The 54543-nt window shown below is 66.6% G+C and carries 64 protein-coding genes and 2 tRNA genes (2 of these 66 only partly in view); 57 read left to right on the forward strand and 9 right to left on the reverse strand.

The features are described from left to right. The 4 genes in view from NEF64_RS06460 to cobJ are tightly spaced (at most 5 nt apart) and all read left to right on the forward strand, a layout consistent with a single transcriptional unit that may run on beyond the window. On the forward strand, positions 1 to 534 hold the 3' portion of the coding sequence (locus tag NEF64_RS06460; protein WP_056406222.1) for a cobalamin biosynthesis protein CobG. The gene continues 597 nt to the left of window position 1, outside the view; 534 of the gene's 1131 nt are visible here — the last part of the coding sequence; its start codon lies beyond the left edge, outside the window; it ends in the stop codon at positions 532 to 534. Beyond that, positions 534 to 1163, forward strand: coding sequence for a precorrin-8X methylmutase (locus NEF64_RS06465; RefSeq protein WP_056406223.1), 630 nt, complete (start codon positions 534 to 536; stop codon positions 1161 to 1163). Before NEF64_RS06460 ends, NEF64_RS06465 begins: the two co-directional genes overlap by 1 nt. A gap of 5 nt (positions 1164 to 1168) precedes the next feature. Continuing rightward, entirely contained in the window at positions 1169 to 1939 is a 771-nt protein-coding gene (gene cobI / locus NEF64_RS06470; RefSeq protein WP_261362618.1) for a precorrin-2 C(20)-methyltransferase, read from the forward strand. After that, positions 1936 to 2700 carry a precorrin-3B C(17)-methyltransferase gene (cobJ, locus tag NEF64_RS06475; RefSeq protein ID WP_056406224.1) on the forward strand — a complete coding sequence of 255 codons (765 nt, stop codon included), beginning with the start codon at positions 1936 to 1938 and terminating at the stop codon, positions 2698 to 2700. The genes cobI and cobJ overlap by 4 nt, the downstream gene beginning before the upstream one ends. Here the strand turns inward: cobJ and NEF64_RS06480 are convergent. Further along, complete coding sequence (locus NEF64_RS06480; protein ID WP_056406425.1) at positions 2676 to 3425, reverse strand: cobalt-precorrin-6A reductase; 750 nt, start codon at positions 3423 to 3425, stop codon at positions 2676 to 2678. The two genes, cobJ and NEF64_RS06480, sit on opposite strands and share 25 nt — an antisense overlap. Here NEF64_RS06480 and NEF64_RS06485 point away from each other — a divergent pair. Genes NEF64_RS06485 through cobF form a run of 6 tightly spaced genes read left to right on the forward strand, consistent with a single transcriptional unit; the run spans position 3415 to position 8575 of the window. Then, a complete protein-coding gene (locus tag NEF64_RS06485; protein ID WP_056406225.1) occupies positions 3415 to 4620 on the forward strand; it encodes a bifunctional cobalt-precorrin-7 (C(5))-methyltransferase/cobalt-precorrin-6B (C(15))-methyltransferase in 1206 nt (401 codons plus the stop codon). The genes NEF64_RS06480 and NEF64_RS06485 overlap by 11 nt on opposite strands. After that, positions 4617 to 4982: a cobalamin biosynthesis protein gene (locus tag NEF64_RS06490; RefSeq protein WP_056406226.1), complete on the forward strand. Its 366-nt coding sequence runs from the start codon at positions 4617 to 4619 to the stop codon at positions 4980 to 4982. Before NEF64_RS06485 ends, NEF64_RS06490 begins: the two co-directional genes overlap by 4 nt. Then, positions 4979 to 5764, forward strand: a complete 786-nt coding sequence (gene cobM / locus NEF64_RS06495; RefSeq protein WP_056406227.1) for a precorrin-4 C(11)-methyltransferase — start codon at positions 4979 to 4981, stop codon at positions 5762 to 5764. The genes NEF64_RS06490 and cobM overlap by 4 nt, the downstream gene beginning before the upstream one ends. Beyond that, positions 5761 to 7095 carry a cobyrinic acid a,c-diamide synthase CobB gene (locus NEF64_RS06500; protein ID WP_056406228.1) on the forward strand — a complete coding sequence of 445 codons (1335 nt, stop codon included), beginning with the start codon at positions 5761 to 5763 and terminating at the stop codon, positions 7093 to 7095. The genes cobM and NEF64_RS06500 overlap by 4 nt, the downstream gene beginning before the upstream one ends. Beyond that, positions 7092 to 7811, forward strand: a complete 720-nt coding sequence (gene cobA / locus NEF64_RS06505) for a uroporphyrinogen-III C-methyltransferase (RefSeq protein ID WP_056406229.1) — start codon at positions 7092 to 7094, stop codon at positions 7809 to 7811. The genes NEF64_RS06500 and cobA overlap by 4 nt, the downstream gene beginning before the upstream one ends. Next, positions 7808 to 8575, forward strand: a complete 768-nt coding sequence (gene cobF / locus NEF64_RS06510; RefSeq protein ID WP_235516358.1) for a precorrin-6A synthase (deacetylating) — start codon at positions 7808 to 7810, stop codon at positions 8573 to 8575. The genes cobA and cobF overlap by 4 nt, the downstream gene beginning before the upstream one ends. Positions 8576 to 8578: 3 nt before the next feature. Here the strand turns inward: cobF and NEF64_RS06515 are convergent, their stop codons facing one another. Beyond that, positions 8579 to 11737 (reverse strand): helicase-related protein, encoded by a 3159-nt coding sequence (locus tag NEF64_RS06515; protein ID WP_252574724.1) that lies wholly within the window; start codon positions 11735 to 11737, stop codon positions 8579 to 8581. 91 nt (positions 11738 to 11828) lie between these two features. Beyond that, positions 11829 to 12527 (reverse strand): Crp/Fnr family transcriptional regulator, encoded by a 699-nt coding sequence (locus tag NEF64_RS06520; protein ID WP_162235377.1) that lies wholly within the window; start codon positions 12525 to 12527, stop codon positions 11829 to 11831. 171 nt (positions 12528 to 12698) lie between these two features. Here NEF64_RS06520 and NEF64_RS06525 point away from each other — a divergent pair, with 171 nt between their 5' ends. The 8 genes from NEF64_RS06525 (at position 12699) to NEF64_RS06560 (ending at position 23156) form a co-directional block, all read left to right on the forward strand. Further along, positions 12699 to 13820, forward strand: coding sequence for an alpha/beta hydrolase (locus tag NEF64_RS06525; protein WP_235516359.1), 1122 nt, complete (start codon positions 12699 to 12701; stop codon positions 13818 to 13820). A gap of 134 nt (positions 13821 to 13954) precedes the next feature. Next, positions 13955 to 15988, forward strand: a complete 2034-nt coding sequence (locus NEF64_RS06530; RefSeq protein WP_056406232.1) for an alpha/beta fold hydrolase — start codon at positions 13955 to 13957, stop codon at positions 15986 to 15988. 182 nt (positions 15989 to 16170) lie between these two features. Further along, entirely contained in the window at positions 16171 to 18165 is a 1995-nt protein-coding gene (locus NEF64_RS06535) for an HAD family hydrolase (RefSeq protein WP_235516373.1), read from the forward strand. Next, on the forward strand, positions 18162 to 19274 hold the full coding sequence (locus NEF64_RS06540; RefSeq protein WP_056406234.1) for a glycosyltransferase: 1113 nt from the start codon (positions 18162 to 18164) through the stop codon (positions 19272 to 19274). The genes NEF64_RS06535 and NEF64_RS06540 overlap by 4 nt, the downstream gene beginning before the upstream one ends. 63 nt (positions 19275 to 19337) lie before the next feature. Continuing rightward, complete coding sequence (locus tag NEF64_RS06545) at positions 19338 to 20258, forward strand: glycosyltransferase family 2 protein (RefSeq protein WP_056406235.1); 921 nt, start codon at positions 19338 to 19340, stop codon at positions 20256 to 20258. Next, positions 20255 to 21328 carry a glycosyltransferase gene (locus tag NEF64_RS06550; protein ID WP_056406236.1) on the forward strand — a complete coding sequence of 358 codons (1074 nt, stop codon included), beginning with the start codon at positions 20255 to 20257 and terminating at the stop codon, positions 21326 to 21328. The genes NEF64_RS06545 and NEF64_RS06550 overlap by 4 nt, the downstream gene beginning before the upstream one ends. After that, positions 21325 to 22233 carry a polysaccharide pyruvyl transferase family protein gene (locus tag NEF64_RS06555; protein WP_234387512.1) on the forward strand — a complete coding sequence of 303 codons (909 nt, stop codon included), beginning with the start codon at positions 21325 to 21327 and terminating at the stop codon, positions 22231 to 22233. Before NEF64_RS06550 ends, NEF64_RS06555 begins: the two co-directional genes overlap by 4 nt. Next, positions 22230 to 23156, forward strand: coding sequence for a glycosyltransferase family 2 protein (locus NEF64_RS06560; protein ID WP_056406238.1), 927 nt, complete (start codon positions 22230 to 22232; stop codon positions 23154 to 23156). The genes NEF64_RS06555 and NEF64_RS06560 overlap by 4 nt, the downstream gene beginning before the upstream one ends. A 68-nt stretch (positions 23157 to 23224) precedes the next feature. On the opposite strand, the gene nusG is transcribed toward NEF64_RS06560, so the two are convergent. The 3 genes from nusG to NEF64_RS06575 all read right to left on the reverse strand — a co-directional run bounded on the left by nusG (position 23225) and on the right by NEF64_RS06575 (position 24684). After that, positions 23225 to 23761: a transcription termination/antitermination protein NusG gene (gene nusG, locus NEF64_RS06565; RefSeq protein ID WP_031393771.1), complete on the reverse strand. Its 537-nt coding sequence runs from the start codon at positions 23759 to 23761 to the stop codon at positions 23225 to 23227. Between the two features lie 9 nt (positions 23762 to 23770). Continuing rightward, entirely contained in the window at positions 23771 to 23968 is a 198-nt protein-coding gene (secE, locus tag NEF64_RS06570; RefSeq protein WP_031393770.1) for a preprotein translocase subunit SecE, read from the reverse strand. Between the two features lie 639 nt (positions 23969 to 24607). Continuing rightward, a tRNA-Trp gene (locus tag NEF64_RS06575) sits at positions 24608 to 24684 on the reverse strand. A 316-nt stretch (positions 24685 to 25000) separates the two neighbouring features. Between NEF64_RS06575 and rpsL the strand changes: the two genes are divergently transcribed. The 38 genes from rpsL to NEF64_RS06765 all read left to right on the forward strand — a co-directional run bounded on the left by rpsL (position 25001) and on the right by NEF64_RS06765 (position 52705). Beyond that, on the forward strand, positions 25001 to 25372 hold the full coding sequence (gene rpsL / locus NEF64_RS06580) for a 30S ribosomal protein S12 (RefSeq protein WP_010164594.1): 372 nt from the start codon (positions 25001 to 25003) through the stop codon (positions 25370 to 25372). 76 nt (positions 25373 to 25448) lie between these two features. After that, a complete protein-coding gene (rpsG, locus tag NEF64_RS06585) occupies positions 25449 to 25919 on the forward strand; it encodes a 30S ribosomal protein S7 (protein WP_031393769.1) in 471 nt (156 codons plus the stop codon). A gap of 123 nt (positions 25920 to 26042) precedes the next feature. Further along, on the forward strand, positions 26043 to 28139 hold the full coding sequence (gene fusA, locus NEF64_RS06590; protein ID WP_031393768.1) for an elongation factor G: 2097 nt from the start codon (positions 26043 to 26045) through the stop codon (positions 28137 to 28139). 106 nt (positions 28140 to 28245) lie between these two features. Next, complete coding sequence (gene tuf / locus NEF64_RS06595; protein WP_031393767.1) at positions 28246 to 29439, forward strand: elongation factor Tu; 1194 nt, start codon at positions 28246 to 28248, stop codon at positions 29437 to 29439. A gap of 19 nt (positions 29440 to 29458) precedes the next feature. Continuing rightward, on the forward strand, positions 29459 to 30007 hold the full coding sequence (locus tag NEF64_RS06600; protein WP_200912173.1) for a GFA family protein: 549 nt from the start codon (positions 29459 to 29461) through the stop codon (positions 30005 to 30007). A gap of 223 nt (positions 30008 to 30230) precedes the next feature. Next, positions 30231 to 30539: a 30S ribosomal protein S10 gene (gene rpsJ, locus NEF64_RS06605; RefSeq protein ID WP_007406109.1), complete on the forward strand. Its 309-nt coding sequence runs from the start codon at positions 30231 to 30233 to the stop codon at positions 30537 to 30539. Between the two features lie 287 nt (positions 30540 to 30826). After that, the gene (gene rplC, locus NEF64_RS06610; RefSeq protein WP_056406239.1) at positions 30827 to 31573 is read left to right on the forward strand and encodes a 50S ribosomal protein L3; all 747 of its coding nucleotides are present in this window, start codon (positions 30827 to 30829) and stop codon (positions 31571 to 31573) included. A 2-nt stretch (positions 31574 to 31575) separates the two neighbouring features. Further along, positions 31576 to 32202, forward strand: coding sequence for a 50S ribosomal protein L4 (rplD, locus tag NEF64_RS06615; protein ID WP_031393764.1), 627 nt, complete (start codon positions 31576 to 31578; stop codon positions 32200 to 32202). Continuing rightward, the gene (locus tag NEF64_RS06620; protein ID WP_031393763.1) at positions 32195 to 32509 is read left to right on the forward strand and encodes a 50S ribosomal protein L23; all 315 of its coding nucleotides are present in this window, start codon (positions 32195 to 32197) and stop codon (positions 32507 to 32509) included. Before rplD ends, NEF64_RS06620 begins: the two co-directional genes overlap by 8 nt. A 4-nt stretch (positions 32510 to 32513) precedes the next feature. Next, the gene (rplB, locus tag NEF64_RS06625) at positions 32514 to 33353 is read left to right on the forward strand and encodes a 50S ribosomal protein L2 (RefSeq protein WP_031393762.1); all 840 of its coding nucleotides are present in this window, start codon (positions 32514 to 32516) and stop codon (positions 33351 to 33353) included. 1 nt (position 33354) lies between these two features. Further along, entirely contained in the window at positions 33355 to 33630 is a 276-nt protein-coding gene (gene rpsS / locus NEF64_RS06630) for a 30S ribosomal protein S19 (protein WP_031393761.1), read from the forward strand. Beyond that, positions 33630 to 34007 (forward strand): 50S ribosomal protein L22, encoded by a 378-nt coding sequence (rplV, locus tag NEF64_RS06635; RefSeq protein WP_037529220.1) that lies wholly within the window; start codon positions 33630 to 33632, stop codon positions 34005 to 34007. Before rpsS ends, rplV begins: the two co-directional genes overlap by 1 nt. Then, the gene (gene rpsC, locus NEF64_RS06640) at positions 34007 to 34714 is read left to right on the forward strand and encodes a 30S ribosomal protein S3 (RefSeq protein WP_031393759.1); all 708 of its coding nucleotides are present in this window, start codon (positions 34007 to 34009) and stop codon (positions 34712 to 34714) included. Before rplV ends, rpsC begins: the two co-directional genes overlap by 1 nt. 15 nt (positions 34715 to 34729) lie before the next feature. Then, positions 34730 to 35164, forward strand: coding sequence for a 50S ribosomal protein L16 (gene rplP / locus NEF64_RS06645; RefSeq protein WP_031393758.1), 435 nt, complete (start codon positions 34730 to 34732; stop codon positions 35162 to 35164). 4 nt (positions 35165 to 35168) lie between these two features. Continuing rightward, the gene (gene rpmC / locus NEF64_RS06650; protein ID WP_031393757.1) at positions 35169 to 35375 is read left to right on the forward strand and encodes a 50S ribosomal protein L29; all 207 of its coding nucleotides are present in this window, start codon (positions 35169 to 35171) and stop codon (positions 35373 to 35375) included. 10 nt (positions 35376 to 35385) lie between these two features. Then, positions 35386 to 35658 (forward strand): 30S ribosomal protein S17, encoded by a 273-nt coding sequence (gene rpsQ, locus NEF64_RS06655; RefSeq protein WP_031393756.1) that lies wholly within the window; start codon positions 35386 to 35388, stop codon positions 35656 to 35658. 164 nt (positions 35659 to 35822) lie between these two features. Next, positions 35823 to 36191 carry a 50S ribosomal protein L14 gene (gene rplN / locus NEF64_RS06660; protein ID WP_031393755.1) on the forward strand — a complete coding sequence of 123 codons (369 nt, stop codon included), beginning with the start codon at positions 35823 to 35825 and terminating at the stop codon, positions 36189 to 36191. Then, positions 36191 to 36508, forward strand: coding sequence for a 50S ribosomal protein L24 (gene rplX, locus NEF64_RS06665; protein ID WP_031393754.1), 318 nt, complete (start codon positions 36191 to 36193; stop codon positions 36506 to 36508). Before rplN ends, rplX begins: the two co-directional genes overlap by 1 nt. Beyond that, on the forward strand, positions 36501 to 37115 hold the full coding sequence (gene rplE / locus NEF64_RS06670) for a 50S ribosomal protein L5 (protein WP_042466294.1): 615 nt from the start codon (positions 36501 to 36503) through the stop codon (positions 37113 to 37115). Before rplX ends, rplE begins: the two co-directional genes overlap by 8 nt. A 65-nt stretch (positions 37116 to 37180) precedes the next feature. Continuing rightward, positions 37181 to 37486, forward strand: coding sequence for a 30S ribosomal protein S14 (rpsN, locus tag NEF64_RS06675; protein ID WP_031393752.1), 306 nt, complete (start codon positions 37181 to 37183; stop codon positions 37484 to 37486). Between the two features lie 10 nt (positions 37487 to 37496). Next, positions 37497 to 37892 (forward strand): 30S ribosomal protein S8, encoded by a 396-nt coding sequence (gene rpsH, locus NEF64_RS06680; RefSeq protein ID WP_031393751.1) that lies wholly within the window; start codon positions 37497 to 37499, stop codon positions 37890 to 37892. Then, positions 37892 to 38425: a 50S ribosomal protein L6 gene (gene rplF, locus NEF64_RS06685; RefSeq protein ID WP_031393750.1), complete on the forward strand. Its 534-nt coding sequence runs from the start codon at positions 37892 to 37894 to the stop codon at positions 38423 to 38425. Before rpsH ends, rplF begins: the two co-directional genes overlap by 1 nt. Next, positions 38425 to 38781: a 50S ribosomal protein L18 gene (gene rplR, locus NEF64_RS06690; RefSeq protein ID WP_031393749.1), complete on the forward strand. Its 357-nt coding sequence runs from the start codon at positions 38425 to 38427 to the stop codon at positions 38779 to 38781. Before rplF ends, rplR begins: the two co-directional genes overlap by 1 nt. A 3-nt stretch (positions 38782 to 38784) precedes the next feature. Beyond that, positions 38785 to 39576: a 30S ribosomal protein S5 gene (gene rpsE, locus NEF64_RS06695; protein WP_043156692.1), complete on the forward strand. Its 792-nt coding sequence runs from the start codon at positions 38785 to 38787 to the stop codon at positions 39574 to 39576. A gap of 6 nt (positions 39577 to 39582) precedes the next feature. Further along, on the forward strand, positions 39583 to 39759 hold the full coding sequence (rpmD, locus tag NEF64_RS06700) for a 50S ribosomal protein L30 (protein WP_031393747.1): 177 nt from the start codon (positions 39583 to 39585) through the stop codon (positions 39757 to 39759). A 116-nt stretch (positions 39760 to 39875) separates the two neighbouring features. After that, positions 39876 to 40418, forward strand: a complete 543-nt coding sequence (gene rplO / locus NEF64_RS06705; RefSeq protein WP_031393746.1) for a 50S ribosomal protein L15 — start codon at positions 39876 to 39878, stop codon at positions 40416 to 40418. Positions 40419 to 40743: 325 nt separating this feature from the next. Beyond that, entirely contained in the window at positions 40744 to 42108 is a 1365-nt protein-coding gene (gene secY / locus NEF64_RS06710; RefSeq protein WP_031393745.1) for a preprotein translocase subunit SecY, read from the forward strand. Between the two features lie 51 nt (positions 42109 to 42159). Next, positions 42160 to 42810 carry an adenylate kinase gene (locus NEF64_RS06715; RefSeq protein WP_037529375.1) on the forward strand — a complete coding sequence of 217 codons (651 nt, stop codon included), beginning with the start codon at positions 42160 to 42162 and terminating at the stop codon, positions 42808 to 42810. A gap of 210 nt (positions 42811 to 43020) precedes the next feature. Next, positions 43021 to 43713, forward strand: a complete 693-nt coding sequence (locus NEF64_RS06720) for a winged helix-turn-helix domain-containing protein (RefSeq protein ID WP_031395241.1) — start codon at positions 43021 to 43023, stop codon at positions 43711 to 43713. Between the two features lie 6 nt (positions 43714 to 43719). Next, positions 43720 to 45063, forward strand: coding sequence for a sensor histidine kinase (locus NEF64_RS06725; protein WP_056406241.1), 1344 nt, complete (start codon positions 43720 to 43722; stop codon positions 45061 to 45063). Between the two features lie 49 nt (positions 45064 to 45112). Further along, complete coding sequence (locus NEF64_RS06730) at positions 45113 to 45346, forward strand: hypothetical protein (RefSeq protein ID WP_031395239.1); 234 nt, start codon at positions 45113 to 45115, stop codon at positions 45344 to 45346. A gap of 215 nt (positions 45347 to 45561) precedes the next feature. Continuing rightward, positions 45562 to 45930 (forward strand): 30S ribosomal protein S13, encoded by a 369-nt coding sequence (rpsM, locus tag NEF64_RS06735; RefSeq protein WP_031395238.1) that lies wholly within the window; start codon positions 45562 to 45564, stop codon positions 45928 to 45930. Positions 45931 to 46014: 84 nt separating this feature from the next. Then, the gene (rpsK, locus tag NEF64_RS06740) at positions 46015 to 46404 is read left to right on the forward strand and encodes a 30S ribosomal protein S11 (protein ID WP_031395237.1); all 390 of its coding nucleotides are present in this window, start codon (positions 46015 to 46017) and stop codon (positions 46402 to 46404) included. Between the two features lie 100 nt (positions 46405 to 46504). Then, positions 46505 to 47575, forward strand: a complete 1071-nt coding sequence (locus NEF64_RS06745; protein WP_031395236.1) for a DNA-directed RNA polymerase subunit alpha — start codon at positions 46505 to 46507, stop codon at positions 47573 to 47575. A gap of 251 nt (positions 47576 to 47826) precedes the next feature. Further along, positions 47827 to 48249 (forward strand): 50S ribosomal protein L17, encoded by a 423-nt coding sequence (rplQ, locus tag NEF64_RS06750; RefSeq protein ID WP_031395235.1) that lies wholly within the window; start codon positions 47827 to 47829, stop codon positions 48247 to 48249. Positions 48250 to 48343: 94 nt separating this feature from the next. Continuing rightward, positions 48344 to 49900 carry a glutamine-hydrolyzing GMP synthase gene (guaA, locus tag NEF64_RS06755; protein ID WP_056406242.1) on the forward strand — a complete coding sequence of 519 codons (1557 nt, stop codon included), beginning with the start codon at positions 48344 to 48346 and terminating at the stop codon, positions 49898 to 49900. A gap of 107 nt (positions 49901 to 50007) precedes the next feature. Continuing rightward, a complete protein-coding gene (locus NEF64_RS06760; protein WP_156360328.1) occupies positions 50008 to 51624 on the forward strand; it encodes a carboxylesterase/lipase family protein in 1617 nt (538 codons plus the stop codon). 649 nt (positions 51625 to 52273) lie between these two features. Continuing rightward, positions 52274 to 52705 (forward strand): c-type cytochrome, encoded by a 432-nt coding sequence (locus NEF64_RS06765; protein ID WP_252574726.1) that lies wholly within the window; start codon positions 52274 to 52276, stop codon positions 52703 to 52705. Positions 52706 to 52711: 6 nt separating this feature from the next. Here NEF64_RS06765 and NEF64_RS06770 read toward each other — a convergent pair. Continuing rightward, a tRNA-Arg gene (locus NEF64_RS06770) sits at positions 52712 to 52788 on the reverse strand. A 106-nt stretch (positions 52789 to 52894) separates the two neighbouring features. Between NEF64_RS06770 and NEF64_RS06775 the strand changes: the two genes are divergently transcribed. Further along, a complete protein-coding gene (locus NEF64_RS06775) occupies positions 52895 to 53596 on the forward strand; it encodes a queuosine precursor transporter (protein ID WP_051916672.1) in 702 nt (233 codons plus the stop codon). A 127-nt stretch (positions 53597 to 53723) separates the two neighbouring features. Here NEF64_RS06775 and purQ read toward each other — a convergent pair whose 3' ends face one another. Together purQ and purS are read right to left on the reverse strand one after the other, a co-directional pair. Continuing rightward, complete coding sequence (gene purQ / locus NEF64_RS06780) at positions 53724 to 54392, reverse strand: phosphoribosylformylglycinamidine synthase subunit PurQ (RefSeq protein ID WP_056406243.1); 669 nt, start codon at positions 54390 to 54392, stop codon at positions 53724 to 53726. Positions 54393 to 54405: 13 nt separating this feature from the next. Beyond that, positions 54406 to 54543 carry the 3' portion of a phosphoribosylformylglycinamidine synthase subunit PurS gene (purS, locus tag NEF64_RS06785; protein WP_031439802.1) on the reverse strand. 93 nt of this gene lie beyond the right edge of the window, so the window shows 138 of its 231 coding nt (coding positions 94-231); the start codon falls outside the window, past its right edge; its stop codon occupies positions 54406 to 54408.

Raw genomic sequence — 54543 nt, forward strand, 5'->3', positions numbered from 1 at the left:
GCGCGCCACGCGGCGGCCGTGCCGGGGCCCGCGACTTTGGTCCCTGCGCCCGTCGCGCCGCCGCCCGAGGCGGGGGCGCACCCACTCGGCGCGGCGATCGCGCTCGGTTTCGGGCGGATCGCGGGGACGGTGCTGCGCGACCGGATCGCTGCGGAACCGGTCACGGCGATCCGGGTGACGCCGTGGCGGATGCTGATCCTCGAAGGGGGTGTGCCAGATAACGCGCGCGACCAGAGCAGCGTGCGCGCCGGGGTGGACGCCTGTGTCGGCGCGCCCGCCTGTCCGCAGGCGAGCGTCGCGACGCGCGACCTCGCGCGGCGGCTGGCTCCATTGGTCGCTGGCAGCCTGCACGTGTCGGGATGCGCCAAGGGCTGCGCGCGTGCGAGGCCTGCGGACGTGGTGCTGACCGGGCGCGACGGGCGGTTCGATCTTGCCCTGCACGCGCGCGCGGGCGCGGGCGCGCCGCCGCTGCTCGGCGCGTTCGAACCCGCTCAGATTATCGCCCATTTCTCCCAGCCGTCCGGAGCCGCCTGATGCCCTATGCCTATGAGACTGACGGGGCCGCGATCTATCGCCAGTCGTTCGCGATGATCCGCGCCGAGGCGGATCTCGCGCGGTTTGACGCCGAGGAGGAGCCGGTCGCGGTGCGGATGATCCATGCCGCGGGGCTGGTCCCCCTGGCGGGGGATATCCGCTTTTCGCCCGGCTTCGCACATACCGCGCGTGCGGCGTTGCGGGCGCGGGCGCCGATCCTGTGCGATGCGCGGATGGTGACCGAGGGGATCACGCGCGCGCGTTTGCCGGCGGACAATGCGGTGATCTGTACGCTGCACACACCCGAGACGGTCGCGCTGGCGAGAGAAATGGCAACGACGCGCTCGGCCGCCGCGCTGGAATTCTGGCGACCGCATCTGGCAGGCGCGGTGGTGGCGATCGGCAATGCCCCGACTGCGCTGTTCCACCTGCTCAATATGCTGGAGGATCCCGATTGTCCGCGGCCCGCGGCAATCATCGGCTGTCCGGTGGGTTTCGTCGGAGCGGTCGAATCGAAGGATGCGCTGTGGGCAGCGCAGCCGGTGCCGTGCGTGATCGTCGAGGGGCGGCTGGGCGGCAGCGCGATCACCGTCGCGGCGATCAACGCGCTGGCGAGTGCGGCGGAATGATCGGCGTGGTGGCGCCATCCGCGACCTTGGTGCCGCCGCCGGGACAGGTGGTCGTAACCGGCACGATTCACGGCGTCGGACTGGGGCCGGGGGCGTGCGACCTGATGAGCGTGCGCGCGGATCGGCTGGTACGCGGTGCGCGCCACGTCGCCTATTTCCGCAAGGCGGGACGCCCGGGACAGGCGCGCCGGATCGTCGAGGGGATGCTCCGCGACGACGTGATCGAATATCCCATGGAATATCCCGTCACCACCGAGATCGCATTGTCCGATCCGCGCTACAACGACCGGCTGTCAGGCTTTTACGCGGGGTGCATCGATCACCTCGCGGCGCTGGCACTGGGCGGCGAGGACGTGGTGGTGCTGTGCGAGGGCGACCCGTTCTTCTACGGATCGTTCATGCATCTCTATACGCGGTTGCAGGGGGTCGCGCCGGTCGCCGTCGTTCCCGGCATCACCGGCATGTCGGGCGCCTGGACCGCGAGCGGCGCGCCGATCACCTGGGGCGACGACGTGCTGACGGTGGTGATGGGGACGCTGCCCGAGGCGGATCTGGTGCGGCGGATCCGCGACACCGATGCGCTGGTGGTGATGAAGATCGGCCGGCACCTCGCCAAGCTGCGCCGCGCGGTCGCCGCGGCGGGGCGCGAGGAGGCGGCGTGGCTGGTCGAATATGCCGCGATGGCCGAGCAGCGCGTCACGCGGCTGTGCGAGGCGGATGCGGTCACGCCCTATTTCGCGATACTGCTGATCCACGGGCAGGGGCGGCGGCCATGATCCAGAGCGCAGGGGCTGGCTGGCTGGCGATTGCGGGGCTGGGGCCGGGGGATACCGCGCTGGTGACGCCCGAGGTCAGCGCGGCGCTGACCGAGGCAACCGACGTGATCGGCTATATCCCCTATGTCGCGAGGGTTCCGGCGCGCGACGGTCTGACACTGCATGCGAGCGACAACCGGGTCGAGATCGACCGCGCGCGTCATGCGCTCGAACTGTCAGCGGAAGGCGCGCGCGTCGTCGTCGTGTCGTCGGGGGATCCCGGCGTGTTCGCGATGGCGGCGGCGGTGTTCGAGGCGCTCGAGGCGGGGCCGGCGGCGTGGGGAGGGATCGACATCCGCGTGCTGCCGGGGATCACCGCGATGCTGGCGGCGAGTGCGCGCGCGGGGGCGCCGCTGGGGCATGATTTCTGCGCGATCAACCTTTCGGACAATCTGAAGCCCCAGGCGCTGATCGAGCGGCGCGTGCGGCTGGCGGCGGAGGCCGATTTCGCGATCGCCTTCTACAATCCGCGATCGAAGGCGCGACCCGACGGGCTGGTCCGCGCGTTCGAGATCCTTCGCACGACGTGCGGCGACGATCGCCCGGTGCTGTTCGCGCGGGCGGTGTCGACGCCCGAGGAAGCGCTGTCGATCGTACCGCTGACCGACGCGCGCGCAGAGATGGCGGACATGCGGACGATGGTGATCGTGGGGTCGAGCCTGACGCGGATCATCGCGCGGGCGCAGCGGCCGATCCTCTATACGCCGCGGTCGGCGCCATGATCGAGCCAGTCGAGCACCGCGTCGACCGTATCGACCGCGTGCCGCGCAGGCAGCGGCGGGCGGTCGATCATGATCACCGGCAGGCCGAGCGTGCGCGCGGCGACGAGCTTGGCCGCCGCGCCGCTGCCGCCTGCATTCTTGCAGACGACCAGGTCTGTCGAGTGGTCGCGCATCAATTGGGTGTCGCCGGCCGCGTCGAACGGGCCGCGGTCCACGACCAGGCGGTGGCGGGGCAGCTGCGGCGGATGATCGGGCGTATCGACGAAACGCAGCAGATAGTCGTGTTGCGGCTGCTGCGCGAAAGCGTCGACATGCATCCGGCCGAGTGCGAGCATCACGCGCTGCGGCGGGCCGGCGAGCGCGGCGACGGCGGCGGCGATGTCGGCGACGCGGTGCCAGAGATCGCCCGCAACCGGGGTCCAGGCGGGGCGGGCGAGCGCGACATGCGCGACGCCCGCCTGTGCCGCGGCCTCGACCGCATGCCGGTGCATCTGCGCGGCGAAGGGATGCGTCGCGTCAATCAGGTGCGTGACACGGTGCTCTTTGAGATAGGTAACGAGCCCTCCGACGCCGCCAAAGCCGCCGATGCGGACGGGCACCGGCTGCGCGCGCGGGTTGGCGACGCGGCCGGCATAGCTCAGCACGGTCGGATCGCCGCGCGCCGCGAGCCGTGCGGCGAGCGCGCTGGCTTCGGTGGTGCCGCCGAGAAGCAGGATGGTCGGAATGACTGAGGCTCCGTGGCTGACGATTCTCGGGATTGGCGAGGACGGGGTGGCCGGGCTGTCCGCCGCGGCGCGCACGGCGCTGGCCGATGCCGAGATCGTGACGGGCGCGACCCGCCATCTGGCGCTTGCCGGCGAGCTTAGGGGGGCGGTCGAGGCTTGGCCAGTGCCGTTCGAGAACGGGATCGCGCGGCTGATCGGGCATCGCGGCCGGCGGGTGGTGATGCTGGCATCGGGGGATCCGTTCTGGTTCGGCGCGGGCACGTCAGTGATGCGGCATCTGAGGCCGGGCGAGTGGACCGCGCATCCCGCACCGTCGAGCTTCGCGCTGGCGGCGGCGCGGCTCGGCTGGGGACTCGAGGACTGCATATGCCTGGGGCTGCATGCCGCGCCGTTCGGCCGGTTGCGGCCGCATGTCGCGAGGGGGCGGCGCGCGATCGTGCTGGTGCGCGACGGGGCGGCGGTCGGCGGGCTGGCGGCGTATCTGGATGCGGCGGGGTTCGGCGCGTCGGCGCTGCACGTGCTCGAGGCGCTGGGCGGGCCGCGCGAGCGGATCCGTCACACGACCGCCGCGACGATGGCGTTCGACGACATCGCGCATCCGGTCGCGGTCGGCATCGTCTTCGAGGGCGCGGGCGCGGTCATGCCGCAGGCGGGGCTGTCCGACGACTGGTTCGCGCATGACGGGCAGATCACCAAGTCGCCGATCCGCGCGGTGACGCTGGCCGCGCTCGCGCCGAAACCGGGCGAGAACTTGTGGGATATCGGCGCGGGATCGGGATCGATCGGGATTTCGTGGCTCCTCGCGCACGCGTCAATGCGGGCAATTGCGTTCGAGGCGGATCCGGTCCGCGCGCGGCGGATCAGCGACAATGCCGCGACGATGGGCGTCGACCGGCTGGTGGTGGTCGAGGGGCGGGCGCCCGAGTGTCTCGACACGCAGGCATGTCCCGATGCGGTGTTCGTCGGCGGGGGGCTGTCCGAGGCGCTGTTGCGCGCGCTGTGGCCGCGGGTCGAGCAGGGCGCGCGCATCGTCGCGAATGCGGTGACGCTCGAATCGGAGGCGCTGCTGACGCAGTGGCAGGCAGCGCAGGGGGGGAGCCTGATGCGGATCGAGGTGGCGCAGGCGGTGCCGATCGGGACGCGACGTGGGTGGCGCGCGCAGTTCCCGGTGGTGCAATGGGCGTATCCGGCATGATCGTCGCGGGTTTTGGCTTCAACACAGCCGCGGATGCCGCCGCGTTGCGGGCCGCGCTGGCCGCCGCGCAGCAGGGGCTGCCGCCGGTCGAGGCGCTGGCGGCGCCCGATGACAAGCACGGGCTGCCCGGCGAGATCGCGGCGCTGCTGGGTCTGCCGCTGATCACGGTCGATCCCGCCGCGCTGATTGCGGCCAGTCCCATCACCCGGTCCCCTGCGAGCCTTGCCGTGCGGGGGACCGGCAGCGTTGCCGAGGCCGCCGCGCTTGCCGGTGCGGGGCCGGGCGCGAGGCTGCTGACCCTTCGCCATATTTCGCCGTGCCGACGCGCGACCTGCGCCATTGCCCAAGGATTTCGACCATGACCGTGCATTTCATCGGTGCAGGGCCGGGTGCGCCCGACTTGCTGACGTTGCGGGGGCGCGACCGGATCGCGATGTCGCCGGTGTGCCTCTATGCCGGGTCGCTGATCCCGGAGGCGCTGCTGGAGCATTGTCCGCCCGGTGCGCGGATCGTCAACACCGCGCCGATGGACCTCGACCAGATCATGGCCGAGATCGTCACCGCGCACGCAGGGGGGCAGGACGTCGCGCGGCTGCATTCGGGGGATCTGTCGATCTGGTCGGCGATGGGCGAGCAGCTGCGGCGGCTGCGCGCGCTGGACATTCCGGTGACGATCACCCCCGGCGTCCCCGCCTTTGCCGCCGCCGCCGCCGCGCTCGAGGTCGAACTGACCTTGCCCGAACTGGCGCAGTCGGTGGTGCTGACGCGGACGCCGGGACGGGCAAGCTCGATGCCGCTGGCCGAGACGCTTGCCGCGTTCGCCGCGACACAGGCGACGCTGGCAATCCACCTGTCGGTACACAATCTGGCGCAGGTCGTCGCGGATCTGCTGCCGGCTTATGGTGGCGACTGCCCGGTCGCGGTGGTGTGGCGCGCGAGCTGGCCCGACGAGCAGATCGTCCGCGCGACTGTGTCGACGATCGAGGAGGCGGTGACGGGGCGGCCCGAGCGGACCGCGCTGATTCTGGTCGGGCGCGTGCTGGCGCCGGGCGATTTCGCGACGAGCAGCCTGTATGCGCAAGGCTATGACCGGCGGTTCCGGCCGCAATCGGCGGAGTCGCGGTTCGCAGGGGACACGCCATGACGCGCGACGCCACGCCGGGCCTGCTGGTCGCAGCGCCCGCGTCGGGGACGGGGAAGACGACGGTGATGCTAGGGCTGTTGCGCGCACTGCGCGACGACGGGATCGCGGTTCAGCCGTTCAAATGCGGGCCCGACTATATCGACCCGGCGTTTCACCGCGCGGCGAGCGGGCGCGCGTCGTTCAACCTCGACAGCTGGGCGATGACGGGGCCGCGGCTCGACGGGATCGCGGCGCGCGGCGACGATGCGGACATGACGCTGGCCGAAGGGTCGATGGGGCTGTTCGACGGCGTGGCGCACGCGGGCGCGACGGGCAATGGCGCGAGCGCGGACGTCGCGCGGCGGATGGGCTGGCCGGTCGTGCTGGTGATCGACGTGTCGGGTCAGGCACAGTCCGCGGCGGCGACTGCGCTAGGGTTTGCGCGCTATGATCCCGGCGTGAGGGTCGCAGGCGTGATCCTCAACCGCGTGGCGAGCGAGCGGCACGAACGGCTGGCACGCAGCGGGATGGAGGCGGTCGGGATCCGCGTGTTCGGCGCGCTGCCACGGCGCGGCGACCTGACGCTGCCCGAGCGGCATCTGGGGCTCGTACAGGCGATCGAGCACCCTGCGCTCGACGCGCAGATCGCGGCCTATGCGACGTTCCTGCGCGCGCATGTCGATATCGCCGCACTGCGCGATGCGGCCGCCGCCACGCCGCGGCCGGTCGCGCAGGGGACGGTCGTGCCGACCCCGCCGGCACAGCGGATCGCGCTGGCTCAGGATGCCGCCTTCTCATTCACCTATGCGCATGTGCTCGACGGGTGGCGCAGCGCAGGGGTGGAGATCCTGCCCTTTTCGCCGCTGGCGGACGAGGCGCCGGCGAAGGACGCGGATCTGGTCTGGCTGCCGGGGGGCTATCCCGAACTGCATGCGGGTGCGCTGGCGGCGGCGGACCGGTTCCGCGCGGCGCTGGCGCTGCATGCCGAGACGCGACCGGTGCACGGCGAGTGCGGCGGCTATATGGCGCTGGGTGAGGGGCTGATCGATGCGGACGGGACACGGCACCGGATGGCCGGGCTGCTCGGGCTGGTGACGAGTTATGAGAAGCGGCGGATGCATCTGGGCTATCGCCGTGCGACGCTGCACGCGCCGATCGGCGGGATACCGGCGGGAGCGATGCTGGCGGGGCATGAATTCCATTATTCGACGATCCTCGACCAGCCCGACGCGCCGCTGGCGCAGGTGGTCGACGCGAATGCGCAGGCCGTGCCCGAAACCGGCTCGCATCGCGGCGGCGTGACGGGTAGTTTCTTCCACATGATCGCCCCGCTTGGCCCACCGGCTGCATGACCGGTTTCGTTTCGTTCGTCGGTTCCGGCCCCGGCGACCCCGAATTGCTGACGCTGAAGGCGGTGACGCGGTTGCAGCGCGCCGACGTCGTGCTGTTCGACGACCTGTCGTCGGGCGCGGTGCTGGGCCATGCGCGCGTCGATGCCGAACTGGTCGCGGTCGGCAAGCGCGCGGGGCGGCCGTCGCCGCGCCAGTCGCATGTCTCGCAACTACTGGTCGACCACGCGCTGACCGGCGCGCGCGTCGTCCGGCTGAAATCGGGCGATGCGGGAATGTTCGGACGGCTTGAGGAGGAGATCGTCGCGCTGCGCGAGGCGGGCGTGACGTTCGAGATCGTCCCGGGGATCAGCGCGGCGAGCGCCGCCGCCGCCGCCGCGGCGATACCGCTGACGCGCCGGCTGTCCGCGCGGCGGGTGCAATATGTCACCGGGCATGACGTGACCGGGCAGTTGCCGCAGCAACGCAACATGGCCGCGCTTGCCGATCCGGAGGCGACGACGGTCGTGTTCATGCCGCAGCGGACGTTTCCGGCTCTGGTCGAGTCGCTCGTCGCACATGGTCTGTCGGGCGACACGACCGCGCTGCTCGCGGAAAATGTCGGGCATCCCGACCAGAGCCTGACCTGGTCGACGATCGCGGGGCTCGCCGCGCGGCTGGCGGGGGGCGTGTCCGACAAGCCCGCGCTGATCCTCTACGGCTCGCTGATGGCGCCGTGAGTGCAGCCGACATCGAGATATCGCTGATCGGGATCGGCACGGGCAATCCCGATCACGTGACGCGCGCGGCGGTCACGGCGATGAACGCCGCCGACCTGATCCTGCTGCCGCGGAAAGGCGCGGGGAAGTCCGATCTGGTCGATTTGCGCCGGACGATCTGCACCGCGTTGCTGACCGGGCCGGCCAAGGTGGTGGAGTTCGATCTGCCCGGACGCGATGCGGACGTGCCGTACCGTGCGGCGGTCGACGCGTGGCATGACGAGATCGCGGCGGTCTGGGCGGCGCAGATCGCGAAGCATCTACCGGGCGGAGGACGGGTCGCGTTCCTCGTCTGGGGGGATCCGTCGCTCTATGACAGCAGCCTGCGGATCGCCGAGCGGCTGCGCGCCGGCGGGCGGTCGATCGGGGTGAGCGTGGTGCCGGGGATCACAAGTTTGCAGGCGCTGACCGCGGCGCATGCGATCCCGCTCAACACGCTCGCCGCGCCGGTGACGATCACCACCGGGCGCAGGCTGCGCGCGGAGGGGTGGCCGGCGGGGGTCGGGACGCTGGCGGTGATGCTCGACGGAGCGTGCGCGTTCGAGACGCTCGCTCCCGAGGGGATCATGATCTGGTGGGGGGCGTATCTAGGTATGGCGCAGGAGGCACTGATCGCCGGGCCGCTCGCCGCGGTCGGGGCGGAGATCGTCACGCGCCGTGCCGGACTGCGCGCCCGGCACGGCTGGATCATGGACGTGTATCTGCTCCGCCGCACGGGCGGCTGAGCGTCACTCCGACAGGTCGCTCAGCAGCTCGCGGACGCGATCGAGGCGGGCGAGCGGATCCTCGATCCGTTCGCGTACCAGCCAGCGGCGCTTCGCCGGTTCGAACGGCGCCGGAAGGGCGGCGGTCGGATTCCCCGGCGTGAAGGCGATGGCGCCCGGGCCGACGTCGATCTGGCGAATGTCAGCGGCGGCGGCGAGCGCCCGGATCCGCGCGCATTCGAGCAGGCGGACGGCATTGTCGGGCAGCGCGCCGAACCGGTCCTCGAGCTCGGCCTGGAACGCGTCGAGCGCGGCGATGTCGGTCAGATGCGCGAGCTGGCCGTAGAGCGTCAGCCGCAGGTCGGTCTCGGGAATCCACTCCTCGGGAAGCATGCCGCCGACGTCGAGATTAAGCACCGGCTGGCACTGATCGACCGGTTCGCCGCGCGCGGCTTTCAGCGCGCGACCCAGCAGGTGCTGGTAGAGGTCGATACCGATCAGCTTCATGTGGCCAGCCTGATCCTCGCCGACCAGATCGCCCGCGCCGCGCATGTCGAGATCGCGCGCGCTGATCGCGAACCCCGCGCCGAGCTGGTCGAACGCCTGAAGCGTGCGCAGGCGCTTCATCGTGGCGTCGGCGATCGTGGCCTCGCCGTCGGTCGACAGCAGGATCTGGCCGCGCCGGCCGCCGCGTCCGACCCGACCGCGCAGCTGGTGAAGCTGCGACAGGCCAAACCGGTCGGCGTGGTGGACGATCATCGTGTTGGCGCGGGGCACGTCGAGCCCCGCCTCGATGATGTTGGTCGCGAGCAGCACATCGCCGTCACCCGCGGCAAAGCCCGCCATCGCGTCGTCGAGCTCGGCCGCGTCCATCTTGCCGTGCGCGATGACGAGGCCGAGCTCGGGGACGAGCCGCGCGAGCGTCTTCGCGAGCGGGGCGATGTCCTCGATCCGCGGCACGACGACAAAGCTCTGGCCGCCGCGCGCGCGTTCGCGGCGGAGCGCCTTGCGGACGGCGGCGTCGTCGAACGGCGCGACGATGGTGCGGATCGGCTGGCGGCGCGCGGGCGGAGTCGCGATGACCGAGATCGCCTGGATGCCGACCATCGCCGACTGGAGCGTGCGCGGGATCGGCGTGGCGCTGAGCGTGAGGACATGGCCCGCGCCCATGTCGCGCAGCGACGCCTTGGCCTTCGCGCCGAACCGCTGTTCCTCGTCAATCACGACGAGCGCGAGATCGGCAAAGGCGACGCCCTTGCCGCCAACCGCGCTGGTGCCGACCACGACCGCGATAGACCCGTCGGCGAGCCCGGCGCAGACGCGCTTGCGCTCGGCAGGCGTCGACAGCCGAGACAGCGCGGCGACCTCCAGCCCGGTGCCGACAAAGCGCGTGCGGAACGTTTCGAGATGCTGGCGGATCAGCACCGTGGTGGGCGCGACGATCGCGACCTGGCGACCGGCTAGCGCGACGAGCGCGGCGGCGCGAAGTGCGACCTCGGTCTTGCCATAGCCGACATCGCCGACGATCAGCCGGTCCATCGGCTTGCCGCTGGCGAGATCGCTGCGGACCGCCGCAATCGCGCGGGCCTGGTCGGGGGTCTCGGCGAAGGGAAAGCCCGCGGCGAACCGTTCGTAGAGCGCGACATCGGGGACGATCGGCGGCGTCGTCCGCGCGTCGCGTTCGGCGGCAACCGCCTGAAGCGCACGTGCGCTTTCGGCGATCGCGGTGTCGATCGCAGCGCGACGCTTGGTCCAGCTTCCGCCATCGAGCGTGTCGAGCGTCACTGCGTCCGCGTCCGCGCCATACCGCCAGATGCGATCGGCCTCGTGCACGGGGACGAGGCGGCGGGCGCCCTTGGCATAGTCGAGCACGATCGCGTCGGCCGCGACGCCATCGAGGTCGGGCAGCGCCTCGACCCCAAGAACGCGACCGATGCCGTGATCCTCATGCACAACGATGTCGCCGGTCTGCAGCGTCGCACCTTCGGCAAAGGCCGCAACGCCAACACCGGGACCGTCGTCCAGTCGTGCGCGGCTGCCGAGCAGATCGGCGGCGGCGACGATGGTAAGATCGGCATGGACAAAGCCCTGGTCGAGCGGAGCGTAGAGCAGTGACACCGAACCGACGGGTGCGGCCGCCGCCTCGGCAAGGCTGTCGACGGGTTCGGCGTCGACGCCGAGCCGCGATGCGAGGAAACGAAGGTCACGCGCGGACCCGGCGATCGCGAGCCGGCCGTCGGCGATCACCGAACGGGCAAATCGACGGAAGGCGCGGACCGGGTCGCGCCGCTCGATGAAGCGCGGGGTGCGTTCGACCGGGGTGTCGGTGGCGAGGATTTGGCGGCCGGCGGTCGCCTTGTTCCAGGCGCGCGTGTCGACTAGCGCGGCCTTGACCTGACGCGCCGCGGTGCCGTCGGCGGCAAGCGCTAGGAACCGGGTGCGGCGGTCGTCGACCAGCGGGTCGAAATGGAGCGCGGCGTCGGGCAGATGCTCGGTGATCGCGACGCCGTCACCCAGATCGGGTTCGCAGGCGCGACCGACGATCACCGCGTCGAGCGTTTCAAGGCTGCGCTGCGACACCGGGTCATAGCTGCGAATTTCGGTGATAATCGAATCGTCGTCGAATTCGATCCGGGCGGGGTTCGCACGATCGGCTGGAAACAGGTCGACGACGCTGCCGCGGATCGCGATCTCGCCGGGTTCGTCGACGCGGTCGTCGATCGTGTAGCCGATCGTGTCGGCGAGCGCGGGCAGCGCGGCGATGTCGATCGTGTCGCCGACGCGGAACACCGGTGGCGCCTCGTCGAACGCGGCGGGGGCGGGATAGCGGACCGCGCTCGCCTCTACGGACAGGACGAGGAGGATCGGGTCAGTCGAGGCTGTAGCGGTCGCGGCGCGCAGACGGCGCAGCGCCTCGACCCGGCGGCCGACATTGGCGGCGCTGGGCGGCGCGGAGTCGCCGGGGAGCGCATCGCTCGCAACGAGATGGACGACGGTCATCGCAGGGGCGAACCCCTCCGCGAGACAGGCGATCGCCTCGGCGCGAGCCTCGTCCTCGACCACCAGAATGGCACGGTCGATCCCGGCGGTCAGCAGCTCGGCAACGACCATCGCCGCGGGCAGGGTTGCCGGTGCGGCGCGCGTGTCGCCCGGCAGGTCGATATGGTCGGTACGCTTCAGCATGGCCCCTCCGGTCGGGCCGTCGGCGCCCATTGAATGAACGGTATGCGGACCGGCTCGTTCCGTGATCCGTGCACGAAATGTTCCGACCGGCTCAGCCGAGCAGGCGGCGATACTCGGATTCGGCATGGCCATAGGTGTCGCCCGCCATCCGCATCAGAATGTCGCGGTCGCGGACCAGCACGCGGCCGCGGACCGAGCGAATCGCATGCTCCTCCTCGAGCCGGTGGAGCGCGTCGGTCACGCTGCTGCGCCGGACGCCGAGCATCAGGCGGAACTCCTCATGCGTCATGCAGATCGCGTCGTCGCGGATGCGGTCGTGATAGAGCAGGATCCAGCGCGCCATGCGTCGCTCGATCGAATGGGCGAGCGACGAGACGATCGTGCGGCCCATCTGGGTCATGAACACCTGCACGAAACGGAGCAGCGCGAGCTGCAGCGTGTCGCTCTGCGCGGCGGCGGCGTGGAAGCGGTCGAGCGGGAGCTGCAGCGCGACGCCCTGTTCGGCGCGCATCACGACGTCATAGGGCGAGCGGTCATCGCCGAGCAGCGCGGACCAGCCGACAAAGCCCTCCGCACCGATCAGCCCGACCGCGAACCGATGATCGCCCTCGAGCGCGTCGAGCACGCCGGCGATCCCCTCCTCGGGAAAGCAGAGCGTCTCGATCCGGTCGCCCGCACGCGTCAGCGACTCGCCCACCGCAAAGGGGACGCGGTCGAGATGCGGGGCGATCAACGCGAAGTCGTCGGGGCTCAGGCGCTGGAGCAGCCGGTTTCCTGTGCCTCGCGCCAACGACGCGTCGCCAGCCCCATCCCGATCGATGGTCTCCAGTCGATTGTCGCCCACCATCATGCCCCCTGAAACACTGCACGAATTCAATACGATCCGGTCTTCGTCCGGTTTCGTACAGCAACTCCCACGCCGCCGCCGGGGTTGCGCCTTTCAATGTTACAGGAGGCAAATTTGACACATTCCATTCGACGGACGCTGCTCGCCGGCGTGTTTGCATCGACGCTCGTACTCATCCCGGGCGCTGCGTTCGCCCAGTCGGCACGCAGCGTCACCGCGCCGCCGCCGCCCCCGCCGCCCGCCACCAAGATGGCGCCGGCCAAGGCTGCGCCCGACATGCAGGCCGTCCTCGACGCGCTGGCCGGCCTCGGCGGCAAACCGATCGAGACGCTGACGCCAGCCGAAGCACGCCAACAGCCCTCGGCTGCGGATGGCGCCAAGGCGGTGATGGCACAGAAGGGGATGCCGACGACGCCCGACGCGTCGGTGACGACGCAGGACATTCCGTACGGCAGCGACGCCAAGCAGTTCGCCCGCGTGTACAAGCCGGCAAGCGCGGCCAATGCCAAGGGCCTGCCGGTCGTGGTCTATTATCACGGCGGCGGCTGGGTGATCGCGGACGTCGCGACCTATGATGCGGCACCGCGCGCGATGGCAAAGGCGCTGAACGCGATCGTCGTGTCGGTCGAATATCGTCATGCGCCCGAGTTCAAGTTCCCCGCGCAGCATGACGACGCAGCGGCGGCCTATCGCTGGACGCTGGCCAATGCCGCGGCATGGGGTGGCAACCCGGCGAAGATCGCGGTTGCGGGCGAGAGCGCCGGCGGCAATCTGGCGGTCGCGACGGCGATCTATGCCCGCGACAATCGCCTGACCGCGCCGCTGCACATCGTCTCGGTCTATCCGATCGCCAACAGCAGCAAGACGCTGCCGTCGCGCCGGGATTCGGCGAATGCGAAGCCGCTTAACGGCGCGATGCTGCCGTGGTTCGGCTATTACTACCAGACCAGCAAGGCGGATGCGCAGGATCCGCGGCTGAACCTGGTCGGGGCGAATCTGCGCGGGCTGCCGCCGACGACGATCATCAATGCGCAGATCGATCCACTGCGGTCGGACGGCGAGACGCTGGCCGCGGCGATGCGTGCGGCGGGCGACACGGTCGAACAGCGTACCTTCCCGGGCGTGACGCATGAATTCTTCGGCATGGGCACGATCGTGCGCGGCGCCAAGGATGCGAACGATCTCGCGGTGGCGCGGCTGAAGGCGGCGTTCGCCATGGCTCCTGCGAAGCGCTGATGCGTTGGGAGGGGGATCCTCTCTCCCTCCCGATCCTGCAGCGAGTAATGCCATGACGTCGACGACCCATGCCTCTCCGCCCCGCTATCACGCCTTCGGGCGGGTTGTGCCCCTGCCGATGGCGGAGCGCTGAGATGCCGGTGATAACCACGCCGACGCTGGCGATCGCCTATACCGATACGGGCCCGCGCGAGGGCGACGCGGTGCTGTTGCTGCACGGCTGGCCCGATGATTCCTCGACCTGGGACGACGTCCTGCCCGCGCTTCATGCGGCGGGGCTGCGCACGATCGTGCCGAGCCTGCGCGGGTTCGGCGAAACGCGGTTCGTGGCGGCGGATACGCCGCGCACCGGCAACAGCGCGGTGCTGGCGATGGACGCGATCGCATTGATGGACGGGCTGGGGATCGCACGGTTCATGGTCGCCGGGCACGACTGGGGCTCGAACATCGCCGAAGCGCTGGCGGTCGGATGGCCCGACCGGGTTCAGCGGATCGCGATGCTCGCGACGCCGCCGCGACTGGGCGGCATGCCGACGCCGCCGTTCGAACAGACGCAGCGGCAATGGTATCACTGGTTCATGGCCACCGCGCGCGGCGCGCAGGCGGTGCGCGATGACCCCAGGGGATTTGCGCATGTCCACTGGACCAACTGGTCGCCGCCGGGCTGGTTCGACGAGGCGACCTTTGCGCGAGTGGCGCGCGCGTTCGGGAATCCGGACTGGGTCGACGTCACGCTGCACAGCTATCGCGCGCGCTGGGACGAGGCGGCGCCCGACCCCGCGAGCGTCTGGCTTGAGGAAGCGGTAAAGGCGAGCGAGACGCTGTCGCTGCCCGCGCTGTACATTCAGGGTGCGGAGGACGGGGTGAACCCGCCGAGCGCGACCACCGCGGTACCGGAGAAATTCTCGGGCCCCTTTGCCTTCGTCACCTTGCCGGGCGTCGGCCATTTTCCACAGCGTGAGCGGCCCGAGGCGGTCGCCGACCTGCTCGTCACGCTGTTCACCGGCGATCCCGCCACCTTGTCCGACACGATTTACCGGAGCCAAGACATGTCCAAGTTCAAACCCCTTCTCGCAGGCGCCGCGCTGTTCGCACTCGCCGCCGCCGCAACCGCGGCCGGCGTCGCACAGGCCAAGACCGCGGCGAGCCCGCTGACTCAGGTGGCGACGTTCGACCACCAGGTGACCGGCGTCGCGGTGACCGCGGACGGACGACGGTTCGTCAACTTCCCGCGCTGGACCGACGATGCGCCGATCTCGGTCGCCGAGGTGCTGCCGGACGGAAAGCTTAAGGCCTATCCCGACGATACGTGGAACAGCTGGCGCAACGCGCGCGCGAACGAATTGCCGGTCGGCGACTATTTCGTCTGCGTCCAGTCGATCGTGCCCGATGGCCACGGCAATCTGTGGGTGCTCGATCCCGGCGCGCCCGGTAACGAAAAGCCGCTCGAGGGAGCACCGAAGCTGGTCAGGATCGACCTGGCGACGAACCGCGTGACCAAGGTGATCAACGTCGCGCCCGATGTTGCGCTGCAGGGTACGTACCTCAACGACATCCGCTTCTCGCCCGACGGCAAGACCGGCTATATCACCGATTCTGGCACGCGCGGCGCGATCATCGTAATCGACCTGGAGAGCGGCAAGGGGATGCGCGCACTCGACGGGCATGGCTCGACGCAGATCGACAAGAGCGTGACGGTCATGACCGACGGCAAGCCGCTGGTCCGCCCCGATGGCCGCCAGCCGGCCTTCTCCGCGGACGGGATCGCGATCTCAAACGATGGCAAAACGCTGTATTACCAGGCACTCACCGGCAAGACGCTGTACGCGATCGATACCGGGCTGCTCCGCGAGGGCGTGAGCGCAGCGCAGCAGGCGGCGGGGGTGAAGACCATCGCCGAGACGCATGTCGCGGACGGTTTGTGGATGAGCAAGGCGGGGGTGCTGTACATCACGTCGCCCACCGACGACAGCATCACGCGGCTGGTCGGCGATCATGTCGAGCCGGTGCTGACCGACAAGCGGCTGCGCTGGCCCGACACGTTTTCGGAAGGGCCGGACGGCCGGATCTATGTGACGGCGAGCCATATCCAGGACACCAACTGGTTCAAGCCGGGCGCGCCGGCCTCGCTGCCGACCGCGCTGTTCGCGTTCGACCCCGCGCGGTGACATGAACGGGCGCCCCGGGCATGCAGACATGCCGGGGCGGCTCTGCCCGGCAGCGGCAGAAAACGTCAGATTGCAACAGGGTTAACATAGCGCAACGCGATAACCGCGCACCCCGGGATCGAATGTCGTGGCGTGTCGTTTCGCCATACTAACGATACGGGGTCGCCTTGTTCATTCTGCATTTGGCCCTCGGGGGCTGCCTGAAAGCGCCGCCCATTGACTTCGGCATTACGGCCGACTCCGGGGGGCATCTTGCCTATGTGGTCGACGCAGCATTGGTTCAGGCAGAGCTTCCCGGTGTGGACCGGGTCTCGATCGTTACCCGTTTGTTCCGGTCTGCGGATCTGCCATCCGTGCATGGCCAGCGATCGGAGCGCGTCACCGACAAATTGACGATCGACCGGGTCGATAGTGGCGACGACCGCTATCTCGAAAAGGAGGCGCTCGCCGCCGACCTGCCCGCATTCACCGAGGCGTTTTGCCGTCACATCGCCGGACAGGCGGTCATGCCCAACGTCATCCATGCGCATTTCGCCGATGCCGCAGCGGTCGCGATCGAGGCACGCCGCCGGTTCGGCATTCCGTTCGTGTACACGCCGCATGCGCTGGCGATCGACAAGCGGCGGCAGGGCCTTGGCGGAGCCGAACTCGACACGCGGATTGCGGCGGAAACCACCGCGATCGCTGCGGCAGACGCGCTGATCGTATCGACGCGGGACGAGGCCGAACGGCAGGTCCCGGCCTATGGCGTCGAGGTCGCGGGCCGGATCCACTGCGTCCCGCCAGGCGTACCCCGCCGTCCCGATACAGGAGGCACGGTGACGCTGGTCGACAGCTTGGAAGACTGGCTCGATCGGCCGGATCTCCCGATCCTGCTGGCGATCGCGCGACCGGTGGCGAAGAAGAACCTCGCGGCCTTTGTCCGCGCGTTCGCGGCGGATCCGGTTCTGCACGAACGTGCGAATCTGGTGATCCTCGCCGGGCAACATGGGGGCCAGTCGTCAAGTGAGGAACGGGCGGTGCTGGGCGAACTGCAGGCGCTTGCCGCTAGTCCTGCGCTGCGTGGGCGCTTTGCCTTGCCGCCGCGGCACGATGCGGCGGACGTCACCGCGCTGTACCGGCGAGCGGCGGCAGGCGGCGTGTTCGTCAACCCGGCGCTGCACGAGCCGTTCGGGCTGACCCTGATCGAAGCGGCAGCGGCCGGCGTTCCGGTCGTTGCGACCCGCAACGGAGGGCCAGCGGAGATCGTCGCGCAGATCGGTCACGGCTTGCTGGTCGATCCGCGCGACGAGCCGGGAATTGCGGCGGCGTGTCGTGCGGTGATCGGGGATGCGGGGCTTCACGCGCGGTTGAGCCGGGCGGCACGTGTCGGAAGTGCGGCATATGACTGGCGGCGCTATGCCGATGCAGCGATCGACATCTACGCGGCGTTGCGGCGCCAGCCTGCCCTGCTGGCATGCGACATCGACAACACGCTGACCGGGTCGGTCGATGGTGCAGCGGCTTTCGCACGTTGGCGGCATGGCAGCAGCCTGCCGTTCGTGGTCGCGACGGGGCGCAGCTTCGCCGAGGCGCGCGCGGTGCTGGCGCAGTGGCATTTGCCCGAGCCGGACGCGTTCATTGTCGATGTCGGGACGCGGATCCTCCGTCCGGCGGCGCAAGGCGGGTGGCAGTCCTGCGCAGCGTTCACTGACGCGCTCGATAAGGACTGGGACCGGGCGGCGGTACGTGCGGCGATTGCCCCGCTCGGCATCTGCGCTCAGCCGGTCGTTACCGAGGGCGCGCACAAGCTCAGCTTCTTTGGCGACGCCGCCGACGTCGCAGCGATCCGCACGGCTCTGGCGCAGGCGGGGCTTGCAGCGCGGGTCGTGTTCTCGCACGGCCGGCTGATCGACGTGCTGTCCCCCGGTGGTGGCAAGGCGGCGGCGATCGCGGCCTATGCGGCCGGGTTGGGATTGACGCTCGACGACTGCATCGCAGCGGGCGACAGCGGCAATGACCTCGACATGCTCGACGCGTGCGGGTTCGCGATTGTTGTTGCCAATGCGAGTGATGAACTGGCGACACTTGCTGCGCGTCCCGGGCTGCATCGCGCCACGCGCAACCATGCCGCCGGGGTGGTCGAGGGGCTGGCGCGGCTCGGATTGACCACGCCGGCCGTGCAAGTCGCGGCATGACGCGTCCGTTCGGCTATTTCGTCCACCATCAGGGTCGCGGACATGCGGAACGCTGTGCCGCGATCCTGCAGGCGCTGCCGCCGTCGCGTCCCGTGACGATCTTCTGCGCGCGCGACGACATCTTCCCCGCGCTGCCGGCACAGGCGCGGATCGTAACGATCCCGTCGCTGTTCGAGCCGACCGGGCAGGAAGTGGCGATGGACTGGGTCGCGACGCCCGCGACGCTGCACTGCGCACCGCTCGGCTGGCCGGGGATCCGAAGCGCGATGGCGACGATCGCCGACTGGTTCGCGCAAGCGGACCCCGCGCTGATGATCTGCGACGTGTCTGCGGAGATCGCGCAGCTGGCGCGGATCTGCAGCGTGCCGCACGTCAAGGTGCTGCAGCATGGCGACCGCGGCGATGCCGGGCACCGCGCGGCCTATGACGGCGCCGCCGGGCTGCTCGCCGCGTTCCACCGCGATCTCGCCCAGCCCGACTGGGACGCGGCGATGGTCGAAAAGACCTGTTTCGCCGGAGGGCTGGGGGTCGATACGCAGGGCCCCGACCGGAGCGCGGCGCGGGAGCGGCTGGGGATCGGCGAGCGCGAGGAGATGATCCTCGTCATGGCCGGCGGCGGCGGCAGCGGGTTCGGGCAGGCGCCACTGGGCGTCGGCGCGCGCAGCCGGCCTGCCGCGCGCTGGATCACGATCGGGCCGGTCGTGCGCGACTGGCATGCGACCGAGCCCGCCAATATCGAACATCGCGGCTGGGTGGAGAATGCGGCGGACTATGTCGCGGCGGCGGATCTGGTGATCGCGTCGACGGGCAACACGACCTGCCAGCAGATCCTGGCGGCGGCGCGGCCGTGGATCGCGGTACCCGAGTGGCGCTATTTCGACGAGCAGCACCGCAAGGCCGACGCGCTGGGCGCGGCGGGGGTGGCGTGCATCCGGCCGCATCTGCCGTCGTCGGCGGACGCGTGGACGCAGGCGATCGACGCCGCCTATGCGCAGCACCGCCCCGAGCGGCAGCGCGCGATGATCGCCGAGGCCCCCGCCGACGATGCCGCGCGCTGGCTCGAAGCGCTGGCGGCAAGGCTCTGGGGCACGGCACCGCACCCGGCCTGATCCGTTCTGCCCCCGTCGTTACCCTGTTCCGTCCTGTTCCCAGATCCCATTGGAGCCCTGCCCATGTCCGCTATCTCGATCGTCACGCTGGCCAAGGGGCGGGCCGAGCATCTCTACAATCTGGTTTTGGGGCTCACGCGACAGACGACCCCGCCGCGCGAACTGATCGTCGCGGTGATGCAGGACGAGCCCTATGTCCTGCCCGAGACGGATTTTCCGGTCCGACAGCTGATGATCGCGGGCGAGGCGTTGCCGCTGGCCGCGGCGCGCAACCTGGCGGCGCGGACCGCGACGGGGGAGGGGCTGATCTTCCTCGACATGGACTGCATCCCCGCGCCGGGCCTGGTGGCGGACTATGCCGGGCATCTGGCCACCTATGACGGGTTGCTGATGGGCGAGGTGATGTACCTGCCGGGCGGCGCGACGAAGGGGGACTGGCGCAGCGAGGATTTCGCGGCAGTCGCGGTGCGGCATTCGGACCGGCGCGGCCCGCCTGCGGAGGGGATCGAGGCGTGCAACGACTATCGCTGTTTCTGGTCGCTCAACTTCGCGATGCGGCGCGCGACCTTCCTCGCGGTCGGCGGATTCCACGAGGGCTATAACGGCTATGGCGGCGAGGATACCGATTTCGGCAAGGTGCTCGACACCGCAGGCGTGCCGATCGCGTGGATCAAGGGCGGGCTGGCGCATCATCAATATCATCCGCATCACATGCCGCCGGTCCATCATCTCGACAGCGTGATCCGCAATGCCGAGCTGTTCGAGGCGCGCTGGGGCTATCGGACGATGGGGCACTGGCTGCACGCATTCCGGCTGATGGGGCTGATCGACGATCGGCCCGGCCAGCCGATCCGCGTGCTGCGCCGCCCCGATGACGCGGATCTCGCGCTGACCGGGCAGCAGAGCCACCAGCCCTATGCCAATACCGCAAGCGTCATCCGGCTGCTGGAAGAGCGTGTCGCCGCGAGTGCCGCGGCGGCGTGAGGATCGCCTTGCTCTCGCACGTCCGCCAGCGGATCGCGCAGCCGTTCATGGGCGGGATGGAATCGCACAGCTGGTATCTGGCGGAAGGGCTGCAGGCACGCGGGCACGACGTCGTGCTGTTCGCCAGCGGCGACAGCGACCCGCGCTTCGCGATCGATCCGGTGCTGCCCCAGCATTATGAGCGGGTGTTTCCCTGGGCCGAGCATCGCGGGTCGGCACCGCTGATCGCGCATGTCGACCAAGGCTATATCGCGGCGTGCGAGAGGATCGCGGCGGGCGGGTTCGACGTGGTACACAACAACAGCCTGAGCCGCTTTCCGATCGAGCTGCAGCGGACCGCGATCGTGCCGACCGTCACCTCGCTCCACGTGCCGCCCTATGACGCGCTGCACTGGTTCGTGAAGGCGAGCCCGTCACCGACGCACCGGCTGACGGTTACGTCGCAATCACAGTTGCGCGCCTGGTGGCCCGACGGTGCGCCCGCCGAGGCATCGGTGCTGCACAACGGCATCGACCCCGCGGCGTGGGGGTTCTCGCCCGCAGGGGACGGCAGCGCGATCTGGTCGGGACGGATGACGCCGAACAAGGGGCCGCATCTGGCGGTGCAGGCGGCACGGCGCGCGGGCGTAGCGATCACGCTGTACGGGCAGATCGAAGATCCGGACTATTGGACGGCCGAGGTCGCGCCGCATCTGGGATCCGACGTTCGGTATGGCGGACATCTGGACGGCGCGGCGCTGGCGTCGGCGCTCGGGCAGGCGTCGGTGTTCCTGTTCACGCCGTGCTGGGACGAGCCGTTCGGGCTGGTTGCGGCGGAGGCGATGGCGTGCGGCCTGCCAGTCGCCGCGTTTGACATGGGCGCGGCGCGCGAGGTCGTGGGCGAGGCGGGGTGCCTTGCAGCGCCGGGCGACGTCGAGGGGCTGGCGGCGGCGATCCCTGCGGCGATGGCGATCCCGCGCGATGTACCGCGTGCGCGGGTCGAACGGCTGTTCACGCGCGACCGCTGGCTCGACCGGTGCGAGGCACTGTATGCGGAGGTATGCGCGGCCAAGGCGGAGATGGTCGCGTGACTGTGTCTGCACGGATACGGGGCGATGACGTCATCGCGGCGCAGCAGGAGGCGCTGGCGGCGCTGTACCGGCAGCATGTCGGGCACGGCGACCGCTATGCGCTGCTCGACTTTCCCGATCACGCCAATGTCGGCGACAGCGCGATCTGGCTGGGCGAGATCGCCATGCTCCGCGCGATCACCGGGCGCGATCCCGATCATGTCTGTACCTGGGACGCGTTCGACGCGGACGCGTTTCGCCGCGACAGCCCGGCGGGGGTCGTGTTCCTGCACGGCGGCGGCAATCTGGGGGATATCTGGCCGCATCATCAGCGGTTTCGCGAGGCAATGCTGGCGGAGTTTCGCGACCGGACGATCGTCCAGCTGCCCCAGTCGATCCATTTCCGCGCTGGCGAGGGGCTCGACCGCTTCGCCGCCTGCGTCGCCGCGCACCCCGATTTCCACCTTTATGTCCGCGATGCGCAGAGCCTCGACCTTGCGCGGCCTCTGTCCTGCCCGGTCGCGCTGGCGCCCGATTCCGCGTTCGCGCTGGGGGCGCAGTCGCGTGGGCCGGCGGATTGCGACCTGCTGATGCTGATGCGGACCGATGACGAGCGCGTGGCGGGGGATCGCGGGCCGGTGCCGGAGGGGGCGGTGGTGCTCGACTGGCTCGAGGATGGCATGCTGCCGGCTTGGGAGGCGGGGGTGCCGCGTGCTGCGCACTATGAGCGGCTGGCTGGTGCGCGGGTCGCGCGCGGGCTGACGCTCCTGTCGCGCGGGCGGCAGATCGTCACCGACCGGCTGCACGCGCATATTCTCGCGCTGCTGCTGGGCATCCCGCACGTCGCGCTCGACAATGATTATGGCAAGCTGTCCGCCTATATTGCCGCCTGGACCGCGCCGTCGCCGCTGCTGCTGCGCGAATGATCGACGTCAGTGTGCTGATCTGCACGCGCGACCGTGGGGCGTCGCTGTCGCGCACGCTCGACTCGGTGACGCGCGCGGTCGGCGTTGCGGGGGATGTGGCGGTCGAGATGGTCGTCGTCGACAACGGGTCGAGCGACGATACTGCGGCGCGTCTGGCAGCCTGGCAGGCGGAGCAGGCGTTTCCCGTGATGCTGCTGGCCGAGCCGCGCGCGGGGCTGGCGCGGGCGCGCAATCTGGGGCTGGCGCATGTCCGCGGGCGGATCGTCGCGATGACCGACGACGATTGCGTGCTCAAGCCGGACTATCTGCTCGCGCTCGTCCGCCGGTTCGCGGGGGTCGCGACGCCGACGATCGTCGGCGGGCGGATCCTGCCGGGCGATGCCGCAGACCTGCCGGTGACGCTGAAGCTCGAGGATCATCCGATGGAGCCGGTGCCGGGGGCGTTTCCCGGCGGGTTCGTGATGGGCGCGAACCTTGCCTTCACGCGCGACGTCATCGTGCGGACGGGCCGGTTCGACACCCGGTTCGGCGCGGGCGCGCGGTTCGTGGCGGCGGAGGATACCGATTTCCTGTTCCGCGCGATCGCGGCCGGGGTGGTCGTCGCCTATGACCCGTATTTCGCCGTCGAGCATCATCATGGGCGCTGCCGGCCCGATCAGGTGATCGCGCTGCTCGCGGGCTATGGCTATGGCGACGGCGCGCTCTACGCCAAGCATATCCTGACCGACTGGCGAATCCTGGGGGCGATCCGCCGCGACCTTGGCGATGCGCTCGGCGAGATCCGCGCGGGGACGCGGCCCTTTCCCTATATCCGGCGCTTCCACAGTTTCCGCCTGCGCCACATGCTGCGCGGCTTTCTCGCTTATGCCGGGCACGGGCTTACGGCGCGGGTACGGCTCTCAAACGCACACGAAAAGGCCTGATGCCGCGGCGTCGCAGCATCAGGCCCCTCATCATTCGTATCGACTGAGCCCGCAGACTCAGGCGGTGATTACTTCGAGCGCTCGACCTGCTCGAACTCGAGCTCGACCGGGGTGGCGCGACCGAAGATCGACACCGACACCTTGACGCGGCTGCGGTCGAAATCGAGTTCCTCGACCAGACCGTTGAAGCTCGCGAACGGACCGTCGAGAACCTTGACCTGATCGCCGATCTCGTAGTCGACCTTGACCTTCTGCTTGGGAGCGGCCGCGGCCTCTTCCTTGCTGTTGAGCATCCGCGTGGCTTCCGCCTCGCTGATCGCCTGCGGCTTGCCCATGCTGCCGAGGAAGCCGGTCACCTTGGGGGTGTTCTTGACGAGGTGATAGACGTCGTCATTCATGTTCAACTTGGCGAGAACATAGCCCGGCATGAACTTACGCTCGACCGCGATCTTCTTGCCGCGACGGGCCTCGGTGATCGTCTCGGTGGGGACTTCGATCTGCTCGACGAGCTGCTCGAGACCCATGCGGGTCGCCTCTGCCATGATCGAGTCGCGGACCTTGCCCTCGAAGCCCGAATAGGCGTGAATGATGTACCAGCGCGCCATGTGCGGACCTTATTGAGCGAGTTTCAGAAGGGCGGTGACGATCGCCTGAAGGATCGAGTCGACGCCGAAGAAGAAGAGCGCGAGGATCGTCGTCATGATGACGACCATCACCCCGGTCATGATCGTCTCGCGACGCGTCGGCCACGTAACCTTCGAGGTTTCGGTGCGGACCTGCCGGATGAATTCGAGTGGGGACGTTTTAGCCACGGTGCTGTTCGAACCCGCCTGATGGAGACATGAAAAGAAGCGAGGCATAGACCCATAACCCGCTCCCTGTGAAGGGTCGCCCCGTCAATAGGGCCCCGTCAAAGGGGTCGGGCATGCGTCCGTCTCGCTGTCGGATGGCGGCGCAGATAGCTTCCGCGCCGACGGAACGCAAGGGGTGGGGCGGCAGCGCCCGCCGGGCGGCCCCGTCATGATCCGACTCGGCAGCGCATGAGGCGCGCTGCACCAGCCTTTCGCGCATGATTGAAAGCATAAGGGGATGCGTGGGAGGCGGGACCGGAAGGCGCGGGGGCGGGCGTTTGCGCCCTCTCCCCCGCCGGCCGTCAACCGGTGCCGGTCTTGCCGGCGGCGCCTCTCCTGCGTTTCTGTTATGTTTGCCGGCGTGACGGACCGTCATCGGTATATCAGCGCGCAGACCAAAAAAAAGGCCGGTCAAAGACCGGCGGTAAAAGTTTTAGGAGAGGATGCCTGAAAGGCACAGTCTTTGTGCATCGCAGCAGCGAATTTCACAACTGCGCAAATTGCATTATGAAATGCGTTTTATGCAATCGTGACAGGCGCAGTACGTGGGCCGCTGACCAATGGGTCACGGCAGCTGTCGATCGGCGATGTGGGAAGATCTGGCAGGAGTGCTCGGATTCGAACCGAGGGCCTTCGGTTTTGGAGACCGACGCTCTAACCAACTGAGCTACACTCCTGTGCGGTGGCGGGCTCTAGCGCCATGTCCGCGGCAGGGCAAGCACCTGTTCATGCCCGATGCACGATTGTGAAACGTGCAACCAATCCGGCGTCGGGTTCGGGGCAGGGTGGGGTGGATCCCCGTGTTGACCGCGGCTGACTCCTGACCTATAGGCGCGCCCTGTTCTTCGGGAGTCTTTCCCGCTGGGCATGCTTGAACATTGCTGGATGCATTCCAGGGCCTGAGGAGCGTTTTGCGCTTCCTAGGGTCCTTTTTGTATTCTCAGGCGCCTCAATGGCTCCAGCAAAGTAACCATTTGAAAGGTGAAGGCTTCAATGCCGACGATCAACCAGCTGGTCCGCAAGGGCCGCGATCCGCAGAAGGCCAAGTCGAAGGTCCCTGCGATGGAAGCCAACCCGCAGAAGCGCGGCGTTTGCACCCGCGTCTACACGACGACCCCGAAGAAGCCGAACTCGGCTCTGCGCAAGGTGGCCAAGGTTCGCCTGACCAACCAGCGCGAAGTCATCAGCTACATCCCGGGCGAGGGCCACAATCTTCAGGAGCATTCGGTTGTCCTGATCCGTGGCGGTCGTGTCCGCGATCTTCCCGGTGTTCGCTATCACGTCCTGCGCGGCGTGCTCGATACACAGGGTGTGAAGGACCGGCGTCAGTCGCGTTCCAAGTACGGCGCCAAGCGTCCGAAGTAAGCCGATCAATGCCAACCGACGCAAGTCGGCACTGGTATGTTTGATCACACAGGCTGAAGTTTAGAAGGAATATAAAATGGCACGTCGTCGTCGTCCCGAAAAGCGGGTCATCCTGCCTGATCCCAAGTTCGGGGATGAGGTTCTGTCGAAGTTCATGAACAGCGTCATGCTGGACGGCAAGAAGTCCGTCGCAGAGCTGATCGTGTACGGTGCATTCGAAACCGTCGAGAGCCGCGCCAAGCGCGACCCGATCGGCGTTTTCCACGATGCGCTGAACAACGTGAAGCCGGGCATCGAAGTCCGTTCGCGTCGCGTCGGTGGTGCAACCTACCAGGTTCCCGTCGAAGTGCGTCCCGAGCGTGCACAGGCGCTGGCGATCCGCTGGCTGATCGGTGCGGCACGTTCGCGCAGCGAGAACACGATGGCCGCACGGCTGTCGGGCGAGCTGATGGACGCGGCGAACAACCGCGGCAACGCGGTCAAGAAGCGCGAAGACACGCACCGGATGGCAGAAGCCAACCGTGCATTCTCGCACTACCGCTGGTAACAGCGGGCTTCGAAGCCTAGCATTGGTAACCGTGTCACGGGCGGCCTTTCGCCCGTAACGCAAACACCTATATATTGGGGAGCCGGCACGTTCGGCTCCCCATATCCTTAAGGAAGCACGATCATGGCCCGCAGCCATCCGCTCGACCGTTACCGCAACATCGGCATCATGGCGCACATCGACGCCGGCAAGACGACGACGACCGAGCGCATCCTCTATTACACCGGCAAGTCCTACAAGATCGGCGAAGTGCATGAAGGCACCGCGACGATGGACTGGATGGAGCAGGAGCAGGAGCGCGGGATCACGATCACGTCGGCTGCAACCACCTGCAAGTGGCGCGCCGAAGAAGGTAAGGGTGAAGAGCACCTTATCAACATCATCGACACCCCGGGCCACGTCGATTTCACGATCGAAGTCGAGCGTTCGCTGCGCGTCCTCGACGGTGCAGTCGCGTGCTTCGACGGCGTTGCCGGCGTCGAGCCGCAGTCCGAGACCGTGTGGCGTCAGGCCGACAAGTACGGCGTGCCGCGTATGTGCTTCGTCAACAAGCTCGACCGCACCGGTGCCGACTTCTATTTCTGCGTCGACTCGATCATCGAGCGTCTCGGCGCGCGTCCGGCGGTCCTGTACCTGCCGATCGGCATGGAAGGCGGCTTCAAGGGCCTGGTCGACCTCGTCGAGAACCGCGCGATCATCTGGCTCGAAGAGAGCCTGGGCGCGAAGTTCGAATATCAGGACATCCCGGCGGACATGGCCGACAAGGCCGCGAAGTATCGCAGCGACCTGATCGAGATGGCTGTCGAGCAGGACGATGCTCTGATGGAAGCCTATCTTGAGGGTAACGAGCCCAGCGTCGCCGACCTCAAGAAGCTGATCCGCAAGGGTACGCTCAGCATGGCGTTCGTCCCCGTGGTCTGCGGTTCGGCGTTCAAGAACAAGGGCGTCCAGCCCCTGCTCGACGCCGTGGTCGACTATCTGCCGTCGCCGCTCGACGTTCCCGCGATTCAGGGTCTGAAGCTCGACGGCGTGACGCCGGACGAGCGTCCTTCGTCGGACGAGGTTCCGTTCTCGGCACTGGCGTTCAAGATCATGAACGATCCGTTCGTCGGCACGCTGACCTTCGCCCGCATCTATTCGGGCAAGCTGGAGACCGCATCGCAGGTCACCAACTCGGTCAAGGACAAGAAGGAAAAGGTCGGCCGCATGCTGCTCATGCATGCGAACAGCCGTGAGGACATCCAGGAAGCGTTCGCGGGCGACATCGTCGCTCTCGCAGGCCTCAAGGACACGACCACGGGCGACACGCTCTGCGCGATGAACGCACCGATCATCCTCGAGCGGATGGAATTCCCCGAGCCCGTGATCGAGCTGTCGGTGGAGCCGAAGACCAAGGCCGATCAGGAGAAGATGGGCGTCGCGCTCAATCGTCTCGCACGCGAGGATCCGTCGTTCCGCGTGTCGTCGGACCCCGAGTCGGGCCAGACCATCATCAAGGGCATGGGCGAGCTCCATCTCGAGATCCTGGTCGACCGCATGAAGCGTGAGTTCAAGGTCGAGGCCAATGTCGGTGCTCCTCAGGTCGCGTATCGCGAATATCTGAAGAAGCCGGTCGACGTCGACTACACGCACAAGAAGCAGTCGGGCGGCACCGGCCAGTTCGGTCGCGTGAAGGTCAAGGTCACGCCGGGCGAGCGCGGTTCGGGCATCACGTTCAAGGACGAGATCAAGGGCGGCAACATTCCGAAGGAATATCTGCCCGCGATCGAGAAGGGATTCCGCGAGACCGCTGCTTCGGGTTCGCTGGTCGGCTTCCCGATCATCGATTTCGAGATCGTGCTGTATGACGGCGCGTATCACGACGTCGACTCGTCGGCTCTGGCGTTCGAAATCTGTGCACGTGGCGCAATGCGCGAAGTGGCGCAGAAGTCGGGCATCACGCTGCTCGAGCCGGTCATGAAGGTTGAGGTCGTCACCCCGGAGGATTATCTGGGCGACGTCATCGGCGACATGAACAGCCGTCGTGGCCAGATCCAGGGCACCGACAGCCGCGGCAACGCGCAGACGGTCGAGGCGATGGTGCCACTGGCCAACATGTTCGGCTATGTGAACTCGCTCCGCTCGTTCACGCAGGGTCGCGCGCAATACTCGATGCAGTTCTCGCATTATGATGAAGTGCCGCAGAACGTCGCTGACGAGGTGAAGGCGAAACTGGCCTAACCCTTTAAGGGGGTAGGGCTAGCGTCAGGCTTTAACAGCCGCTATGGGGCCGCGTTCGCGCGGTTCCCGGTGTGGCACCGGAATACGAATCAGAAGGTAGGAAACAATGGCCAAGGCAAAATTTGAGCGGAACAAGCCGCATCTCAACATCGGCACCATCGGTCACGTCGATCATGGCAAGACGTCGCTCACCGCTGCGATCACGAAGGTTCTCGCCGAGACGACCGGCGGTACCGCTGTCGACTTCGCAAACATCGACAAGGCTCCCGAGGAGCGCGAGCGCGGCATCACGATCTCGACCGCACACGTCGAGTACGAGACGGCCAACCGTCACTACGCGCACGTCGATTGCCCGGGCCACGCCGATTATGTGAAGAACATGATCACCGGCGCAGCCCAGATGGACGGCGCGATCCTCGTCGTTTCGGCGACCGATGGCCCGATGCCGCAGACCCGTGAGCACATCCTGCTCGCACGCCAGGTCGGCGTGCCTGCGATGGTCGTGTTCATGAACAAGGTCGATCTGGTCGACGACGAGGAAATCCTCGAGCTGGTCGAGATGGAAATCCGCGAGCTGCTCAGCTCGTACGACTTCCCGGGCGACGACATCCCCGTCATCAAGGGTTCGGCCACCTGTGCGCTGTCGGGTTCGAACCAGAAGCTTGGCGCCGACGCCGTCACCGAGCTGATGCAGGCAGTCGACGACTACATCCCGCAGCCCGAGCGTCCGCTCGACAAGCCGTTCATGATGCCGATCGAGGACGTGTTCTCGATCTCGGGTCGTGGTACGGTCGTCACCGGCCGCGTCGAGACCGGCATCGTCAAGGTTGGCGAGGAAGTCGAGATCGTCGGTATCCACCCGACCGTTCGCAAGACCACGGTCACGGGCGTCGAGATGTTCCGCAAGCTGCTCGACCAGGGCCAGGCTGGTGATAACGTCGGCGCGCTGATCCGCGGCGTTGCACGTGACGAAGTCGAGCGTGGCCAGGTGCTCTGCAAGCCGGGCACGATCAAGCCGCACACCGATTTCAACTCGGAAGTCTACGTGCTGTCGAAGGAAGAGGGTGGCCGTCACACGCCGTTCTTCGCCAACTACCGCCCGCAGTTCTACTTCCGCACGACGGACGTGACCGGCACCGTCGAGCTGCCTGAGGGCACCGAGATGGTGATGCCAGGCGACAACGTGTCGCTCGGCATCAAGCTGATCGCACCGATCGCCATGGACGTGGGCCAGCGCTTCACGATCCGCGAAGGCGGCCGTACCGTCGGTGCAGGCGTCGTCAGCCAGATCGACAAGTAAGCATCCGCTCCTTCGGGAGATGATCGAAGAGCCCGGCTTCTCGCGAGAGAGGCCGGGCTTTTTCGTGTTCGGGGGCGGCCGCAGCATCGCCAAAGCGTTGGGCGGCAAGCATGCAATTGCCAGGATCCGGCGATCGGCTAGATTAGGCACGTCACAGGGGGCGGGGCTTATGCGTGCGCAATGTCAGTGCGGCCAATTCACGGTCGAGCTTCCGGGGCCATCGCCTGCCGTGGTGGCGTGTCACTGCATCGCCTGTCAGCGCCGAAGCGGATCGCCCTTTGGTGTTCTCGCCTATTATCTCGAGGACCTGCTCACTGTCGCCGGTGAGGGCAAACGGTTTGAGCGGGCGACGGACGAAGGCAATCGCTTCGAGACGGTCTTCTGCCCAGAGTGCGGATCAACGGTCTATGCGAGGACCGCCAAGCAACCGTCGATGATCGGGGTCGCCGTGGGCGCGATTGCCGATCCTACTTTCCCAGCTCCCGTTCGCTCTGTCTGGGAGGAATCGATGCATCACTGGGTGACTGTGCCGGGTGAAGTACAGCATTTCGCCAAAGGACGCGTGTAGGCGTCGGTTATCCGGCTGATCGGGCGCCCGCCCTAGGCCAAGGTAGCGCCAAAGGGGTCGGGTGGGGGTAGTCACGAGCCTATCGCCGCCGCGATGGGCGGCCTAAAATCGTCGTCGCCCTAGTTGCCTTTTCGGCGACTCTCCCGTAATGGCCCGCCTTCGGTTTAAACATCAACCAGCAAGAGCCCGGAAACGGGCCCGCTCTTTCGCATCGGTAGGGACTATGGACAGCAATATCCGCATTCGTCTGAAGGCGTTCGATCACCGCGTGCTCGATCAGGCCACCGGCGACATCGCCGACACCGCACGCCGCACCGGCGCGCTCATCCGCGGTCCGATTCCCCTTCCGACGCGCATCGAAAAATTCACCGTGAACCGCGGCCCGCACATCGACAAGAAGTCGCGCGAGCAGTTCGAGGTGCGCACGTACAAGCGTATGCTGGATATCGTCCAGCCGACGCCGCAGACGGTCGATGCGCTGATGAAGCTGGACCTCGCCGCTGGCGTTGACGTCGAGATCAAGCTCGCCTAAGGGCGAGCGCGGCGCGGTCGACCGGTAACGGTCCCGCGCCGTTCGACATTGGGATACCGCCGTCGGTGCAAACCGACGGGGCAGCGTCCCCCGTCACGCTCTCGCATTCGCAGGAGCACCAGCCCGGGACGGGGCGCGTTTCGTATTTACCGGGTTGATCCGACTCCATTCAGGGCTTTTGCCGGGGATGGGGTCAGGTGGATGCATCATGGAGCTTGCTCCGGACATGGTCCGCAAGCCCCCGAGGAATAGTCCGACGGGGCCTCTGTCTAGGAAGGGACAAGATCATGCGTACTGGCGTGATCGCGAAGAAGATGGGGATGACCCGCCTGTTCCAGGAAGATGGTCGGCATGTGCCGGTTACCGTTCTGGCACTTGAAGGCAATCAGGTCATTTCCGTTCGCGAAATGGATCGTGACGGCTACACCGCCGTCCAGCTTGGTGCAGGCGTTGCCAAGTCGAAGAATGTCGCAAAGCCGCAGCGCGGCCATTTCGGCAAGGCCGAAGTGGAGCCCAAGGCTGTCGTCCATGAGTTCCGTGTGAACGCAGACGGCCTGCTCGACGTTGGCGCCGAGATCTCGGCCGACCATTATGTCGCAGGCCAGATCGTCGATATCCAGGGCAAGACCCAGGGTAAGGGCTTCCAGGGCGGCATGAAGCGTTGGGGCTTCGGTGGTCTGCGGGCAACCCACGGCGTGTCGGTCTCGCACCGTTCGCTCGGTTCGACCGGTCAGCGCCAGGATCCGGGCAAGGTCTTCAAGAACAAGAAGATGGCCGGCCACATGGGCGACAAGTATCGCACCCAGCAGAACCTCGAGATCGTATCGACGGACGTCGAGCGTGGTCTCCTGTTCGTCAAGGGTTCGGTTCCTGGCTCCAAGGGCGGCTGGCTCTTCGTCAAGGACTCGGTCAAGGTCGCGCGCCACGCCGACGCACCGTTCCCCGCCGGTCTCAAGACCGCCAACAGCAACACCGCAGCAGACACGCCGGCCGAAACGACCGACGCACCTGCAGCCGACGGCCAGGAGGGCTGAGCGTGAAGATCAAGCTTTCATCTTTCGCCGGCACCGAGGGCGCGGACATCGAGCTCAACGACGAGATCTTCGGTCTCGATCCGCGCGCCGACATCCTGCACCGTGTGGTCACCTGGCAGCTCGAGAAGCGTCGCGAGACGGCTCGTGGCACCCGTGAGCGCGCAGACGTCGCTCGCACCGGCAAGAAGTTCGGTCGCCAGAAGGGCGGCGGTACGGCACGTCACGGCGATCGCCGCGCGCCTGTGTTCATCGGTGGTGGTAAGGCACACGGCGCTCGCGTCCGTGACTTCAACCCCTCGCTGAACAAGAAGGTTCGCGCGCTCGGCCTGCGAATGGCGCTCAGCAGCCACGCCAAGGCGGGTTCGCTGGTCATCATGGACAGCCTGGCTGTCGAGGGTGGCAAGACCAAGACGCTGCAGGGCGATCTCGCCAAGCTCGGCTTCGGCAAGCGTGCGCTCGTCATCGACGGCGACATGGTCGACACCAGCTTCGCATTCGCTGCGGGCAACCTGTACGAAGTGAACGTGATGCCGGCAGCCGGCGCCAACGTTTACGACATCCTGAAGCATGACACGCTGGTGCTGACGCGCGCCGCTGTCGAAAAGCTGGAGGCGCGCTTCCATGGCTAAGAAGCAGAAGGCGGGCATCGATAATCGTCATTACGACGTTATCCTCGCCCCGCACATCACCGAGAAGACGACGACCCTGTCGGAGCACAACGCGGTGGTGTTCAAGGTGTCCAACGACGCCACGAAGCCCGAGATCAAGGCGGCCGTAGAGGCGCTGTTCGACGTGAACGTCGTCGGCGTGAACACGCTCGTCCAGAAGGGCAAGACCAAGAAGTGGAAGGGCACGAACTACTCGCGCTCGGACATGAAAAAGGCAATCGTGACGTTGAAGGACGGTCAGTCCATCGACGTGACGACGGGGATCTGAGGCCATGGCACTCAAGCATTATAATCCGACATCGCCGGCACGCCGCGGTCTCATTCTGGTCGACAAGTCGTCGCTCTGGAAGGGCAAGCCCGTCAAGGCGCTGACCGAAGGCAAGCACAAGACCGGCGGTCGTAACAACAAGGGTCATGTGACCTCGCGCGGCATCGCCGGTGGTCACAAGCAGAAGTACCGCTACATCGACTTCAAGCGTCGCAAGTGGGACGTCGAAGGCACTGTCGAGCGGATCGAGTATGATCCCAACCGCACCGCGTTCATCGCCCTGGTCAAGTACCCGGACGAAGAGCTTGCCTACATCCTGGCGCCGCAGCGTCTGGCCGTTGGCGACAAGGTTCTCGCGGCCAAGAAGACCGACGTGAAGCCAGGCAATGCCATGGAACTCGGTCAGATGCCGGTCGGCACCATCGTCCACAATGTGGAGATGAAGCCGATGAAGGGTGGCCAGATCGCTCGCTCGGCCGGCACGTACGTGCAGGTCGTCGGTCGCGACAAGGGCATGGTGATGGTCCGCCTGAACTCGGGCGAGCAGCGCTACATCCGCAGCGATTGCATGGCGACGGTTGGCGCGGTCTCGAACCCCGACAACCAGAACCAGAACCTGGGCAAGGCAGGGCGTTCGCGCTGGCTTGGTATTCGTCCGCTGACGCGCGGCGTCGCCAAGAACCCGGTCGACCATCCGCACGGCGGTGGTGAAGGCCGCACCTCGGGTGGCCGTCATCCGGTCACGCCGTGGGGCAAGCCTACGAAGGGTGCGCGCACGCGTCACAACAAATCGACCGACAAGATGATCATCCGGTCGCGTCATTCGACGAAGAGGAAGGGCTAACATGGCTCGTTCAGTCTGGAAGGGTCCGTTCGTGGACCTTCATCTGCTCAAGAAGGCAGAAACCGCCCAGGACACCAACGCGCGTTCGCCGATCAAGACCTGGTCGCGTCGCTCGACGATCCTGCCGTCGTTCGTGGGCCTCACGTTCAACGTCTATAACGGCCGCAAGTTCGTGCCGGTCTCGGTCAACGAGGACATGGTCGGGATGAAGCTGGGCGAGTTCGCGCCCACGCGCTACTTCCCCGGCCACTCCGCCGACAAGAAGGGCAAGCGCTGATGTCTAAGCAAGTCAGCCCGCGCAAGGTCGCGGACAACGAGGCGCTTTCGGTCGGTACGCAGATCCGCGGTTCCGCGCAGAAGCTCGGCCTCGTCGCTGCGCTCATCCGTGGCAAGAAGGTCGGCGATGCGATGAACATCCTCGCCTTCTCGACCAAGGGCATGGCGATCGAAGCCCGCAAGGTGCTGGCCTCGGCCATCGCCAATGCGGAGAACAACCACAACCTCGACGTCGACTCGCTGGTCGTCGCCGAGGCATCGGTTGGCAAGTCGATCACGATGAAGCGCTTCGCGACCCGCGGCCGCGGCAAGTCGACCCGCATTCTCAAGCCATTCAGCCGTCTGCGCATCGTCGTGCGCGAGCAGGAAGAAGCATAATGGGTCAGAAGAGCAACCCCATCGGTCTGCGTCTGCAGATCAACCGTACCTGGGATAGCCGCTGGTACGCCGAAGGCGCCGACTATGGTCGGCTCCTGCTCGAGGATCTCAAGATCCGCGCATATATCATGAAGACGCTGCCGCAGGCCGCGATCTCCAAGGTTGTGATCGAGCGTCCGGCCAAGCTGGCCCGCATCTCCATCTTCGCTGCACGCCCCGGCGTGATCATCGGCAAGAAGGGTGCGGACATCGAGAAGCTGCGTTCGACGATCGGCAAGATGACGTCGTCGACCGTGTCGCTGAACATCGTCGAGATCCGCAAGCCGGAAGTCGATGCACGTCTCGTTGCACAGGGCATCGCCGATCAGCTCGAGCGTCGTATCGCCTTCCGTCGCGCCATGAAGCGTGCGGTTCAGTCGGCGATGCGTCTCGGTGCCGAAGGCATCCGCGTGAACTGCGGCGGCCGTCTTGGCGGCGCCGAGATCGCACGGTCGGAGAGCTATCGTGAGGGTCGGGTTCCGTTGCACACGCTGCGCGCGAACATCGATTATGCCGAGGCTACGGCGCACACGTCTTATGGCGTTTGCGGCGTGAAGGTCTGGGTCTTCAAGGGCGAGATTCTCGGCAACGATCCGACGTCGTACGACCGCATCATGATGGAGGCTCAGACCTCCGGCGTGCGGCCGCAGCGCGACGATCGTCGCTAAGGGGCAGGAACAGACATGCTGCAACCAAAAAAGACCAAGTTCCGGAAGGCCTTCAAGGGCAAGATTTCGGGCGACGCCAAGAGTGGCTTCTCGCTCAATTTCGGCTCCTACGGCCTGAAGGCCATGGAGCCCGACCGGATCACCGCACGTCAGATCGAGGCGGCACGCCGTGCGATCACGCGTCACATGAAGCGCCAGGGGCGTTTGTGGATCCGCATTTTCCCAGACCTTCCGGTCTCGGGAAAGCCAGCCGAAGTCCGCATGGGTAAGGGCAAGGGCGCGCCGGAATATTGGGCCGCTCGAGTCAAGCCGGGTCGGATCCTGTTCGAGCTCGACGGCGTCGACGGCAAGATCGCCGCCGAGGCATTCGAGCGGGCGGCCATGAAGCTGCCGATCAAGGTAAAGGTCGTTGCCCGCCTGGGCGACACCTCGCATCTGGGAGGCGAGTAAGATCATGGCTCGTATCGACGACATGAAGGCCAAGAGCGACGACCAGCTGTCGGAGTCGCTTGGCGAACTGAAGCGCGAGCAGTTCAACCTGCGCTTCCAGGCCGCCACGAACCAGCTCGAAAAGCCGAGCCGCGTTCGTGAGGTCCGCCGCGACATCGCTCGCATCAAGACCCTGCAGGCTCAGCGCACCAGCGCTGACGCCGCGAAGTAAGGAACACATCATGCCGAAGCGCGTGCTGACCGGTCTGGTCGTGTCCGACAAGGGCGACAAGACGGTGGTCGTGAACGTCGAGCGTAAGGTGAAGCACCCGCTCTACGGGAAGATCATCCGTCGCTCGAAGAAGTATCATGCTCATGACGAGAGCAACGAGTTCAAGCAGGGCGAGACCGTGCGGATCGAAGAGACCGCACCGATCTCCAAGCTGAAGACCTGGAAGGTGATCGAGCGGGTCAACACCCACGCGACGCCGGAGCGGGCTTCGGCCGAGGGCTGAATCAAACATGAGGGCAGGGGGGCAACTCCCTGCGCTCTTGTTTTCGTAAACGGGAACGGCTAAGCGGCCGCTCCTCCCCGTTGCGGATTCGTCCGCGGCGGGGTGATTTTTTAGGCGGGGTTCGGTCGGTATCGACCCCAGAGACAGAGAAGGGATACGGATCCATGATCCAGATGCAGTCCAATCTCGACGTCGCTGACAACAGCGGCGCGAAGCGGGTGCAGTGCATCAAGGTGCTTGGGGGTTCCAAGCGTCGTGTTGCAGGCGTTGGCGACATCATCGTCGTCAGCATCAAGGAAGCGCAGCCACGGGGCCGCGTGAAGAAGGGCGACGTTCACCGCGCGGTGATCGTTCGTACCGCCAAGGATATCCGCCGTGCAGACGGTACGGTCATCCGCTTCGACGGTAACGCCGCGGTGCTGGTCAACAAGAACGAGGAGCCGATCGGCACCCGTATCTTCGGCCCAGTCGTTCGCGAGCTGCGTGGCAAGAAGCACATGAAGATCATCAGCCTTGCGCCGGAGGTGCTGTAATGGCGAGCCAGCGTATCAAGAAGGGTGACAAGGTCATCATCCTGTCCGGCAAGGACAAGGGCAAGACCGGCGAAGTCACGATGTCGATGCCGAAGACCGACAAGGTCGTCGTCTCGGGCGTGAACATCGCCGTGCGCCACACCAAGCCGACCCAGGGTGACCCGCAGGGTGGCCTGGTTCGCAAGGAAGCACCGATGCACGTCTCGAAGGTCGCGCACGTGACCGCCGACGGCAAGCCGACCCGCGTCCGCTTCGAGGAGCAGGATGGCAAGAAGGTCCGCGTGGCCGTCAAGACCGGGGAGAAGATCAATGGTTGATCAGAACACCGCCGCTGGCACCGAGGCCGCCTACACGCCGCGCATGCGGAAGATGTATGATGAGACGATCATCAAGGCGATGACCGAGAAGTTCGGCTACAAGAACGTCATGGAGATCCCCCGGATCGACAAGATCGTGCTGAACATGGGTGTCGGCGAAGCGACGCAGGACAAGAAGAAGGTCGACCAGGCAGCCCAGGAAATGGAGCTGATCGCCGGCCAGAAGCCCGTCGTGACGAAGGCCAAGAAGTCGATCGCGCAGTTCAAGCTGCGTGAGGGCATGCCGATCGGCGTGAAGGTTACCCTTCGCCGCGAGCGCATGTACGAGTTTCTCGACCGTTTCATCACGATCGCTCTTCCCCGCGTCCGCGATTTCCGCGGTCTCAACCCGAAGAGCTTCGATGGCCGTGGCAACTATGCCTGCGGTATCAAGGAGCAGATCGTGTTCCCAGAAATCAGCTATGACCGGGTCGACAAGGTCCGCGGCATGGATGTGATCGTGACGACGACCGCCAAGACCGACGACGAGGCTCGCGAGCTTCTCCGTCTCTTCGGCTTCCCGTTCCCGATCGAAGACGACGCTGCCGACGAGAAGAAGGCAGCTTAACTACCAACCGCCGCCCCTGACCTCGTGTCACGGGCGGCGCTTCAGGAAAGAAAGAACTTAAGTCGATGGCGAAACTGAGTTCAGTCAACAAGAACGAGCGCCGCAAGCGCATGGTCAAGCAGTATGCCCCGAAGTACGCGGCACTGAAGGCAATCGCAGCGGACAAGACGCTCGACGATGGGGAGCGTCTGATCGCTCGCCTCAAGATGGCGGCAATCCCGCGCAACGCGAACCCGACCCGCATCCGTAACCGGTGCGAGTTGACCGGTCGCCCGCGCGCCTATTACCGCAAGTTCCGGCTCTGCCGTATTCAGCTGCGCGATCTGGCCAACAAGGGCCTGATCCCCGGCGTCACGAAGTCGAGCTGGTAAGGACTACATCATGGCAGTGACCGATCCCCTGGGTGATTTGCTCACCCGTATCCGTAATGGCCAGCGCGCGAAGAAGGACTCCGTCCTGACTCCGGCGTCGAAGCTGCGCGTCCGCGTGCTCGACGTTCTGCAGCGTGAAGGCTATATCCGTGGCTATAGCGAAGAGCAGATGGGCCCCGCGGCCGGCCTTCGCATCGAGCTGAAGTATTTCGAGGGCCAGCCTGCGATCAAGCATGTCGCGCGCGTCTCGAAGCCCGGCCGTCGCGTCTATTCCGGCTCGCAGGAACTTCCCCGCGTCCGCAACGGCCTCGGCATCACCATCGTCTCGACGCCCCGCGGCGTGCTTTCGGATTCCGAAGCACGTGAGCAGAACGTCGGCGGCGAAGTCCTCGCGGAGGTGTTCTGATGAGCCGTATTGGTAAGAAGCCGGTCACCGTACCGGCGGGCATCACGCCGACGATCGAGGGCAAGCAGCTGACGATGAAGGGCCCCAAGGGGACCCTGAAGATGCCGCTGCGCGACGAAATCAGCTACACGATCGAAGACGGCGGCATTTCGGTGCAGCCGGCCAACGACACCAAGCGCGCTCGCGCGTTCTGGGGCATGCAGCGGACCATGGTGCAGAACCTGGTCACCGGCGTGTCGGAAGGCTTCACCAAGAAGCTGCTGATCAGCGGCGTCGGCTATCGTGCCGCAGCCCAGGGTCGCAACCTCAAGCTGCAGCTCGGCTACAGCCATGACGTCAACATCGACGTGCCCGAGGGCATCGAGGTGAAGACGCCGGACAACACGACGATCGAGATCTCGGGTTCGGACAAGCAGATGGTTGGCCAGCTGGCCGCGGAGATTCGTCAGTGGCGCAAGCCCGAGCCGTACAAGGGCAAGGGCATCAAGTACGACGGCGAGTTCATCTTCCGCAAGGAAGGGAAGAAGAAGTAATGACCAAGGGACTTTCTCTTTTCGCCAAGCGGCGTCGCCGCAACCGTACCGCGCTGCGCGCACGCGCCGGCACCCGTCCGCGCCTGTCCGTGCATCGCTCGGGCAAGCACATCTATGCCCAGGTGATCGACGATGCCGCCGGCACGACGGTCGCTTCGGCCTCGACGCTGGAGAAGGACGTGCGCGGCACGTCCGGCGCCAACATCGACGCGGCGACTTCGGTCGGCAAGCGCGTCGCCGAGGCTGCCAAGGCAGCGGGCGTGACCCAGGTCGTGTTCGATCGCGGCGGCTTCCTCTACCACGGTCGCGTGAAGGCTCTTGCCGATGCCGCGCGCGAAGCCGGATTGGAGTTCTAAGACATGGCTGACGAAAACAACACGCCAGCGGTAATCGCACCCGAGACGACCGCACAGGACGTCACGGCTCAGAACGTGCCCCAGAGCACCGGATACCAGGGCAACAGCGGCGGTGGCCGTGGTCGTCCCGGTGGCGGCGGCGGTGGCGGTCGTGGTGGCCCCGGCGGCAACCGTGGCGGTGGCCCCGGTGGCAACCGTGGTGGTCGCGATGGCGGTCGTGGCGGTCGTGACAATCGTGGCGGTCGTCCGGGTTCGGACGATGGCGGCGAAGAGCTGATCGAGAAGCTGGTGCACATCAACCGCGTCTCGAAGACGGTCAAGGGCGGCAAGCGCTTCGGCTTTGCGGCACTCGTCGTCGTCGGCGACGGCAAGGGCCGTGCAGGCTTCGGTCATGGCAAGGCACGCGAAGTGCCGGAAGCCATTTCGAAGGCGACGGCAGCTGCCAAGAAGAAGATGGTTCGCGTTCCGCTCAAGGACGGTCGCACGCTGCATCATGACGGCAACGGTCACTTCGGTGCCGGCAAGGTCACGCTGCGGTCGGCGCCTCAGGGTACGGGCATCATCGCCGGTGGCCCGATGCGCGCCGTCTTCGAGTCGCTGGGCGTTGCAGACGTCGTGACCAAGTCGGTCGGCACGTCGAACCCCTACAACATGATCCGCGCAACGTTCGAAGCCCTTGGCGAGCAGACCTCGCCCAAGGCCGTCGCACAGCGTCGCGGCAAGAAGATCGCCGACCTGCTCGGCCATGGTGGTTCGAAGACCGCCGAGGCCGATGCAGCTGCGATCACGGAGTAAGCGATCATGGCTACCATCAAGATCACGCAGACCGGTTCGCCGATCCGCCGCGAGAAGGACCAGCGCGCAACGCTGGTCGGTCTCGGCCTGAACAAGATGCACAAGACCCGCGAGCTGGAAGACAGCCCAGAGGTCCGCGGCATGATCCGCAAGGTGCAGCACATGGTGTCGGTCGAAGGCTGAGCCTTCACGACCCACGTGACAAATACGGGAAAGGGGGCTAACGGCCCCCTTTCTTATTCCAGAATCCAACCCGGTTTTTCAACCAGCGCGTAACAAGCGAAAGCGAGTGCATTACCATGAAGCTCAACGAACTCCGCGATAACGAAGGTGCCCGTAAGTCCAAGATGCGCGTCGGACGCGGCATCGGCTCGGGCAAGGGCAAGACCGGCGGCCGCGGCCAGAAGGGCCAGAAGAGCCGCGAGGGCGTGTCCATCGCCGGCTTCGAAGGCGGTCAGATGCCGCTCCACATGCGTCTGCCTAAGCGCGGCTTCAACAACATCTTCCGCAAGGACTTTGCAGAGGTCAACCTCGGCGCGATCCAGCTCGCGGTCGATGCCGGCAAGATCGAGGCGAACGCCACGCTCGACCACAACGCGCTCAAGGCCGCTGGCCTGGCACGCGGCGGCAAGGACGGCGTCCGCCTCCTCGCCAAGGGCGAGCTGACCACGGTCCTCTCGTTCACCGTCGACGGCGCGTCGAAGGGCGCGATCGAGGCGGTCGAGAAGATCGGCGGCAAGGTCGAGGTGATCCACTTCGTCCCCGCAGCCGAGAAGGCTGCCGCCAAGAAGGGCGTGAAGTACAAGGAGCGTGCGGCGCACAAGGCGTCGTTCAAGGCCTGAGCTGAACGAGAAAGGGGGCGGGTGCGAGAGCGCCGGCCCCTTTTTTTTATTTGCCTGACGTGGCGCCTTCCTGTCGCCCGCTTCCGACCCGCCCGTTTTTCGAGACCACCCTTCCTCCGTTCGCCCTGAGCGTAGTCGAAGGGTACGTCACCTGGGGCAACGTCCTGCGACTTCGCTGAGGACGAACGGGGCAGGGGGCGACCGAGCGCCCCTCGGGCTCGCATAACGCACCTAGGCATTAGACAAGCGCGCTCCTGCGCCTATATGAGCGGCGGGGGCGGTCACAACGCTTCCCGCCTTCTTTGTTTCCAGGACGATCACACGTATGGCATCCGCAGCCGACCAGATGGCGCAAAGCGTCAGCCTGTCCAAATTCGCCAAGGCGACCGATCTCAAGAAGCGGTTGTGGTTCACGATCGGCGCCCTGATCGTCTTCCGCCTGCTCAGCTATGTCCCGTTGCCGGGTGTCGACCCGACCGCGCTGGGGCTGTTGTCGCAGCAGACGCAGGGCGGCGTGCTCGACTTCTTCAACACCTTCTCGGGTGGCTCGCTCAGCCGCATGTCGCTGATCGCGCTTGGCGTGATGCCCTACATCACCGCCTCGATCGTGGTGCAGCTCGCGACTTCGCTGAGCCCCACGCTCGCCGCGATCAAGAAGGACGGCGAATCGGGCCGCAAGCGCCTGAACCAGTATACCCGCTACGGCACGGTCGGCCTGACCGCGGTGCAGGGCTATTTCATCGCCGTCGGGCTCGAGACGCTCGGCGCGAACCAGGGCATCGCCGCGGTGATTGAACCGGGTATGACGTTCCGCATCGCGGCGGTCATCTCGCTGATCGGCGGCACGATGTTCCTGATGTGGCTGGGTGAGCAGATCACCAGCCGCGGCATCGGCAACGGCGTCTCGCTGATCATCATGGCGGGCATCGTCGCGCATCTGCCGACGACCTTGGTCAACCTGCTCGAGGGTGGCCGTTCGGGCAGCCTCGACCCGATCAAGCTGATCGGCATCATCGTCGCGGTCGTCCTGCTCGTCCTGTTCATCTGCTTCATGGAGCGCGCGCAGCGTCGCATCCTGATCCAGTATCCCAAGCGCCAGACGCAGCGCGGGATGCAGGCCGATCGCAGCCATCTGCCGCTGAAGATCAACACCGCGGGTGTCATCCCGCCGATCTTCGCCTCGTCGCTGCTGCTGATGCCGCTGACGATCTCGCAGTTCGCGGGTCAGCGCGTTGCAGGTGAGTCGCAGTGGGGCGATTTCATCATCACGCTCAACCAGTATCTGCAGCACGGCAGCCCTGTTTACATGCTGCTCTACGGCGCCGGCATCATCTTCTTCTCGTTCTTCTACACCGCGATCGTGTTCAATCCCGAAGAGACGGCGGACAATCTGAAGCGGCATGGCGGGTTCATCCCCGGCATCCGTCCGGGCAAGAACACCGAGAACTACTTCGATTATGTTCTGACGCGCATCACCGTCATCGGTGCCGCCTATCTGACGATCATCTGCCTGCTGCCCGAATATCTGGTCACGGCGCTGTCGATCCCCTTCTATCTCGGCGGGACCAGCCTGCTGATCGTCGTCAACGTGACGATGGATACGGTGACACAGATCCAGAGCCATCTGCTCGCGCATCAATATGGCGACCTGATCAAGAAGGCGAAGCTGAAGGGCGGTCGACTTCGCTAAGTTGCGGGGTTACCGGTTTATAATCCTGCACGAACGAGGGGAGTGCGTTTCGTGAATATCATCCTTCTTGGCCCGCCAGGTGCGGGCAAGGGCACGCAGGCCGCGACGCTCGTGGCCGAACGCGGCATGGTCCAGCTGTCCACCGGCGACATGCTGCGTGCTGCGGTCGCAGCGGAATCGCCCGTCGGCCTTCAGGCGAAAGCCGTGATGGCCGCCGGGGGCCTGGTCAGCGACGACATCGTGTCGGGCATCATCGGCGAGCGGCTCGACCAGCCCGATACCGCAAACGGCGTGATCTTTGACGGCTATCCGCGCACTGCGGCCCAGGCCGAGGCGCTCGACGGGCTGCTCGCGGCTCGCGGGCGTACTCTCGACTACGTGATCGAGCTCGGGGTCGACGAGGCCGCGCTTATCGACCGCGTGGTCGGCCGGTATACCTGTGCCAACTGCGGCGCCGGCTATCACGATCGGTTCAAGCAGCCGGCGGTTGCCGGGGTCTGCGACGTGTGCGGCTCGACCGAGTTCAAGCGCCGTCCCGACGACAATGCCGAAACCGTCAAGACGCGGATGGCCGAATATCGCGCCAAGACCGCGCCGATCCTGCCGATCTACGATGCGCGCGGGCTTGTGCGCCGCGTCGACGGGATGGCGGATATTGGCCATGTCGGCGTCGCGATCGCAGCGATCCTCGACGACCGCTGATTATACGATCACCGACCCGAACATGACAGGTTTGTCATGTTCGGGTCATCCCCCTGTCGAGTGCCCGATCCTAAGAGACGCGTGTCGCCCGAACGAGCGGCGCGAGTTTCCAGAGATCGGTGCCCGTCACTCCCGGGGGTACCGTGGGGGCCGGCGGGAAGTGATTTCCGCCGGCCTTTCCGTTATGGGACAGGGGAAAGCGATGACGCCGTGAACCGCAAGATCCTGATTGTCGAAGATGATGTCTCGACCGCGAGCTATCTAGCCAAGGGGCTGACCGAAGCGGGTTATGCCGTCGAGACCTGTGGCGATGGGCGTGACGGACTGTTCCTCGCGAGCGAGGGCATCTTCGACCTCATCATCGCCGACCGGATGCTGCCAGGGCTCGACGGCCTCGCCATGGTCAGCGCGGTCCGCGCGGCCGGCATCGTCACCCCGGTCCTCATCCTTTCCGCGCTCGCGGCGGTCGATCACCGGGTCGACGGGCTGAAGGCCGGGGCCGACGACTATCTCTGCAAACCCTTCTCGTTCGCGGAACTGTCGGCGCGCGTCGAGGCGCTGGTGCGCCGGTCGGACCGCCTCGCGAGCGATCCGCAAAAGACCAAGCTGTCGGTCGGCGATCTCGAGATCGACCTGCTCTCGCGCGTCGTGTCGCGCGGTGGGCACACCATCCCGCTGGGCGCGCGTGAATTCAACCTCCTGGAATTCCTCGCGCGGCATGCAGGGCAGGTCGTGACGCGGACGATGATGCTCGAGAAGATCTGGAACTATCACTTCGACCCAGGATCGAACGTCGTCGACGTCCATATCGGGCGGTTGCGGCGCAAGCTCGAGGACGGGTTCCCGACGCCGATCCTCCATACGGTACGTGGGGCAGGATACCGGCTCGCCGTGGAGGGCTGAACCACGATGCGCCTGTCGGTCACCGCGCGGATCGCGCTGCTCGCGATCATGCTGTCGCTGGTGTCCAACCTCGCGCTGATCGGCTTCGTTTGGAAACAGACCAGCGCCGATGCGATCGATGCGATCCGGCGCGAGACCACCGAACAGTCTGATGCGCTGCGTACCGTCTGGCAGGTCGGCGGTATTCCCGAACTGCGCCAGGCGATCGGCGAGGCGGTCAGCCCCGGCGACGTCTCGCTGGTACTCGCGCTCGTCGACGCGGACGGACGGACCGTCCAGGGGGTCGCGCCCGCCCGGCTGACCGTGCCGCTGCGGATGACCCGCTTCAGGATCGCCCGGCTTGGCGACGACGCGTTGTGGAACGCGCGCGAGACGGGGTACGCCCTGTACCCGATCGGCCGGCAATGGCTGCTGACCGGCCGCAACCTTGACCTGATCGCGGCGGAGGAACGTGCGATGGAGCGCGCGCTGGCCTTCGCCATCACCCTCTCGCTCGCGCTCGGCATCGTCGGGGGACTCGTTCTCGCGCGTTATGTCGGTCGGCGTCTCGACGGGATAGCGAGCGTCGTCGAGGCTGCGGGCGAGGGTGACCTGTCACGCCGTGTGGCCGTGGTCGCGGGTGGCGGTGACGCGTTCGACCGGCTGGCTGCGCGGCTGAACGTCATGCTCAGCAAGCTTGAGGGGGTGATGGCCGAGCTGCGCGTCGTGACCGACAGCCTGGCGCATGACCTTCGTTCCCCTCTCGCGCGATTACGGACCAAGACCGAGCAGGCGGTGCTGATCGCGGACCCCGACGCGCGTGAAGTGGCGCTGGGCGGGCTGCTGACAGAGACCGACCTCGTCATGCGGATGCTGACGATGGTGATCGAGATCAGCCGGTCGGGATCGGTGTCGCGCGACCGGTTCATCCAGGTGTCGCCTGCGAACCTGCTCGAGGAGATCGGTGAGCTCTATGCCCCGGTCGCCGAGGACGCGGGCTTGAGCTTCGTCGTGGCGATCGACGATCGGCCACCGGCAATGGCGCTGCACCGCGAACTGCTGAGCCAGGCGATCACCAACATGATCGACAATGCGCTGCGGCATGGTGCCAGTGGCGGCACGGTGACGCTTCGCCTGATCGAGCGCGGTGACGGCGTCGCGATCCAGGTCGAGGATCGCGGGCCAGGGATCGCGGTGGCGGACCGTGCACAGGCGCTCAAGCGATTCGGGCGACTCGACAGCGCACGCACGACCCCGGGGGCGGGGCTGGGCATGGCGCTGGTCGAGGCGGTCGCTCGGCTGCATGACGGGCGGTTCGAACTGGGGGACAATGCGCCCGGCCTGGTCGCGCGGATCGTCCTGCCGGTCTGACCGCGCGCGGGGATGGCTTTGTGTGTGCGGACGCGGCAAGAGGCGGCCGATGGACGCACTTTCGCTTTTCGGGCTTGCCGCGGTCTCCTTCACCCTGCTGTGCTATGCCAAGGAATCGGGATCGCACTGGTGGACGTTCGGCTTCGCGGTCGGGTGCCTGTTCGGATCGGCCTATGGCTTCCTGCAAGGAGCATGGCCGTTCGGCCTGGTCGAGCTGATCTGGTTCGTCGTCGCGCTGCGGCGCTGGATCGTGATGCGACGGGTGGCCGAGCCCCGGCCCTGACGCGGTCGCACTTCACGCATCGCAGGGGCGCATCACGCGGGCGGCGGAACCCGCGGCTTGACAGTTCGTTAGCGCGCGCCTAATTCGACCTCCCCGATACGACGGTTCCCGGCGGCGCTCTTTTGCGTTCGCCGTTATCGTGCGTTTCGGATCATCGCTAGGAGATGAGGGCCGTGCAGCCATGCCGGACCTCGTGGAGCAGGAGAACCAAGTTCATGGCACGTATCGCGGGTGTTAATATCCCGACCAACAAGCGCGTGGTGATCGCGCTGACCTATATTCACGGCATCGGTTCGACCAAGGCCAAGGAAATCGTCGCGAAGCTCGGCATTGCCGACACCGCACGAGTTCAGGACCTGACCGACCAGGAAGTGCTGCACATCCGTGAGGCGATCGACGCCGACTACACCGTCGAAGGCGATCTGCGTCGCCAAGTGTCGATGAACATCAAGCGCCTGATGGATCTCGCCTGCTATCGTGGTCTTCGTCACCGTAAGGGCCTGCCGGTCCGCGGCCAGCGTACGCACACCAATGCGCGCACCCGCAAGGGCAAGGCTAAGCCGATCGCCGGCAAGAAGAAGTAATCCGACTCAACACCGGATTACTCCGCCGGCGCTGGTCCCGAGGGACCGCCCGGCGTCACGCAGATACAGGTCAGGAAATACACCATGGCACGCGAACCTCAGCGCATTAAGCGGCGCGAGCGCAAGAACATCACCTCTGGCGTCGCACACGTGAATGCCAGCTTCAACAACACCATGATCACGATCACCGATGCCCAGGGCAACGCGATCTCGTGGTCGTCGGCCGGCGCAATGGGCTTCAAGGGCTCGCGCAAGTCGACTCCGTACGCGGCGCAGGTCGCAGCGGAAGACGCGGGCAAGAAGGCCGCCGAGCACGGCGTCCGGACGATCGAAGTCGAAGTGAAGGGCCCCGGTTCGGGCCGCGAGTCGGCACTGCGCGCGCTGCAGGCGGTCGGTTTCCAGATCACGTCGATCCGCGACGTGACCTCGATCCCGCACAACGGCGTTCGTCCTTCGAAGCGTCGTCGCGTCTGATTTCTCCGACGTTGCCCGTGCGCGGTTGATCGCGCGGCACGGGTGCATATTCATGGCCGGTGGACGTCCTGTCCGCCGGCCCCCAAATTAGGGGAAGCAAGTGTCTGTCAACGCAAAGAACTGGCAGGAACTCAAGAAGCCCAGCGGCCTGGAGAAAAAGGCCGGTGGCGACACCAAGCGCAAGGCGACCTTCATCGCCGAGCCGCTCGAGCGTGGCTTCGGCCTGACGCTCGGCAACGCGCTGCGTCGCGTGTTGCTTTCGTCGCTGCAGGGCGCGGCCGTGACCTCGATCAAGATCGAGAACGTGCTGCATGAGTTCTCGTCTCTGGCCGGCGTCCGCGAGGACGTGACCGACATCGTCCTCAACGTGAAGCAGATCGCGATCCGCATGCAAGGCGAGGGGCCCAAGCGCCTCCAGCTCTCGGCAACGGGTCCGGGTGAAGTCAAGGCCGGCGACATCGCCGTCTCGGGCGACATCGAGATCATGAACAAGGATCTCGTGATCTGCCATCTCGATGAGGGTGCGACGCTCAACATGGAGCTGACCGCCGACATCGGTAAGGGTTACGTGCCCGCGACCGCAAACCGCCCGGCCGACGCGCCGATCGGTCTGATCCCGGTCGATGCGCTGTACTCGCCGGTACGTCAGGTGTCGTACAAGGTCGACCCGACCCGCGTCGGTCAGGACCTGGATTACGACAAGCTGACGCTGACGATCGAAACCGACGGCACGATCACCCCGGAAGACGCAGTCGGCTATGCCGGTCGCATTCTCCAGGACCAGCTCGCGCTGTTCGTCCACTTCGACGATTCGTCGGTCACCCGTTCGTCGGCCCCGATCGGCCAGGCAGCACCCGCTGCCGGTGGTGCGGAGCCCGCAGGCGACACGCAGCAGATCAACCGTTACCTTCTCAAGAAGGTCGACGAGCTTGAGCTGTCGGTGCGTTCGGCGAACTGCCTCAAGAACGACAACATCATCTACATCGGCGATCTGGTCGGCAAGACCGAAGCCGAGATGCTGCGCACGCCTAACTTCGGCCGCAAGTCCTTGAACGAGATCAAGGAAGTGCTGTCGTCGATGGGTCTTCGCCTGGGCATGGAAATCCCGGGCTGGCCGCCTGAGAACATCGAAGAGATGGCCAAGAAGCTCGAGCAGGAAATCATGGGCTAAGGCCAAGTCGCACCGGGTTAGCGCCAGCTAACCCGGAGACGACGCCAGCCCGGCCGGCGGGTTTCACCCGACCGACGACGCGGCTTTGCCGCGGCGCCATCCGGTAGGAGATTAAAGTAGGCAAGGTGCGGGTTTCGTGATTGACGAAACCCGGCCTTGCTGTCTTTACGAAGGCATCGGTCGCCGGCCTTAACGGCGACCAGCTCCCGGGTACCTCATACGGCCCCTGAACGAACGAAAAGGTATTAAACATGCGCCATCGCGTAGGCGGCCGTAAGCTTCAGCGGACCTCGGCCCACCGTCTTGCTCTGTTCCGCAACATGAGCGCCGCGCTCATCAAGCACGAGCAGATCACCACCACCGTCGCCAAGGCGAAGGAACTGCGTCCTTACATCGAGAAGCTGATCACGCTCGCGAAAAAGGGTGGCCTGTCCAACCGTCGTCTCGCGCATGGCAAGCTGCTCGACGACGCCCAGCTGGTGAAGCTATTCGACGTTCTGGCGACCCGTTATGCGGATCGCAACGGCGGCTATACCCGCGTCATCAAGGCCGGCATCCGCATGTCGGACGCCTCACCGATGGCCGTCATCGAGTTCGTCGACCGCGACGTCTCGGCGAAGGGCCAGGATTCGGGTCCGGTGATGTCGGACGAGGATTACAACGAAGCGGCATAATCCCCGCCTCTCGTTAGTCGAATTGCAGGCCGCGTTTCCCATCCGGGAAGCGCGGCCTCTTTCGTTACGGGTTCCATCCGGCTATGCGCCCGACATGGAGCACCCAGACAGCATTCTCATCGTCGATTTCGGCAGCCAGGTAACCCAGCTGATCGCCCGCCGCGTGCGCGAGGCGGGCGTCTATAGCGAGATCGCCCCCTTCCAGTCCGCCGCGGCCGCGTTCGAACGGATGCAGCCAAAGGGGATCATCCTGTCGGGTGGCCCCGCCTCGGTCACGACCGAGAATAGCCCCCGCGTGCCGCAGCATTTCTTCGAGGCGGGGATCCCGATCCTTGGCATCTGTTACGGCCAGCAGGTTATGTCCGCGCAGCTCGGCGGCAACGTGATCGTCTCGGGTGATGGCGGCGAGTTCGGCAGCGCCTTCGTCGAGGTGAAGTCGCCTTGCGCGCTGTTCGACGGGCTGTGGGCCGAGGGTGAGCGGCACCAGGTGTGGATGAGCCATGGCGACAAGGTCGACGCGATCCCGCCGGGCTTCACCCCCGTCGCGGTGTCGACCGGTGCCCCCTATGCGATCGTCGCCGACGAGGCGCGGCGCTTCTACGGCGTGCAGTTCCACCCCGAGGTCGTCCACACACCCGATGGCGGCAAGCTGATCGCGAATTTCGCGCGCCACGTCTGCGGGCTCAGCGGCGACTGGACGATGGCCGAGTTCCGCGAGACCAAGATCGCCGAGATCCGCGCGCAGGTCGGTAGCGGCCGGGTTATCTGCGGCCTGTCGGGGGGCGTCGACTCGGCGGTCGCGGCGGTTCTAATCCATGAAGCGATCGGCGAGCAGCTCACCTGCGTCTATGTCGACCACGGGCTGATGCGCGCGGGCGAGAGCGAGCAGGTCGTCAGCCTGTTCCGCGGTGCCTACAACATCCCGCTGATCCATGTGAACGTCGAGGAACTGTTCCTGAGCGGTCTCGCTGGGATCACTGACCCCGAACTCAAGCGCAAGTTCATCGGCAAGACCTTCATCGACGTGTTCGATGCCGAGGCCAAGAAGCTGGGCGGGGCGGAGTTCCTGGCTCAGGGTACGCTCTATCCCGACGTGATCGAGAGCGTCAGCTTCACCGGCGGGCCGTCGGTAACGATCAAGAGCCACCACAATGTCGGCGGTCTGCCCGAGCGGATGAACATGAAGCTCGTCGAGCCCTTGCGCGAACTGTTCAAGGACGAGGTCCGCGCGCTTGGTCGCGAATTGGGTCTGCCCGAGATCTTCGTCGGGCGTCACCCGTTCCCCGGACCCGGCCTCGCGATCCGCATCCCCGGCGAAGTCACCAAGGAACGCTGCGACATCCTGCGCAAGGCGGATGCGATCTATCTCGAGGAGATCCGCGCGGCGGGGCTCTACGACACGATCTGGCAGGCGTTCGCGGTGCTGCTGCCCGTCCGGAGCGTCGGCGTGATGGGCGATGGGCGCACCTACGATAACGTCCTCGCCCTGCGTGCGGTGACGTCGACCGACGGGATGACCGCGCAGGCGTTCCAGTTCCCGGGCGATTTCCTGCCGCGCGTGGCGACCCGGATCATCAACGAGGTCAAGGGCATCAACCGCGTCACCTACGACTATACGTCGAAGCCGCCCGGTACGATCGAGTGGGAGTGAGCCCCATGGGCGGCGTGCGCCTCTTCGCCTGAGCGGTTTCCCCGATTGCAGGATGGGCGCGGGTGTTCCATTCCCTCGTAGACAAGCAGGACCGGGGGAGAGCGGTGATGAGCATGCAGAGGGCGTCGAAGGCGCTGGCGATCGCGATGACGTGTGTTGCCGCGATGGTCCCGGGCACAGGCGCGGCGCAGGGCGTGACGCCCGCGGTCAAGGTCGAGGGCGGGTCGGTGACCGGCACGACGGCCGCAGGCGTCGCGGTCTTCAAGGGCATACCCTTTGCAGCGCCGCCGGTCGGCCCCTTGCGCTGGCGGGCGCCGCAGCCGGTGCAGAAATGGTCGGGCGTGCGCGCGGCGGACCGTTTCGGGCATGACTGCATGCAACTGCCCTTTCCGAGCGATGCCGCGCCGCTCGGCACGACGCCGGCGGAGGATTGTCTCGTCCTCAACGTCTGGCGTCCGGCGGCGTCAGCGGCGCCTAAACCCGTGCTGGTCTGGATCTATGGCGGCGGGTTCGTGAATGGCGGGTCGTCGCCTGCGGTCTATGACGGGTCGGCGTTCGCACGGCAGGACGTCGTGTTCGTCAGCTTCAACTACCGGCTCGGACGGTTCGGCTTCTTCGCGCATCCCGCGCTGAGCGCCGCGAACGAGGGACCGCTCGGCAACTATGCGCTGCTCGACCAGATCGCGGCGTTGCAATGGGTGCAAGCGAACATCGCGAAATTCGGGGGCGATCCGGCGCAGGTCACGCTGATGGGTGAATCGGCAGGGGGCGCTTCGGTGTTGAACCTGATGGCATCGCCGATGGCAAAGGGCCTGTTCGCGCGGGCGATCGTGATGTCGGGCGGCGGGCGCACATTGATCGGTGGCGTGCCGCTTCGCGCCGAGGCGGGCGGCAGGCCTTCGGCCGAGACGATCGGCGTCAACTTTGCGACGACCCAGGGCATTGCGGGACGGTCTGATGCGGAAACGCTCGCGGCGCTTCGCGCCTTGCCCGCCGATCAGGTGCGCGGCGAGTTGAACCTTGCCTATCGGGGCCCGGTGGATGTGCCGACCTATGCGGGCGGACCGATCGTCGATGGCCGCATCGTGGTCGGCACGACGGACGGAGCGATGCGGCGAGGGACCGCGATGGCGGTACCGATGATGGTCGGGACCACCGACGCGGATATCGCGGGCTTTGGCGAGACGTCCAAGGAGGGGCTGTTCGCCAGCTTCGGTGCGCAGGCCGACGCCGCCCGCGCCGCCTATGATCCCGCGGGCACGCAGGAGCTTGCCGCGGTCGGTCCCGAGGTAGGACGCGACCGCCTGATGCACGAACCCGCGCGGCTCGTCGCGCAGGAGACGCAGCGCGCGGGGCAGCCAGCCTATCTCTATCGCTTCGGCTATGTCGCACAATCGATGCGCAAGGACTGGTCGGGCGCGCCGCATGCCACGGACATCCCGTATTTCTTCGACACGGTTGCCGCGAAATACGGCGCGGCGCTAACCCCGCAGGATGCCCGCGCCGCGCAGCTCGCCAACCGCTATGTCGTCAATTTCGTGCGGAAGGGCGATCCCAACGCGCCGGGACTACCGCGCTGGCCGGCCTTCGACGCACGCCGGGGCGCCGTGCAGCTGCTGCAGGCCGATGCGAGCGCGATCAACGGCGTGGATCCGCTCAAGGCCCGGCTGGATGCGGTACAGGGGGCCGCCGACGCCGTGGCAGCAGGCCCCGAACGGCGCTGAGGCACGCCACGCAGCCGCTTGCACACATAGTTCGAGCGTCTGGCGTCGGCGTCTTCTGTCAATTTCAGTAGGAATCGGCCCGCTCGAGAAAAGGGGATAACTCGTGCGGGCCGCAGTCCAGCGCCGACGCTGCTGTCTTGGGGAAGCGCGTCGGACAGATCGGATATGGGCGGAATGCCGCGATGTATCAAGACTTTTGAAAGGAAGTTGTGCCGACCGATTGCGGGACAAACCTGGAGATCGAATTGCGATTCGGCGATCCCGATTGCGCTGTGTGTGGTCTGCACCGAACGATGCCGACCAAGCGGGGAGGGATGGTGCTGCGCGCCCCGCCGGCCCGTGTGACTGAAAACTGGCGGGGCGCTGAAGGTTACGCGATACTCGGCAACGCCTCTGCCCATGGCTTATGCCAAGCAGTCGTGAATTGAAAATGAACGGGGCGCCCCGCCCGTCCGTGCGACACTCTCGTATCCGGGCGGGGCGCCGAGGACGCGATGCCGTATCGGCACTGCGTCGCTAACGACAAGCTAGCATTGGCGGCGAAACTTGACAGCACCGCTCGTCACGCCGCTGCCTCGTTTCGCCCGAAAATCTGCGCTAGGCGGGGGGCGCGGCCGTTCGGACGGGCCGGTGGTATCGGAGCGAAGGCATGCGGAGGATCGGGGTGACACTGGGGCTGATGCTCGTCGGCGCATGCCAGCAGTCGGGCGATGGCCGGGATGCCGCCGCCGTGGAACGCCGCGTGGTGGTCGGGACGCTGACGGGCGACCCGGTGGCGGGTGCGCGCGTGTTCGTTCAGTGCAACGCCTGCCACACGATCGGTGCGGACGCAGTCGATACCGATGGCCCCAATCTTTATGACGTGGTCGACGGCCCGGTCGCGCAACGCCGGCCGCGATTTGCCTATACCGCGGCGTTGCAGGCAATGGGCGGGCGCTGGGATGCAGCGCGGCTCGATGCGTGGCTTCGAGCACCGCAGGGCTTGGTGCCGGGGACGACGATGCGCTTTGCCGGTCTGTCCGATGCGCAGCAGCGCGCCGACGTGATCGCCTATCTCGCGACCTATCGCCGAGACCGTTAGGAAAATTGGCGCGCCCGGAGGGAGTCGAACCCCCGACCGAGGAGGTAGAAGCTCCTTGCTCTATCCAACTGAGCTACGGGCGCGCACGCGTTCCGATTAGCGTGCATTGCACGAGCTTGGAACCGTCATCATAACGACGCGATGAATATCGTGGATCCCGACGCGCCCGAGCCGGTGGCGGCCACTGCCATGCGCAGTGAACAGTTCCGCTATTTCGATTTCGTGATGGCGGCATTCGTCACGATCCTCCTGCTGTCCAACGTCATCGGCGCGGGCAAGCGGGCGGTGATCGACCTGCCGTTCATCGGTGCCTGGCCGTTCGGCGCGGGGATCCTGTTCTTTCCGGTCAGCTATGTGATCGGCGACGTGCTGACCGAAGTCTACGGCTATGCGCGTGCGCGCCGCTGCATCTGGGCCGGGTTCGGCGCGATGCTCTTCATGGTGTTCATGTCGACGGTGGTCGTCGCGCTGCCGCCGGACGCGGGGTGGACGGGGCAGGCGGCGTATGAGTCGGTGTTCGGACAGGTGCCGCGGATCGTGCTGGCCTCGATCTGCGCGTTCTGGGTAGGCGAGTTCGCCAACAGCTTCGTGCTCGCGCGGATGAAGATCTGGACCAAGGGGCGCATGCTGTGGACGCGGACGATCGGCAGCACGGTGGTAGGGCAGGCGTTCGACAGCCTGATCTTCTATCCGCTGGCCTTTTACGGCGCGCCCGACTGGCCGGTCGAGGCGATGCTGATGGTGATGGTCAGCCAGTTCGCGCTGAAGGTGTCGTGGGAGGTGCTGCTGACGCCGCTAACCTATGTCGCGGTGGGGTGGCTCAAGCGGCGCGAGGGGGTGGATGTGTATGACGAGGGGACGGACTTTTCGCCGTTCCGGACGCGGGTTTAAACTTGTCGCATGCGATCCGCTTCCGCCCCCACCCGTTCGTGCTGAGCGAAGTCGAAGCACCTGGGTCTCAGGCCCTTCGACTTCGCTCAGGGCGAACGGATGGGGTGGGGTGGGGTGACGAACCCGATTAAGCGCTGACGGCTTCCATCAGGCCTTCGAACAGCCGCCGGCCATCCGTGCCGCCATGCGCCGCTTCGATCCGGCGTTCCGGGTGCGGCATCATGCCGAGAACGTTGCCCTTGTCGTTGAGCAGGCCAGCGATGTTGCGCGCCGATCCGTTGACGCTCTCGGCATAGCGGAAGGCGACGCGGCCTTCGCCCTCGAGGCGGTCGAGCGTCTCGGTGTCGGCAAAGTAATTGCCGTCATGATGCGCGACCGGGAAGGAGACGCGTTCGCCAGCGCTATAGCCAGACGTGAAGCGGCTCGAAGACGTCTCGACGGTCAGCGCGACGTCACGGCAGACGAAGTTCAGCCCCTGGTTGCGCATCAGCGCGCCGGGCAGGAGCCCCGCCTCGGTCAGCACCTGGAAGCCGTTGCAGATCCCGAGCACGGGCAGGCCCTTGCCAGCCTGCTCGACGACTGCGCGCATGATCGGCGAGCGTGCGGCGATCGCGCCCGAGCGCAGGTAATCGCCGTAGGAGAAGCCGCCGGGCACCGCGACCAGCCCGACATCGCCCGGCAGGTCGGCGTCGCCGTGCCAGACCATCGTCGGCTTGACGCCGGTCACCGTTTCCAGCGCGACGGCAATGTCGCGGTCGCAGTTGGAGCCGGGAAAAACGATGACCGCAGTCTTCATGATTTTACCACCTTCATGCCTTCTCGACCCGGTAATTCTCGATCACCGTGTTGGCGAGCAGCTTGCGGCACATGCCGTCGATCGTCGCGTCGTCGGTATCGTCGGCGACCTCCAGCTCGATCAGCTTACCCTGGCGGACGTCCTGCACGCC

It is taken from the genome of Sphingomonas aerolata, from assembly GCF_023935825.1.
GTDB classification, from domain to species: domain Bacteria; phylum Pseudomonadota; class Alphaproteobacteria; order Sphingomonadales; family Sphingomonadaceae; genus Sphingomonas; species Sphingomonas aerolata.

Bases quoted from the DNA above. Each gene is read 5' to 3' on its own strand.
- fusA (WP_031393768.1), top strand. From the start codon at position 26,043: ATGGCCCGCAGCCATCCGCTCGACCGTTACCGCAACATCGGCATCATG.
- rpmD (WP_031393747.1), top strand. From the start codon at position 39,583: ATGGCTACCATCAAGATCACGCAGACCGGTTCGCCGATCCGCCGCGAG.
- rpsN (WP_031393752.1), top strand. From the start codon at position 37,181: ATGGCGAAACTGAGTTCAGTCAACAAGAACGAGCGCCGCAAGCGCATG.
- secY (WP_031393745.1), top strand. From the start codon at position 40,744: ATGGCATCCGCAGCCGACCAGATGGCGCAAAGCGTCAGCCTGTCCAAA.
- rpsC (WP_031393759.1), top strand. From the start codon at position 34,007: ATGGGTCAGAAGAGCAACCCCATCGGTCTGCGTCTGCAGATCAACCGT.
- NEF64_RS06530 (WP_056406232.1), top strand. From the start codon at position 13,955: ATGCCGGTGATAACCACGCCGACGCTGGCGATCGCCTATACCGATACG.
- rpsE (WP_043156692.1), top strand. From the start codon at position 38,785: ATGGCTGACGAAAACAACACGCCAGCGGTAATCGCACCCGAGACGACC.
- NEF64_RS06765 (WP_252574726.1), top strand. From the start codon at position 52,274: ATGCGGAGGATCGGGGTGACACTGGGGCTGATGCTCGTCGGCGCATGC.
- rpsG (WP_031393769.1), top strand. From the start codon at position 25,449: ATGGCACGTCGTCGTCGTCCCGAAAAGCGGGTCATCCTGCCTGATCCC.
- rpsL (WP_010164594.1), top strand. From the start codon at position 25,001: ATGCCGACGATCAACCAGCTGGTCCGCAAGGGCCGCGATCCGCAGAAG.
- rplN (WP_031393755.1), top strand. From the start codon at position 35,823: ATGATCCAGATGCAGTCCAATCTCGACGTCGCTGACAACAGCGGCGCG.
- rplX (WP_031393754.1), top strand. From the start codon at position 36,191: ATGGCGAGCCAGCGTATCAAGAAGGGTGACAAGGTCATCATCCTGTCC.
- rpsJ (WP_007406109.1), top strand. From the start codon at position 30,231: ATGGACAGCAATATCCGCATTCGTCTGAAGGCGTTCGATCACCGCGTG.
- purQ (WP_056406243.1), bottom strand. From the start codon at position 54,392: ATGAAGACTGCGGTCATCGTTTTTCCCGGCTCCAACTGCGACCGCGAC.
- cobM (WP_056406227.1), top strand. From the start codon at position 4,979: ATGACCGTGCATTTCATCGGTGCAGGGCCGGGTGCGCCCGACTTGCTG.
- NEF64_RS06600 (WP_200912173.1), top strand. From the start codon at position 29,459: ATGATCGAAGAGCCCGGCTTCTCGCGAGAGAGGCCGGGCTTTTTCGTG.
- rpmC (WP_031393757.1), top strand. From the start codon at position 35,169: ATGGCTCGTATCGACGACATGAAGGCCAAGAGCGACGACCAGCTGTCG.
- rplF (WP_031393750.1), top strand. From the start codon at position 37,892: ATGAGCCGTATTGGTAAGAAGCCGGTCACCGTACCGGCGGGCATCACG.
- rpsQ (WP_031393756.1), top strand. From the start codon at position 35,386: ATGCCGAAGCGCGTGCTGACCGGTCTGGTCGTGTCCGACAAGGGCGAC.
- cobJ (WP_056406224.1), top strand. From the start codon at position 1,936: ATGATCCAGAGCGCAGGGGCTGGCTGGCTGGCGATTGCGGGGCTGGGG.
- cobA (WP_056406229.1), top strand. From the start codon at position 7,092: ATGACCGGTTTCGTTTCGTTCGTCGGTTCCGGCCCCGGCGACCCCGAA.
- rpsK (WP_031395237.1), top strand. From the start codon at position 46,015: ATGGCACGCGAACCTCAGCGCATTAAGCGGCGCGAGCGCAAGAACATC.
- guaA (WP_056406242.1), top strand. From the start codon at position 48,344: ATGGAGCACCCAGACAGCATTCTCATCGTCGATTTCGGCAGCCAGGTA.
- NEF64_RS06760 (WP_156360328.1), top strand. From the start codon at position 50,008: ATGAGCATGCAGAGGGCGTCGAAGGCGCTGGCGATCGCGATGACGTGT.
- rplV (WP_037529220.1), top strand. From the start codon at position 33,630: ATGTCTAAGCAAGTCAGCCCGCGCAAGGTCGCGGACAACGAGGCGCTT.
- rpsM (WP_031395238.1), top strand. From the start codon at position 45,562: ATGGCACGTATCGCGGGTGTTAATATCCCGACCAACAAGCGCGTGGTG.
- nusG (WP_031393771.1), bottom strand. From the start codon at position 23,761: ATGGCGCGCTGGTACATCATTCACGCCTATTCGGGCTTCGAGGGCAAG.
- NEF64_RS06560 (WP_056406238.1), top strand. From the start codon at position 22,230: ATGATCGACGTCAGTGTGCTGATCTGCACGCGCGACCGTGGGGCGTCG.
- rplE (WP_042466294.1), top strand. From the start codon at position 36,501: ATGGTTGATCAGAACACCGCCGCTGGCACCGAGGCCGCCTACACGCCG.
- rplC (WP_056406239.1), top strand. From the start codon at position 30,827: ATGCGTACTGGCGTGATCGCGAAGAAGATGGGGATGACCCGCCTGTTC.
- NEF64_RS06775 (WP_051916672.1), top strand. From the start codon at position 52,895: ATGCGCAGTGAACAGTTCCGCTATTTCGATTTCGTGATGGCGGCATTC.
- tuf (WP_031393767.1), top strand. From the start codon at position 28,246: ATGGCCAAGGCAAAATTTGAGCGGAACAAGCCGCATCTCAACATCGGC.
- NEF64_RS06490 (WP_056406226.1), top strand. From the start codon at position 4,617: ATGATCGTCGCGGGTTTTGGCTTCAACACAGCCGCGGATGCCGCCGCG.
- NEF64_RS06500 (WP_056406228.1), top strand. From the start codon at position 5,761: ATGACGCGCGACGCCACGCCGGGCCTGCTGGTCGCAGCGCCCGCGTCG.
- rplO (WP_031393746.1), top strand. From the start codon at position 39,876: ATGAAGCTCAACGAACTCCGCGATAACGAAGGTGCCCGTAAGTCCAAG.
- NEF64_RS06730 (WP_031395239.1), top strand. From the start codon at position 45,113: ATGGACGCACTTTCGCTTTTCGGGCTTGCCGCGGTCTCCTTCACCCTG.
- rplB (WP_031393762.1), top strand. From the start codon at position 32,514: ATGGCACTCAAGCATTATAATCCGACATCGCCGGCACGCCGCGGTCTC.
- rplR (WP_031393749.1), top strand. From the start codon at position 38,425: ATGACCAAGGGACTTTCTCTTTTCGCCAAGCGGCGTCGCCGCAACCGT.
- rplQ (WP_031395235.1), top strand. From the start codon at position 47,827: ATGCGCCATCGCGTAGGCGGCCGTAAGCTTCAGCGGACCTCGGCCCAC.
- NEF64_RS06620 (WP_031393763.1), top strand. From the start codon at position 32,195: ATGGCTAAGAAGCAGAAGGCGGGCATCGATAATCGTCATTACGACGTT.
- NEF64_RS06465 (WP_056406223.1), top strand. From the start codon at position 534: ATGCCCTATGCCTATGAGACTGACGGGGCCGCGATCTATCGCCAGTCG.
- NEF64_RS06545 (WP_056406235.1), top strand. From the start codon at position 19,338: ATGTCCGCTATCTCGATCGTCACGCTGGCCAAGGGGCGGGCCGAGCAT.
- NEF64_RS06725 (WP_056406241.1), top strand. From the start codon at position 43,720: ATGCGCCTGTCGGTCACCGCGCGGATCGCGCTGCTCGCGATCATGCTG.
- NEF64_RS06515 (WP_252574724.1), bottom strand. From the start codon at position 11,737: ATGCTGAAGCGTACCGACCATATCGACCTGCCGGGCGACACGCGCGCC.
- rplP (WP_031393758.1), top strand. From the start codon at position 34,730: ATGCTGCAACCAAAAAAGACCAAGTTCCGGAAGGCCTTCAAGGGCAAG.
- NEF64_RS06485 (WP_056406225.1), top strand. From the start codon at position 3,415: ATGGTCGGAATGACTGAGGCTCCGTGGCTGACGATTCTCGGGATTGGC.
- rpsH (WP_031393751.1), top strand. From the start codon at position 37,497: ATGGCAGTGACCGATCCCCTGGGTGATTTGCTCACCCGTATCCGTAAT.
- NEF64_RS06540 (WP_056406234.1), top strand. From the start codon at position 18,162: ATGACGCGTCCGTTCGGCTATTTCGTCCACCATCAGGGTCGCGGACAT.
- rpsS (WP_031393761.1), top strand. From the start codon at position 33,355: ATGGCTCGTTCAGTCTGGAAGGGTCCGTTCGTGGACCTTCATCTGCTC.